This is a genomic window from Flavilitoribacter nigricans DSM 23189 = NBRC 102662 (assembly GCF_002646595.1).
GTDB lineage: Bacteria > Bacteroidota > Bacteroidia > Chitinophagales > Saprospiraceae > Flavilitoribacter > Flavilitoribacter nigricans.
This window is the reverse complement of sequence record NZ_PDUD01000019.1, coordinates 1-57,671: the sequence shown is the minus strand read 5'-3', so window position 1 is coordinate 57,671 and position 57,671 is coordinate 1. Positions and strand designations below refer to the sequence as shown.

The following is a 57,671-nucleotide window of genomic DNA, read 5'->3' as shown; positions in this document are numbered from 1 at the left end:
ACCGCTTGATCCGGCTGTACGTTCCGGCCGCTAAACAGATAGAAACAATTCTGCACGCCGTTGCTTTGGCCGGCACCCACGGCAAAAGCACGGGCTGGGCCGGGCCAGCTTTCCAATTCTTCCCATTCGGCTTTGGCCGGATCGGGACCGCCGAGATGGATCCGCCAGAACGTTTTGGTGGCCGGACCACCGGGCATTTCGACCCCACCGGCCAGGTACAGATCATCATTTACTTTAGCGAAAGCGAAGTTGGTGAGGGGACGTGGCAGGTCCGGTCCGGGCGTTATTTCCACCCGGTCCTCATCAGCCCGGTACTGAATGAACCAGGTCTTTTGCAGCACGCGATCGGCGGTATTTCCCCCGAAACAGAAAAGTCCCGCGGATGTGGCAACCGCTCCGCCGTAACCCGCTTTTTCCGGCAGGCGCTCAGCCATCAGTTGCCAGGCTGATTCCCCGGCGGCATTTTGCGTCAGCACAAAAATCTCATCGTAATAGACTTTTTGGCCGCCTTCCCAGGGCAGGGCATCGGGAAAGTTGGCGCCTCCGGCCAGGATCAATGCATCCTGATCGATACCGGTGTAGGGGCCGGCCAGTCCGGCTTGTACAAAATAATCCGAATTAGCCGGTAGCTCGGGCAGCAGGTCATAACGGAAATACTCCTGGGCCAGTGCAAAGCCACCGCATAGAAAAGAGAACAGGAACAAAAAGAGGTATCTCATGGAGATGGATTATGGGTTGAGCAACAAGCTGTGCAAGATAAGGGCCGCGATCGACCGATCGACCGGGCTTCCTGATGAAAAGTCTTACTGCTGATCAGTTTGCACAGGGTGTTGAAGGCAATCAGCCGGCCCCGGTTAGCGCCGGATCGAAATAGGGCCTTCGGTGGGATACTTTCCCACCTCGGGCCATATTTCATTATCCGGACGAAGCACGGCGAGATCGCCCCTGATCCGCTTCGGATCAATATCCGGGAGTTTGGTCGATCAAGGGGTTAATGTCGATGATGGTCTGGTTGACGGGAAAGTACAGCGGATATCCGTCTTTTCCCTCCAGATTGGGAATTTCATCGTAGATGTTGATCGTACCGCCCTCGTGAAAGCGGATGAGATCCCACCAGCGTTTCAACTCGCCGTTGAGTTCACGCCAGCGTTCCCGGAGGATCTCCTGCTCCACACTTGCCTGATCCCGGGGACCTTCGTAATCGCCAATTCCCGCGCGGTTTCTCGTTTTGTTAAGTTCGGTAATGGCGGCGTCGATCTCGCCTTTGGCGGCCAGCGCTTCGGCTTTGAGCAGGATGATATCCCCCAGGCGGTAAAGGATCAGGTCATCATCGTAGTAGCGGTCATCGTTATCCTCCCACCAGGTGCCCCGGAATTTATTGAAAACGGTGATGAGGGTATCCTTCGTTCCGGTATCCGGATTGGTATAAACGGCGTGAATGATGGAAGCATCCTCGCGCACATCGCCGGGATTTTCCTTGAACAGGGACATCAGCTTCACGCTGGGCTGGTAGACCGCCCGCGCCCGGTTGGCCTTGGACATATTGAAATCCCAGAAGTTGTCGGCTTGGGTGATGTTGTCCCCACGGGTAGCCAGCCTCAGACCGTAATGACCGTCCTGTTCGTCGCGGTTGAAATAGAGCGAGAAGATGACCTCATCATTCTTTTTGTTGTCCGAGCTGAAGATGGAGCTGAACTCCGGCAGGAGGGTTACACCCGAAGCCTCTACCTGACTGATGGCGGTCAGCGCCTGGTCAAGATCCGCAGTGCCGCCCTTGAGTACTTTGGCAGTCCACAGTTTTACGTCGGCCTGCAGGGCGTAAACCGCAGGTTTGGAAAGCCGGTTCTTATCCTCGAAGCCCGCCTCGGGAAATGCGGCCAGGGAGGCGTCGATATCACTGTTGATCTGTTGGAAGACCTGGTCAACGGATGAGCGGCCCACCAGATCGACGTCCACACTTTCGATTGGGTTGAGCACGATGGGTACCCCGCCGTACACCCGAGCCAGTCGGAAATACTGCAGCGCCCGGATGCCGTGGGCTTCGGCCAGGATCTGATCTTTCCGGTCCTGGTCGTTAAAATTTAATCGCTCTAGTTCCAGCAGGAGTCGGTTCAGGTGGTAGATCAGATTGTAGTCGCCGGACCAGCTGGGGGCATTATTGGCCAAAAGGTTCTGGGCCCAGGCCTCAGAGGTAGGGCCAATATAACCGGGATCAAAAGTATCCGCGCGATCTTCTCCGTAAACGGTATTGTTGGTGATGTCGCGCAGCCGGTCGTAAATGCCGACCAGGTAGGCTTCCGCGTCCCCGGCTTCGTTCCAGAAAGAAGCGGAGGTAATGTCGGAATTAGGTTTAACATCCAGATAATCGGTGCAGGCCGTGACGGCTACGGATACGATCAGCAGGCCCGCTATTTTAAGATGGAATTTCATGTTGTTAATTTTTAGGTTCATACGATCGATCAGATGATCAATAAGTTGCCTTTACTCCGAAAATGAGCTGGGTCGGACGGTAATATTCACCGGATTCTCCGCCGTTGTAGTGCTCCGGAGAGATGCCGTCGTAAGCCGTCAGGTAGCCGAGATTATTGCCGGTAACCGTGAAGTCGATATTTTCCAGGCGCAGTTTCGAAGCGACGGATGCCGGCAGGCGATACGCCAGAGAGAGTTGGCGAAAGGCCAGAAAATCTCCTTTGGAGAAATAGGCGGAATGGCCGTACGAATACGTATGTTGCGGCCCCACCAGCGGATAACTGGTATTGCGTACATGGTTGCGCTTGCCGTTGTCGAAGTCGGAAGCGGCGCTGTAACGTGGGTATTTGGCGTCGTCGCCTTCCTGCCACCAGACGTTGCCGTTGACGGCATCCTCGACAGTCATGACCCGGTTCCGGGCGTTGCCGTTGGCGCGGGCCCTCCATCCGTTGGAGATCACGTGGCCGAGCGCGTAGTCCATTACGAAACGCATGGTAAATCCTTTCCAGGTGAAGGTATTGACGATACCGCCCACTTTGTCGGGTGCCGCATAGCCGATGAAGATCTGATCGCGGTCGTCGATGATCCCGTTACCGTCCACATCTTCCCAGTTGGCGTCACCGGCTACCTTCTGATTTTCCGGATCGACGGACAGCCAGTAGCCGGATACTTTGGTGTCCCAGGGAGCGCCGGCCGCTTCGGCATCACTGCCGTAGACGCCGAGCATATTGAAGGCCCAGATGCCGCCGATGCGCTCTCCTTCGGCGTAACCGCCCACTTTAATGTACTGGCCAGTGGCTTGGTCGTAGATCTCACCGCCGTAGATGCGATTGCCGAATTCACCGTTGTCCGGCAATTCGACCACCGTGAGGCGATTGAAGCTGAAATTGAAATCCAGGTTCCAGCGGAAGCCGTTGCTGTTAATCGGCGTGGAGCGCAATTCGACCTCCAGCCCGCGGTTGCGGATCTTTCCGTAATTGGCGAGAATGGAGGTAAATCCGGTCTGATAGGCCAGCGGGATGCTGGTCAGTTTGTCGGTTGTAAGTTTATTATAGTAGCCCAGGTTGACGCTAAACCGGTTTTCGAGAAAACCCATTTCGGCTCCGATATCAAAAGACTGCGTCGTTTCCCAAACCAGGGAACTGTTCGCCAGGCGGGTATTGAGGATACCGGCGTTCCAGGTATAATTGTAACCCGATCCATACTGGCCCTGGGTATCCAGGATGTTGAGGACGTTGTTACCGGCTTTACCCCAGGAAGATCTCAGCTTGAGTCTGGACATCCAGGGGACATTCCAGAAATCTTCATAATGCACGTTCCAACCCGCAGACACGGCCGGGAAAAAGGCGAACTGGTTCTCATCGGTGAAACGGGAAGATCCGTCGTAGCGGGCGCTTACACTGAACAGGTATTTCTGACTCAGGTCATAGTTGATCCGACCGAAGTAGGACAGGAAGCGATCCGTACCGATAAAGGAAGTGGCGCGTTCGTCCTCCGTCAGACTGGCGTTGAGCGTAGAGATATAATCCGTCGGTGCGTTCCGGCCGTCGCCGCGCAGGTCGTAATCAAAATTGTCGGTCAGGTTCATCCCCGCCATGACGTTCAGATTGTGATTGCCGAAGGATTTGTAGTAATTGAAGATCCCGTCGAACATGAAATCGCGGTCGAGTAAGTGGTCCGAGGACATACTGCGGGTCCGGTCGAAGTCGTGGTAACGCTCAAAGTAGTTGGAGAAAAATTCGTTATTCGTCAGAGAGGCCGCCGGCTGAAAATGCAGTCCGTCCAGGATCTCCCAGTCCAGACCGAGGCGAACCGTGGTCCGGTGCCGCTCGTTGTTGTAATCCTCGTAATAGAGCTCATGCAACAGGTTCCGGGGAGAACCGGCACCTTCGCCGATGGCCGGTGTGCCGTCATCGTAGTACAGACGAGTGCTGTGTGGCAATCCGCGGGAACGCCGCAGGGTACCCTGCTCGCTCAGTACCCCTTTGTAATCGGCCAACTGGTAGTTGACACCGGCACTAACCATGATCCGCTCGCTGGCCTTATAGTTGGCATTCAGCAGAAAACTGGCGCGCCGGTAAAACGTACCGTTGAAAGCCCCCTGCTGGTCGGCGTAGCCGAAACTGGAATACACATTGAGGTTTTCCCCGCCTCCGGAAAATCCGAGATCGTAGTTATTGCTGACCCCGGTCTGCCGCATGACATCCTCGTAATTGTTGTCCAGAAAGATCATCTCCCGACCGGTAATGGGATCGGTCATGATCTGGTAGCCCTCGTTATTGAGTTTATTGTTGACGTAATCCTGTCCCATGGCGTTGACCAGATCATCCAGGAATTCCAGCGTATGCCGGGAGTTACCGTAGCCCCCGCCGTGATCCAGGTTGTTGATATTCCCGGTAGAGTAGGGGTAGGAGCCGCCCGTGAGCCGGGATGCGGAATTGGGGTGATCGAGATTCAGGGCCGCCGCTCTCCGGCTAACGGAAATATACTCTTCCGCGGTGGTGTAGGGGAAGAACCGAATCTGCTTGTCGTACTGGTTATTGTAACTGAAGGTGATCCGGCCGTTGCCGTTACCTGCACCGCCCGATTTGGTGGTGATCAGCACGATACCGTTCGCACCCCGGGCGCCGTAAATGGCGGTAGAGGCGGCATCTTTCAGGATCTGGATCGACTCGATATCGTTCGGGTTCAGGTCGCTCATGGACCGGATGACCCCGTCTACGATCACCAGGGGCCCATCGGATGACGGATTGAGGGACGTACCGCCCCGGATGATGAAATCCGCTCCGGCGCCGGGCATACCCGAATTGATCCGGATATCGACACCGGCGACTTTACCCTGCAGGGCCTGCACCGGGTTGATGGCGGTGGTGTTTTCCATCTCGGCGGTATTCACCGTAGAAATGGCACTGGTAACGGTGGCCTTGGATTGGGTACCGTAGCCGATAACCACCACTTCGTCCAGCATTTCCGAACTTGCCGCCAGACTCAGGTCAATCCGGGTACGGTTGTTTACCGCCACAGTTTGCGGCTCGTAACCGGTATAACTGATCTGCAGGCTGGCATTATTGCCGGTAAGCTGCAGGGAATAGTTACCGTCGAAATCGGTAACGGTTCCGTTCCCGGTGCCCAGTTCCAGAACGGTGGCACCGATAAGAGGCTCCCCTTCCCCGGAGGTCACCTGGCCGCTAACCGTAGCGGCCTGGGACCAGCCGAATCCGGCAAATCCGAAACTCAACAGAACCACCAAGAAAATTTGTTTGAACTTGTTACAGTTGGAGGATCGTTTCATAACATGATGAGTTTTGATTGTACAAATGATTTAAAATCATCGCTTTTGTGAAGGAATAAGCCATACTGCCCGGCACCCTTTTTACCGGGGCACCGGGACAGATATAGCTGGTATAGAAATCGCAAATCACTCAGGCTCAATTCGCCTGAGTCGGGCTGTTGACTATGGTCTGCCCGGTTAATTCGAAAAAATTCATTGTTTGCAGGTCCCGGTTTAGTCGTTCCATTTCTTCGGTATCCAGACTTCTGATGGGTAAGCGGCAGGGTCCGCAGGGGATACCGACGAGGTTCATGATGGCCTTTCCGCAGGCAATCCCTCCCCGGTATTTCAGGAGTACGCCAACCAGACGGACGGATTCCTGCTGCATCCGGCGCGCCGTCTCCAGGTCTCCGGCATCGAAAGCTTCCCGCAGTTTCAGATAAACCGGTAAAAAATAGTTGTAGGTGCTGCCTACGGCCGCCTGCACGCCGAGTGACAGACCACAGATCAGGATCTCGTCGTAGCCGTGCAGCAGATCGTAGCGACCACCGGCGGTCATCGTACACTGGTTGAATTCCATCAGGTCGTGGTGGGTAAACTTGATGCCGGCCAGGTTGGGGATCCGGCCGGAGGCTTTTTGCAGGAATTCCGGCATCGATAAATAGACGCCGGACATGGAAGGGATGTGGTAGTAATAAAAGGGTAGGTCCGGACAGGCGGCGGCGACGTCTGATGCGTAAGCGACCAGGTCATCGACCGTTGCCGGTTTGAAGAAATTCGGGGCAATACAGCCCACGGCGTAAGCGCCGATCTCCTGTGCATGTGCGGCCAGTTCCCGGCTGTCGTGCAGTCCGGAACTGCCGGCGTGCACAATGATCTTAAAATCGGGATCGGCACTTTTCATCCATTCTTCCGCTACCTTTTTGCGTTCGGCGGTAGTGACGGACATGCCTTCTCCCGTAGTTCCCAGAATAAAAGCTCCGCTGGCTCCATTCTGCTTCAAATAATCTGCATAGGCATGGATAGGGTTTAGATTAAGGGTTCCATCCTCGTGGAAACAGGTAAAAGGCGCGGCAATGAAGCCTTTTAATTTTTCATACCTCATGTCGGTGGTTTTGTTTGCTATTGTCAAAATCAGTCATTTTATAATTTAATTCTGATTTGTCAGACAAATAAGTTTATTAAAACTAATGTAGATTCTTTTTCCGAAATGTCCAAGGATCAGGTCGGAAATCTACCGGTATACAGGATCCGTTAAGTGCTTAGTTTATGAATTAGAGGTGATCGGTAGGGAAGAACCAACCAACTACGGTGGCATCTTTTTGGTTGTTTAGGGATCAATTTTCTACCGTTTAAATTGCTTCAAGCGGGGCCTAAAGAGGTCCCGAATAACCTACAATCGAATGATCTGACTCACCTGGTGGCCAGTTGCATCAGCCTTCGAAATCAAGCCCAGGGTCGAGGAATTCGGCATACGGGACGGTTTTCCGCGGTCGGTCGATACCGGTTTCCCGGATCAGATCAAAAAGACGTCTGGCTTTGTCGGGATCGATCAGCGGGTCCCGGGTCCGTTGCTGCCAGTTCCTCAGTTCGGTCCGCAAGCGCTCCAGTATTTCGGCCCGGTCCGGATCCTCCGACAGATCATTGATCTCGAAGGGGTCGGCCTGCAGATCGTACAGTTCAAATTCCGGAGGAGATTTTATGCGCAGGTAGGCTTCGCGTACCTGCGGACTAGCGGCCTCCAGAATTTCCTCCTCGGGGATCTTCACGGTATTGGCCAGTGTGAAAGCGTAACCCGGGTTGGTGGTTCCGGCCAGCGGGTTCCAGATCAACTTGTAGCGATCGTCGCGGACCGTGCGCTGGGGATAGGGATTGTGATTAGAATGTACGTGAAACTCGGTGAACAGATATCGCCTCCAAGCGACCTCTTCCCCGCGTAACAGCGGTAGGATCGAACGACCGGGAAGGTAAGCCGGTACGGGAAGTCCGGCTACTTCCAGGAAAGTCGGATAGAGGTCGATAGTACTGGTCAGTTGCTCCAGCCGGATGTTGCGGCGGGCGACTCCCGGCCAACTCACGATCAGCGGAATGCGCAGCCCACCTTCGTAGCTGGTCCGTTTACCGCGCAGCAGGTCCGCTCCGTGGTCTCCGATGTAGATGATCAGCGTATTCCGGTATTTGCCGCTCTTTTTGAGCACTTTGATCAGATCGCCGATGTAGGTATCCAGTCGCATCATACAGTTGTAATAATCAGCCGTGGAACTCCTCAGTTTGGAGTGATCCAGCGCCATATAGGGAAGCGCTGCTGCCTCGTCTCCGGTCAGTGGTTTTTTGGGGCGGTTATCCACCTGGGGAATGAAGGGCGCGTGTGCATCCGGATAATTGACCTGCAGGTAGAAGGGCTGATCACTTTCATTGATGAATTTTTCGGCATGGGCGGCGTATTGATCCATGTCCTTGCGGGCAAAATTGCTGCCCGGGATGGCGGTAAAATCGAACGGGAAAGCCGATTCTGGGTTGACGTGCAGTTTGCCGATAATGCCCGTTCGGTACCCGGCCGTCTGCAGGCTTCGGGGAATATTCGGCGTAGCTTCCCGGTACATGTGGTATTTCCAGGTGGCCAGTCCGATCTGACCGTTCTGATGGGGGTAAAGTCCGGACAGAATGGCCGCCCGCGATTGGGAACAGCCGGCCTGGGGAACAAATGCCCGGTTAAACAGTACGCCCCTTTTCGCCAGCCGATCCAGATGAGGTGTTTTGACGGGCGCTCCGTAACTGCCCAGTTCCGGACCGTTATCTTCGGAAATGATAAACAGGATATTTGGCCTTTCCCGACCGATCACCAGCAGCGGCAGCAGCAACCCGGCGAGCAGGAGCAATCTTTTCATGACCTCTGATTTTTGTTGAAGGTAAAAGGACTTATTGACGGTCTGTAATCAGATCACTCAGGTCGACATCGGAAAAAAGCAGTTTCGGCGGAAAAGAGATAAAAAGCATTTGATCGTAAGCTCCCTTGTCCCCGTTTTCAAAGAACAGACCGACGCGGCCGTTAGCGAGCCGGGTCAGACTGGAATAGGCCGCGGGACCGGGAAAGATCAGTTTCGCACTGGTCCAGGTCTGGGCGTCGTCCAGGCTGCTTTTTACCGTCATGTGGGTCCGGCCGACTGGTACAGCCGGATTGGAAAATAGGATCAGTTCTTTGCCTTTATACTTTCCGAAATTCAGGATCCCGGCCTGGCATTTGGATTCCACCAGTTGCAGTTCGTGTTTAATTTCCGACCAGCTTTCCCCGCCGTCCGTACTGATCGCCGAAGCCCGGGCGTACTTATCGTTGTAGGAGCGCATATTCATCATCAGGGTACCGTCGGACAGTTCCACTACCTGACTTTCGTTGCAACCGGGCCGAATGGAGGCGCTTTTTCGCCAGCTCCGGCCGTGATCATCGCTGAGTAGCACATGAGCGCCGTAACCGTAGGGACCGCCGCGGATCTTTCCGTTGGGATCGTCGTAGCTGTGGTTGGCCGGTATGACCAGCCGTCCCCGGTGGGGGCCGTTCTTGATCTGAATACCGACACCGGGGCCCGTGGCGTACCAGCCCCAGGCGGGATCTTTACAACTTTCTGACAGGTCGACCGGGCTGGACCAGGTCAGGCCGTCATCGTCCGAATAGCAGACATAGGGATGGCGGGTGTCTTCACTTTTCTTCAGGATGATATCCGATTCGTGATCGCTGCCCAGGTTCCAGGTCATAAACAGATAGATGCGGCCAGTGGTCTCGTCAATTACCGGGCAGGGGTTGCCGCAGGTATTGTTGCCGTCATCCCAGATGATCCGTTCGTCACTCCAGGTCTTGCCGTGATCGGTGGAGCGCTTCAGGAGCAAATTGATGTCTCCGGTATCTCCGGCTTCCCGGCCTTCACAAAAAGCGAGAACGCTTCCCCTGGTAGTGACAATGAGCGCGGGAATGCGGTAGTTGTTGTAATCTCCCGTTCCTTTGGTCCATAAGGTGGCAGCGTTCATTTTCTGAGCGGAAACGGGGAGCGCAGACGCTAAAAAAATAAGGCAGTAGACAATGGCGGGCATGGCAAATCGCAAATTGATCTTGTTCATATTAGTTGGTATCGCTTGCTTCCTGTATCATAAAGTCTATTAATACAGATTTGTCAGACAAATAAATTTATAAAAACGAATCTAGTGATTTTTTCTGTTTATTTTCAAAAAACGGACCGGAATTATTTAACCGTCCCCTTTCTGATACTCCTTGTGTAGCAGATGAAAATACAGTTCCAGGTGTTTACGCATGGCCTTTTGGAACTGATCGGCGGTGCCGTCTTTCAGGATATTAACCAGGTCCTTGTGGGAAGGCCTTTGCTGATCCGGTGTGGTTTTGGTGTAGTCATCCAGGATCTTGGAAAAGTGATCCTTGATGTAACCGAAAACGGGCGCGAAGATCTGATTCAACTGGATAATGGTGTCGTTGCCCGTCATTTCGTAGAGTTTGAAATGAAATTTGGACTCTTCTTCAACGCTCAGCTGGTTGTCCCGCAGTACGCGTTCGCGGTCTACGATCTGTTCCAGTTCCTCGATGTCTTTTTCGGTCTTATTCATAAAGACGAAAGGGCTCATTCCGATCTCGATGATCACCCGCAGGTTCAGGATGTCCAGCAGGTGGTTTTTGCTCATGATCCGCGGGTCCATTACCCGCTTCATGCCCCCGAGGATATCAGGTTCGGCGAGGGTCATGCCCACTTTGGTCCTGGATTTGACCAGTCCCATCATTTTCAGCCGGCTCAGGGCCTCCCGCAGTACCGTTCGGGCTACCCCCAGGGCTTTGGCCAGTTCAACTTCATTGGGCAAAGAGTCCCCCGGCATCAGTTTATTTTCGCGAAAATAGTCCAGTAGTTTCTCCTCAACTCTATCGACCAGGGTTGTTGATTCATCCGTTATTCTCAGATCCTTAGATGTCATGAATTTGGAATTGTTTTTTGATGGGGGATGGGTGTTCGGACTATTTGTCCTACAAAACAGACTTGTAAGGTATAAAAAATATTGGATATCCGGTGGAGGGGCCAGTGGGCTGCCGGAGCTACGAAAGACAAATACCGTCTCGGAAGGAGCGGTAATTAGCAACGAAAAATAGCGGTTTTTGGGGGAGTTCTACCATCCGCCGGCGCATTTTATCGCCAAACAGCGTGAATTTCTACTGCCGAAAAATAAAGGATTACCGCTGATTTATTTTTTATCTTGGAATGATAATGTCGATCCGACCGGCCCGGGAAAGCTGCTAATTTCACATCCAAATAGAACCTAACTGGTAAGGCAGGATTGATCAGGCAGGATAAACCGGCGGATTGGCGTATACTGACGTAAAATCGGCCGGAAGGAAGCCGTTGGGATCCCATCATTTTTGTGCGGGCAGTTTTGATACCTCCATTCACTAGCTACAAACCAAAACAATGAATAAAGTAATTCGGATCGGATATCTTTTCCTGTTTTTGACCAGTTTACTCTTCTCACCGATAGCCCGGGCCGGCGGTTTTCTGATGCAACAACCACTTAAAAAGCAAAGCACCTCCGCCGATCCCGGCCGTCAGCTCCGATGGTGGCAGGATGAGATCAGTAAAAAGCCCTATTCCTGGTACCGCTCCGAGGAAGGCCTCCAAATGGCCGAAAACATCCTATCCTGGCAGGATGAAGGAACCGGCTGGCCCCTGATGAGTACCGTACGGGAACCCTTTACCGGAGACCTCAGCCGGGTGGGACCCTGGGGCAAACGGGCCGCTCTGGTAAAAGCTACCGTCAACGAGCTTCGGTTCCTGGCCCGGGCTTACGCCGCAGTGGAGGACGAACGTTACCGAACGGCCTTACTGGGGGGACTGGACTTTATCCTGAACGCCCAGCAGGAAACGGGCGGCTGGCCCAAATCCGTTTCGCAAAAAACCGGCTATTACCGCTACGCGACTTATAATGACGACGTGATCCCCGATCTTATGACCTTCCTGGGCGAAGTACTGACGGCCGCTGATTTCAGAACGATCGGGGAGGAAAAGATGCAGGCAGTGAAAACGGCCTACGCCAGTGGACTTGAATTTATCCTCAACAGTCAGATCCGGGTGGAAGGCAAACGCACCGCCTGGGCCCAGCAGTACGATCCGGTCAGCCTGGAGCCCCGCCCCGCCCGGGCTTTTGAGCCGGTCGCCATTTCCGGCGGGGAAAGCGCCGCCGTACTGCATTTTTTGATGAGTATCCGCAAACCCGCACCGGAAGTGGAGGCCGCTATCGAGGCCGGGGTAGCCTGGTACCGGCAGGTACAGATCGATGGACTGGAGGTGATTCGCACCGAGGATGATCTGCGAGTGAAAGCCAATTCTGCCGCCGGGCCTCACTGGGCCCGCTTTTACGAGATCGGTACCAATAAGCCCATTTTTGCCGGTCGGGACGGCGTCATCCGCTACCAGGTCGGCGAGATCGAAGCGGAACGCCGCCGGGGATACGCCTGGTACAATACGAGCGGTACCAAGGTGCTGGAACGCTACGGCGAGTGGCGGCACGAAAGACAATGGGACGATTTCCCTCCCACCAATACGGATGAATCCCGGGTCCGGGAGTACACCCTGCCCGATCCGCTTCGAATGGAGGACGGACGGCCTGTACAAGATCGTACGGATTGGGAACAATCCCGCCGACCGGAATTGCTTGCCCTGTTCGAAACCCACCAGCACGGAAAAACGCCGGACACTCCCGTCCGGGTCGTTCCGGAGGTGATCGAAAAGGACGTTCCGGGCATGGGCGGGCTTTCCCGCCGCACGCAGGTACGTATCGGTTTTCCCGACCACCCGGAAGTTTCCCCGATCCGCCTGCTCATAAATGTACCCGCCGAAGCCAAGGGGCCGGTACCGATCCTGCTGCACATCAGTTTTACCCCAAATGTCCTGCTGTTTGACGAGCCCGGCATCGACGAAGGCATGGCCTGGAGCGGTCGGATGCAGATGCGCATTCCGGATCGGGACGCGCTTCTGTTGAAGGATATCCACCCGGAACTATTCCTCAAAAAAGGCTATGGCCTAGCTACCGTTTACTACGGAGATATTGAACCGGACTTCGATCACGGCGGCCAATACGGCATTCGCGCCCTCTTCCCCTCGGATGGAAAACGGAAGCCGGACGAATGGGGCAGTATCGGCGCGTGGTCCTGGGGATTGAGTCGGATCATGGATTACCTGGAAACGGATCCGGCGATGGACAGCCGGAAGGTAGCGCTCTCCGGCGTTTCCCGTCTGGGCAAAACCGTGATCTGGGCCGCCGCTGCGGATGAACGTTTTGCTATGGCGATCCCGATGCTTTCGGGAGAAGGTGGTGCCGCCATCAGCCGGCGTAATTACGGTGAAACCATCGCTGATCTGACCAATCCGTTGCGCTACCATTATTGGTTCGCTCCCCGCTACGAGCAGTATGCCGGAGCAGCGGGTGAACTCCCGGTAGACGGTCACCTGCTGTTATCGCTCATCGCTCCGCGCCCGGTCCTGCAGATCGTCGGATCTACGGATACCTGGTCCGATCCGATGGGAGAGTGGGTAGCGGCCCGGGCCGCTGCGCCCGTCTACGCCCTCTATGACCGGGAAGGGATCACCGGCGGCCCGGAACCGGAATTAGAAAAACCGCTGCTGCTGGATATGGGCTTCTACATGCATGAGGGCGGCCATCGCGTCCTACCGGGTGATTTTGCGGCGATGCTGGACTTTATGGATCGGCATTTTCGGTGATTAGGGTGGAAAAGTCAGGGTGATCTTTTAAGCAACTGATTCTTCTGTTGCCGAACAAAAACCGAAAGATCTCCCCTCTGTGATCCAGGTTACTGACAATTTTGGGTAGAAGACGGAAATTACCAGTCTTATCAAACCCAAAATATAGAACCATGAGAAGGATGAAAAATTTCTGGTTGCTGGCGATTTTAAGTCTGGCAACCGTTGCTCTGTTCACGCAATGTGAAAAGGATGAAGTGGTACCGCAGGCCATTTTTGTGGTCAACCAAAACGGTTATTCCCAATTTAACCACAATGCGCTGCGCACGCAGATCAACGCCCTACCCAAAGAAGATCTCAGTGTAGACGAAGAAGCCGGACTCCTGTTCATGCGCGAAGAAGAGAAACTGGCGCACGATCTGTACACTGCAATGTACCAAAGCTGGAACAACCAGGTTTTTGATAACATCGCCGCCAGCGAGCAGACCCACACCGAAGCCGTATTACTGCTGCTGGAAAAATACGATCTCACCGACCCCGTCGGGGATAATGCCGTCGGCGTATTTGTCAATACGGATCTGCAGGCTATCTACGATGACCTGTTGGCTCAGGGCAATCTGAGCGAGATCGAAGCACTCAAAGTGGGCGCTGTTGTAGAAGAGATCGATATTCTGGATCTTGCGGATCAACTTTCCAATACGGTGGATAATCAGGATATCGAACTGGTGTACACCAACCTGCAGACCGGTTCCCGGAACCACCTGCGCGCTTTCGTGCGCAACCTGGCCGCCCGGGGTATCACCTACGAACCCGCTTACCTCAGCCAGGAAGATTACGATGACATTATACTGAGTGATATGGAAAACGGCCGGAATTAGTAGTTCCTGCCGGTGAATTGGTCATTGATTTGAAGATGGATCTTCAAATCCTAAAACAAAATCAAATGAAAAAGATATGGATATTGATCCTGGTAGTAGCCGGAATGGCTCTACCGCCGGCGATCGGACAGCGTCCGGCGGCTGCGGCGGATCAGCAGCTCCTTGATCTCCTGGAAGAAGAAAAACTCGCCGGAGAGATCTATGTGGCCCTGTTCGATAAATGGGGACACCACAGTTTTCAGAACATCAGTAATGCCGAACAGCGACACCTGGAAATGATGCGACAACTGGCGGTAGAACGTGGCTTGAAGCTGCCTACCGGCATTGTCAATGCCCAAACGGGCAAATTCCAGAATCAGGATCTGCAGCAACTGTATGACCGCCTATTGCAGGAAGGCCGTCAGTCACTGACCGCAGCGCTGCAAGTTGGCGCGCTGATCGAAGAAACGGATATCCGGGATCTCCAGCGGGCTATTGCCGCTACGGATGACGCGCGGGCGATCCAGGTGTACACGGCTTTGCTGAACGGTTCGGAGAACCACTTGCGCGCCTTTACCCGCAATCTTGACCGGCAGGGGATCACCTACCGTCCGGAAGTGCTGAGCGCTGCGGACTACGATACGATTCTGGCCGGAAAATCCACCTGCTCGGGCAATTGTGGTCAGAACCGCAGCGGCGTAAAGAACCAGGCCTGTAAACCCGGCAAGGGGAAGGGAAAGAAGAGTGGAGCCTGCTGCGGATCCTAATCCCCTTCGTAGGGAGCGACCCCAATTGCGGGATCATGCTTTTTTTCTTTGCCTAAGTGATATGGATCACTGACAAAGGGCCCCGTTAGCCCGTACATTTGTAACTGTAATGATCAACAAGGATAATACAATAAAGCAGATAAATATGGTCACGGAAAATCAAACGGTTGGCAATATGCCCCGGATCGGTGAAAAAGCTCCGGATTTTACGGCGATTACGACAACCGGCCCATTGAAATTGTCGGAATACAACAAAGGGAGTTGGGTGTTGATGTTCTCCCACCCGGCGGATTTTACGCCGGTTTGTACCACGGAAATGTCCGCTTTTGCCGAGCAGAAAGATTGGTTCGCCGAACGCAGTACCAAGCTGATCGGCCTGAGTATTGACAGCATCCATTCCCATCTGGCCTGGGTCAACAACGTACGGGAAAAAACCGACGTGTTTATGGATTTTCCCATCATTGCCGACCTGGATATGAAAGTTGCGCAGTTGTACGGTATGCTGCATCCGGGAGAAAGTACCACCGCCGCCGTGCGGGCCGTGTTCTTTATCGATCCGAAAGGAACGATCCGTCTGATCATGTACTATCCGCTCAATGTCGGACGGAACATGGATGAGATCAAAAGAGCGCTGGTTGCCCTGCAGACTGCCGACGATTGCAAGTGCGCCCTGCCGATTGACTGGCGCCCGGGGGATCAGGCCATCGTCCCGCCGCCCAAAACACTGGTGGAAATGGACGAGCGGATCGCCAGCACCGAATACGAAAAAGTCGATTTCTATCTGGCGAAGCGCAATCTCAACTAAAGAAATTTTGAATTATCAGTCAGGTGATTTTGTTAAGTATACAGCACGTTTTGATTTGGTCAGGGCGTGCTGTTTTTTTTAAATGCAGAGCAATACCGTTTTTACGGTAAGCTCCAGGATCAATCAACTCGACCTTAAAAATAAAGACATCATGAAACCTGTATCAATTTTAGTCCTGCTTGCGGGCTTTACCCTCGGACTAACTGCCTGTGGCCCTTCAACGGAGTCCGAAGTGGTGACGGAAATAAGTGAAGCGGAACGCACCGCTTACCTGGATCAAGGCAAAAGCATTGCCGGGGCGACCTTCGCCGTACTTTCCTCCCGCTTACAGAAGGCGATGGGGGAGGGAGGCGTACCCGAAGCGATCAATTATTGCCAGTTGAACGCCTACCGGCTGGTGGATAGTTTGTCAAAAGTGCACAAGGCCACGATCCGGCGCACCAGCCTGCTGGCCCGCAATCCGGCCGACCGGCCCTCGGAACTCGAACGGGAAATACTGGAAACTTACGCCGGAGAGGATGCCGCCGGACAGGAACTGAAACCGATGGTCAGGGCCCTGGAAAACCAGGAGGTGGTCTTTTTTGCTCCGATCCGGACCAATGCCTTCTGCCTGAACTGCCACGGTACACCGGGGGAGACCCTCAAAGAGGAAGACTACGCCCTGATCCGTCGGCACTATCCCGAGGATAATGCCATCGGTTATCAGGATGGGGATCTGCGCGGAATGTGGAGCATCCGGTTCCGGCGGCAGGAATAGCCCCGAAGGTAAGGAAGGGTTGTTCAGTTCGGATACGATTTTGTGAATCGCAATGGCAACTACAATGCAAATAAGCGGCGACGGTTCGGTACATCATTGACCTTTCCGCCGGAATTTGAGTGATTGAAATTGCTATTGCAATCGGATTTGCCATTTCTCTATCCGATGATTTAACCACTGAACGAATCTGCCTGAAAGGGGAGAGGCAACAAAAGTGTTCCTGAAAATGTTTCCCTTTTATAAAAATTGAAGATATTTATAACTCCCTGGGAGTTACTATACCGACGCCCGATCTGATCATCCCCGATATACCAATATTTTCGCACCTGTTTTTCGCTTTTCCCGCGCCTGTAATCCCGAGCATTTTCTCTTTTTCCAGCACATTATCCAGACCAAATTGAAGATAAATTCCCCTGTGTGACCTAAATCACTGATGGGAATGACGAAAGTCATCATCTTTGTACTGTAATTGATCTGAAAGCCAGATCTGATCAAATTTCAACCAAATTATTTCAAGCAATTGTAACATGAAAGTAGAACAGATATATACCGGATGTTTGGCAGAGGCCGCTTACTACATTGAAAGCGAAGGAGAAGCTGTGATCATTGATCCATTGCGGGAAACCCAGCCATATCTGGATAAACTGGAGGAAGAAGGAGCTAAACTGAAATATATTTTTGAAACCCACTTTCACGCAGATTTCGTTTCCGGCCACCTCGACCTGGCTAAGAAAACCGGAGCTACTATCGTGTACGGACCCATGGCGAAAACGGAATACGATATCCATTCGGCCAAAGACGGTGAGATCCTGAAAGTCGGTAAGCTCAGCTTTGAAGTACTGCACACCCCGGGCCATACCCTGGAAAGTAGCACCTATCTTTTGCGGGATGAGGAAGGGAAGGATTACGCTCTTTTCACCGGAGATACGCTTTTCCTGGGGGATGTCGGCCGACCGGACCTGGCCATCAAGCAGGGAAGCCTGACCAAAGAGGATCTGGCGGGATTGCTCTACAACAGCCTGCGCCAGAAGATCATGCCGCTGGCGGACGATATCATCGTATACCCGGCCCACGGAGCCGGATCGGCCTGTGGTAAGAACCTCAGCAAAGATACCTGGGGATACCTGGGTGACCAGAAAAAAACGAATTACGCCCTGCGGGCCGATATGACCAAGCAGGAGTTTGTAGAGGAGGTAACGGCCGGTCTGACCCCTCCGCCACAGTACTTTGCCAAGAATGCCATGATGAATAAGGCGGGTTACGAGAGTTTCGACGAAGTACTGGAAAAGGGCGCAGTGGCGCTCACGCCCGATCGATTTGAACAGCTGGTAGAGCAGGAGGAAGCCCTGATGCTGGACGTCAGAACGCCGCAGGAATTTGCGGCCGGGCACGTACCGGGCTCTATCTTTATCGGTCTGAAGGGACAGTTCGCTCCCTGGGTGGGTGCCCTGATCACCGATATCAACCAGCCGATCGTGCTGATCACGCCGGAAGGTAGTGAAGAAGAAGCCGTGACGCGCCTGGCGCGGGTTGGTTACGACAATACCCTCGGTTATCTGGATGGCGGTGTCGCCGGCTGGGCCGAAGCGGGAAAAGAGGTGGCCACGATCAAATCGGTAACTGCCCCCCAACTGGCGGAAAAACTGGCGGCCGGTCGGGTAGAAACGATCCTCGACGTGCGCAAGCCCAGTGAGTACCTGGCCCAGCACCTGGAAGCGGCTACCAACTTTCCACTGGATTACATCAACCGCAATATGCAAAAACTCAATCGCTACGATACCTACCATCTGCACTGTGCGGGTGGATACCGCTCGATGATCGCTGCTTCTATTTTGAAAGCCCGTGGTTTTGACAATCTGGTCGATGTGACCGGAGGCTGGGGAGACATCGAAAAGACGGATATGCCGAAGACGGATTATGTATGTCCGACAACGCTATCCCAGGATCTGATCGATGAAGCGGTATCGAGTGTATTGTAAGCTGAATGAAACGGGGTCACCGCGGTGACCCGATTTTCCAAATTTTTATAACTGAACTAACTCCCAGGATCAAATTATCCATAGGGAACTATTTGCCTGCTCCCAAGCTGTGGCAGCCCGGGCAGGCAGTCAATTTTCATAACCTGAACTTAGAGATGCTCAACCAGCTTCTCTCAACACAAAAGTGAATTCATGAGTCCTATCGTAGATTTTATTAGTCAACCCTGGCACTGGGCAGTTTCCGGGGCTATGATCAGCCTGGTCATGGTACTCCTGCTCTGGTTCGGAGGAGAATTCGGAGTATCTTCCAATCTGCGTACCATGTGTGCGATCGGAGGAGCCGGGAATAAGTATGACTTCTTTAAAATAAACTGGAAAAATCAGATCTGGAACCTGGTCTTCATCGGCGGCGCGGTGATCGGCGGATTTATCGCCACGCAGTTTTTCGCCAGTCCGGAGCCGGTGCAGATCTCGGAAAGTACTTCAGCGTACCTGGAGACTATCGGGATCAATACGCCGCAGACCATGGCGGAAGGTACGGGATATGTACCCGAGGAGATCTTCGGGCTCGACCGGATGTTCTCCATCTCCAACCTCTTGTTCCTGATCGTCGGCGGTTTCCTGATCGGTTTCGGTACCCGCTGGGCCGGAGGGTGTACTTCGGGTCACGCCATCAGCGGCCTATCCAACCTGCAACTGCCGTCCCTGATCGCAGTGATCGGTTTTTTCATCGGAGGCTTGATCATGACCTGGTTGATCCTTCCCCAATTGTTAAGCAGCATTAATCCAATACCATGAAATTTATAAAATTCTTACTGACCGGTATCTTATTCGGCATTGTCATGACAAAATCCGAAGCCGTAAGTTGGTTCCGGATCCAGGAGATGTTTCGATTCGAGAGTTTTCATATGTACGGTATCATCGGTACCGCCGTTATACTGGGCGCTATTTTTGTCGCCCTGATCAAAAGAGCAAAAGGCAAAACCATTACGGGAGAGCCGATCAAGTTCAATCCCAAGAATATGTCTATTCCGCGTTATCTCATCGGAGGTAGCATCTTCGGTTTGGGATGGGCCATGACGGGCGCTTGTCCGGGGCCGATGTTTACCCTGCTGGGGCACGGCGTCTGGGCGATCCTGCTCGTGATCCTCAGTTCCGTACTGGGTACTTACTTCTACGGAGCCGTGCGGAGCAAATTACCGCATTAGAGCAGCACCGTAAAATTTTTGGGGCAGGCAGAGCGAAAATGCCCGGCCTGCCCCAATTCCTGAAAAAAGTTCCTCCTTATCGGGGATGAACAAAGGTCGGGATAAAGAGCCCCAATTTCTTTTATCCCAAGGTCCGGCTTCAATTCGTTTCTGCCGGACAAGTTGAAGCGCCCACCAGGGCATAGATAGCACACCAGTTCACCAGAGCGGTGAATACGAAAATAACCGCGATCACGGCCAGAATGGTACCTATGGTGGTGGCCAGGGCGATCACACCCGTAGCCAGTAATATGGCGATAATGGCGGCTACCGTCAGCCGGATCATTTTGTCGGTTTTACCTACATTCTTTTTCATCTTTCGTGTATTTAATTTTGGAAATAGGAGATCGCCCAGCCCAGCAGGGCGAAGATGCTCAGGCATAGCAAACAGGCGATCAGAACTCTCTGCCAATTTGGTAATCCTTTCATATTCTAAAGGTAGGGGAGTACGCGCTGAGAAGCCGTGACGCAGGTCACGATTGGAGGAATTATTGGTATCGACAGGTAATTACGCAGGCCGGGGGCAGCTATCGGTCCGTGCAGTACTTCACTCCAGTAATTCGACCGCACTACCATCAATCCGCACCAGTTTTTTCTTTTCCATCTGTTTCAACAGACGGGAGATCACTTCGCGGGAGCTGTTCAGGTCTTTGGCGATCTGGGTGCGGGAGACGGTCAGCACGCGGGATTGGAGGAGGTGACTGCGGTCGATGAGGTATTTCAGCAGACGCACATCCATGCTGTGGAAAGCGACGTGGTCGATCACTTCCATCATTTCTTCAAACCGGCGGGCGTAGGTTTCGGTCATAAAATCATTCCAGTTGGGAAAGCGGTGGGCGAGGTCATAAACTACATCCGCGGGTAGGGCCAGCAGATCGGTAGGGCTTTCCACAATGGCTTTGACGGAACTGGGATCGCGGCGCAGACAGGCAGTGAGGGTCATCGCACAACTCTCTCCCGATTTGATGTAATACAGAAAGATCTCATTGCCTTCGTCGTCTTCCCGGATCACCTTGATGGTACCGTCGAGCACCAGCGGTACCACGTTGATCCGGTTGCCGACCCCAATGATCTGCTCGCCCGCGGGAATTTCCATGCGCTGACTTTTAGCGACGATCTCCGTCAGCAGCTCGTACTGTTGAAATACGGGAAACAGGCGTTTCAGCTGTCCGGTTAAATTTTTCTTTTCCATAGTAAGGCGTTACCGCTAAGGTAGTACACAAATGGGTATAAAAAGCAGAATCCAAGGTACAATTCAATATATTTATATAACTATTTATGAACATTTTTTCATATTTTTGTTTCAGCAACAACTTCTCGAGCAAAATTTTCTTTTTTCAACCGAGCTAAAAATCAAACATTATGGAAATGAGTGGCAACGGTACTTCGGTCTCGTGGCTGGAGTCAGAAGCCGGTAAACAGGTACAGGCGAGACTCTCCGAGCCGCGTACCCTGGAAGCCATCGATCATCTCCTCGAACGCATTGATACCCTCGAAACCGCTGTGGACAAACTCAGCGATGCCCTGCGACAGGGGCCGGGTATGGTTGCGATGGTCGGGGATATGGTGGACGAAGGTTACCGGCAGGCCGACGCACAGGGTGTTAGTATTGATGAGCGCCTGAAAAGCGCGTTGAAAATTGCCGAGAAGCTGACTGCACCCGAAATGGTAGCAAAAATTGACGGTCTGATCAGCATGACGGATCAGCTGCCCGGTATGATGGCGATGGTCGGCGATATGGCCGATGAGACTTACCGTCAGGCGGATGCACGGGGCGTAAGCATTGACCAGCGATTAGGGGTTGCCCTCCGGATGGCCGAGCAACTGACCGCTCCGGAAATGGCCGCCCAACTGGAAAATGCCCTGCAACTCTCACAGCAGATGCCGGGCATGGTCGCAATGATGGTCGACATGGTCGACGAAGGCATGAAACGGGCGGTCGAGAGCGGATTTGATCCCCAAACCCTGACCAGGGTAGCCGGCGCTGCAAACTCGGCTCTGACCGAGGCCTACGCAGAACCACCCGCCCGGGTCGGCGGCATCTTCAGTATGCTGCGTGCACTGAAGGACCCCGATCGCCAGAAAGGCATGGGATTCCTCCTCAATTTTCTAAAACATTTCGGACAAAAAATTTAAAACATTAGCATAATGGCTCATCACGAAGTATTGATCATAGGTGGCGGTTCGGCCGGTATTACGGTTGGCGCCATGTTGAGAAATAAACCCAATCCTCCCGCAGTAACCATCGTTGACCCCAGCGATAAGCACTATTACCAACCGATCTGGACCCTGGTCGGAGCGGGCGTATTCCCGAAAGAAGTTTCCGAGCGCAGCGAAGCGGATTATATCCCGCCCGGTGCCGACTGGATCAAAGCGGCGGTATCGACCTTCGATCCCGATAACAACAGCGTGCAGCTTTCCGACGGATCCACCCATACGTATGATGTACTGGTAGTGGCCGCCGGTATTCAGATCGATTGGGATGCCACTCCGGGTCTGAAGGACAGCGTTGGCAAACCCGGCACCGGAGTGTGCAGTAATTATGCCTTCGAAACGGTAGACAGCACCTTTGAAAATATCAAGAACCTGAAAAAGGGAACGGCCATTTTTACTCATCCGTCAACGCCGATCAAATGCGGCGGAGCGCCGCTGAAGATCACCTATCTGGCTTCGGATCACTGGCGTCGCAACGGAGTGGCCAATAATATTACCAAAAAGTTCATCAAGGGAGGACCGGGCATTTTTGCGGTGCCCAAGTACGCTCAGTCCCTGACCAAGGTGGCCGATCGCTACGGGATTGATCGCGTCTGGAATAAAGACCTCATCGAGATCCGAGCGGATAAAAAAGAAGCGGTCTTTAAGGATCTGAAAACGGGTGAAGAAAGTGTGGAAGCATACGACATGATCCACGTGACGCCCCGGATGAGCGCCCCGGATTTCATCAAGAACAGTCCGCTGGCCGCCGATTCCGGCTGGGTCTCCGTCGATAAAGAGACCACCCAGCATACGAAATATCCGAACGTATTTTCCCTCGGGGACTGCAGTAATCTGCCAACTTCCAAAACGGGGGCCGCTATCCGCAAACAGGCGCCGACGACCACGGAGAACATTATGGCTTTCCTCGCCGGACAGGCCCTGCCGAAGCACTACGACGGCTATACATCCTGTCCGCTCGTTACCGGCTACGGCAGTCTGATCCTGGCGGAGTTCGATTACGACAAACAACCGGCGGAAAGTTTCCCGTTCAACCAGGCGGAAGAACGCTACAGCATGTACGCGCTGAAAGCTTACGGCTTACCCAAAATGTACTGGCACGGGATGTTGAAAGGGAGAGAATTCTAGAAAGACTTACGGTGGTTTGACCCACATCAGCCACGAAAAGTATTAAGAATAGTTTATTTGTGAAACAGGTTTGGCCCGGATCTTTCGCTGGAAGATTCGGGTTTTTTTTGTCTCAGCCGGATCGGAAAGACCGGTAGGGGATAAGTCCTTGACGCTACCGGGCCTTCCGCATTCCTCAACTATATCGATTCTTTGGACAGTTTCGGATAGATATCCGCGAGCTTCATCAGGGCCGCCGAGCCGTACCAGGGATGCAGTTCCATAACCAGACTACCGGCCTGGATGGCGGGGTCCGTTTCCGTAAGCGCCTGGGCCTCTTCGATGGTTTCCACGTCGAAGATGTAAATACCGCGGATATCGCCGTCGTCCATAAACGGACCGGCCAAAATAAGTTGCCCGGCTTCCGCCATGCGACCGATGTTATCCATATGTGCTTTTTGCAGGGCCTGGGCCTCTTCCGGACTACGGTCGCGATTGGGACCCCGTTTGAGAAAAGCCATGACGTATTTTTTCATACCGTATTCATCGGCACCGAGTTCTTTGGCCAGTTCGGGATCGTATGCACTGTCGGTCGCGGGATCGTCATTAGCCGCCACTGCGGTGACTTCGGTCTCCGTTTCCGATGTATCGGTGGTTGGAGAGCAGGCCGTGAACAGGCCAATAAAGCTCAGGAAGAGGAAAGTTCGGGTGATCTGTAGCATGTTTAACCGAATTTAAACCCGGTCGGAACCTCATTTACCGTTCGGTTCCGGGCACCGGAAAGTGAAATGGAGTTTTTGATGCTACGAAAATACGAATTGAATCGGTGTGGCGGGTGGAAAACCGTCCGGCGATGCCGCTTTGGCCTTTGCCGGTGAAGAGAAGAAGATAGACAGTAGGTAGAAAGCCTCGTTGAAAGTTCGGAAAGATGCGCCCCGGATCAGGGCCGGAAGAAGAAAAAAATAGCAAGCAGCTACCCGTTTTTACCTTTGTTGTAAAGTCGTGGTTTTTCGTTATGGGCTAACTGCTTGCTGAAAAAATCATTGACAAAACTAGAAATCTAGATAGTATGGAACATAAAATAATTAGCTGTTTGACCCCAGGTGTTTACATAAAATTGGCGGAGGATAATTGCCAATCCTATAACTGTTGCGTTAGTTAATGGGGGCCAGGTAGTTTAAGTGTATAAATGGGTTGAGTGAGTACTTGTCGTTGTTGTTGTAATTGATGAAATAGTTGTTAATAGTGATGGAGCCTGGCGGTTAACCATCCAGGCTCCCTTGTTTTCGTTTAAAACTGACCGTCGCCGCCGTCAAAGTCCTGTCCGTCACGGCCGCCTTCCCGGTCACCGCGCTTGCGCTGGCTTTGGTTGAGGCGGTAGCTGAAGTTAAGACTTACCGAGCGGGGGCGTCTCTGGTGGATCCCTTCGGAGAAGAAATTTTCACCGTAGTTGGAATACCGGTATTTCTGGGAGTTGAACGCATCGTTAAGGCTCAGCGTCAGGGTTCCTTTGCCGCGCAGTACTTCCCGGCTCAGGGCCAGGTCTACGTAAGACATGGATTTGCGATCACCCTGTGCGGTTTGTTGCGGAGCCCGGTAGTTGAGGCGCAACTGCACATCCAGCTTTTTCCAGATTGTCATCCGGGAATTGATCCGTCCGAACCAGCTGAAAGCATCCCGTACATAGCTTTGGTTCAGGTTACTTCCGTCTACACTGGAATGGAAGGCGTTCACACTGGCATCCATGCGCAGCCATTTCGCCGGATCGGCGGAAAAGATGAATTCCAGGCCTATTGCGTCTTCGGTGGCCAGGTTTTCCGGCTGGCGTACGGTGATCAGATCCCCGTTCTCCTCCTGTTGCAGGGTTTGGATCCGTTGGATCAGACCATTCGTATGCCGGTAATAAATATTGGAGCTCAGACTGGCGTTGTTAAAATATTTGATGTGGCCGATCTCGTATACATCCGTAAACTCCGGATTCAGATTGGGGTTACCCCGGAAAATGTTCCGGGCGTCGGAGAAGGTGAAAAAGGGATTCAGATCCCAGAAACGTGGTCTTCTCAGGCGACGGGAGTAACTGATCTGCACATTGTTTCCTTCGGATAATTCGTAGGTAAAGTGCGCACTCGGGAAAAAGTTGGTATAGGTGCGGTCGTTGCGCTCTCCGGTCTGTAACAGTTCCGTGAGTACATCCGATACCTCCATCCGCAGACCGAACTGGTAAGAGAAACGGCCCGGTTTGTTACCGAGGATCGCGTAAATAGCGTGGATGTTCTCGTCGTAATTGAAATCATTACTCAGATTGGGCAGGGTTCCCCATACGTCATCGGCAAATTCTTCCACCAGATAGTCGTTGTCGATCTGGCGGAAAGAACCGCGGTAACCGAATTCGAGTTTACCTTCTCTTCCGATCGGCTGGATGTAATCCGTTTGCAGCAGCAAGCTTTTTTCGCCCTCTTCGTTGTAGGAACGCTGCAGCAGATCGGGAGTGGTGAGCGGAGAGAAATCCGACTCGAAGAAGGTCTCCCGGTAATCGGCATCTTCCGATTCGGTGCTTTGCCGGTACTGTACACTGGCCAGCAGTTCCTGACCATCTTTTTTGAAAGTCCGCTTGTAGTTCAGGGCGTATTCGAGATTGGGCTCTTTTTCCAGTTCATCCTGAGTACGGACGGTAATGCCCGTCAGGTTATCCGGGTAGGAGTTCAGGTAATCATAGTATTCGATCCGGGATTCGTTGTTGTCCCGGCCGTTCCGGTAATTGAACGATGCCGTCAGGGTATTGCGGTCGTTCAGGAAGTAATCCGCTCCCATCCGGACACTGTTGGAATACCCACCGCGATTGCGATCTCCGAGTACTTCCACGATATTGGTCTGGCCATCCTGCACGAACTCCTGGTACTGGTTACTGATACCCGGGCCGCGACGATAGCGAAAACCGTAATTGGTAAAGAAGTTGATCTTTTTCTTGCGGTAATTCAGGTTAATACCGGCTCCGTAGTTGGCTGGAGCGCCGGCACGCAGATCAAAGGATCCGTTCAGGCCTTCTTTGCGTTCCTTTTTCAGGATGATATTGATGATACCGGTCATACCTTCCGCCTCGTAGCGGGCGGAGGGGTTGGTGATGACCTCTACTTTTTCGATCATATCGGCACCCAGAGACTGGAGGCCGTTGGCTCCACGTACACCCACCAGGCCGGAAGGCTTTCCGTCTACCAGAATGCGCACACCTTCACTGCCGCGCAGGCTCACATTACCTTCTACATCCACGGTAACGGATGGGATGTTATCTAAAACTTCGGAGGCACTACCGCTGGTACTGGCCAAATCTTTACCTACGTTGAATACCTTTTTGTCCATGGCCATTTGCAGCGTACTCTTCTCGGCCCGGACTTCAATTTCCTGTAATACGGTAGCGTCCGTGCTCAGCGTGACCATGCCCATGTCAACGGTGCTGTTGGCTGCTGAAACTTCAAAACCATCACTCCAGATGGAACGATAGGAAATGAAATCAACCTTGATCATGTATTTTCCGAAAGATACCGGGATCTCAAAATTTCCGTCGAGGTCGGTGGTACCTCCGGTGATCATCGCGGTATCGGACTGGGAATAGATGGAAACGGCGGCGAACTGGAGTGGAGTAGTTTCATCCGTATCAAAAACACTTCCGATCACTTTTCCCTGTGCGGAAGCAAACTGGATGCCAATGAGTAAAAATAAAAAGGCTATTATAAGCCGTAGTACAGAATCCTTCATGGAATGGGTTCGTTGTTGAGTGATTTAAACTTGGTGTTACTAATGCAGTGATTTCTTGATGCAAAATTAAGTAGTAAACCTATGGGGACTTTGAGGGAATTTTGAAGGAATTCTGATTTTTGGATAAATTCTAAAGTAATTGCGAGGACTGATCCAGGATGCAGTCCTCATTTTCAGCAGATTATCGATTTTGCTGAATTTTGTAGTGAAATAAGATTTCCCGGTTCCGGGATCATTTTTACCCGCCTGTGGCCGGCACTAATTGAAGGTCACCTGTAAATGGTGGGTTTCGTTTTCGTAATCGTAGGTCACGGACCAGTCGCTGGCCTCGGTGATCTTCTTTACGATGGATAACCCCAGCCCCAGGGATCCGCCACTCTGATTGCCTTTCCGGAAGCGTTCGAATAATTTGCCGGGGTCGATGCTGGGCGGTGCACCGGAATTTTTGACCGACAAATGATCGGCACTCAGCTCCAGGCTGATCCAGCCGCCGGGCGTATTGTGTTGAATGGCATTTTTGATCAGGTTGGAAACGAGGATTTCGGCCAGCGAGCTTTCAATGGGGAGCTGTACGCCGGGCGTAACCTTCGATTCGAGTTGGATCTCTTTGAGTTCGGCCAGCTCCCGGTAGTATTCAATGGAATTTTCCACCAGTTTGGAGAAATCGATATTCTGGGACACCGAAAACTCCTGGTTCTCGATCTTGCTCAGCAGCGTCAGGCTGTGGCCAATACTGGAGAGCCGGGAGATCGCCTGGTAGGCGCCCTGGATCAGACCGGCCTGTTCCTCGTCCAGTTCCGGTGCTTCCAGCATCAATTCCAGCTTGCCCTTGGCTACGGCGATCGGCGTCTGCATCTCGTGGGAAGCATTCTCGGTGAACTCCTTCAGCGAGCGGTAATCCCGCTGGGCCTTATCCGTCATGCTCCGTAGGAAACTGTTCAGTTGGTTAAACTCCCGGGTGCTGGTTTCCGGTACCTCTAATCCGCTGGTGTTTTTCAGGTTGAAACTCGAAAGCCGGTCCAGCAATTTGGTGAACGGTTTGAAGAGCCAGCGGGAGATCAGAATACTGCCCAGGATCACGGAGGCGGTGAGAAACAGGAACAGGCGGGAAAGCACCCCTACCACCCCCTCGTACATGTCGTCCACCTCGATCAGGACGTCCGTAATGCTGATGCGGTAGTACGTATCGTCGATCTTTTTGATCTTGGTCAGATTGCGGTGCGGTTCCAGCCGCCGCAGATTAAAATGTTCGGCAATGGTATCTTTATAGTGGGCCATGGTATCCGGCCAGTTGGCGCCCAAAAGCGGGGTGATGATCACTTTTTCGTTATCCAGCGCTTCGATGGATTTTCCGGCCCGGATCCCCTTTACGGTTGCTTTAAAGGTTTCGTCCAGATACCAGTCGGTTTCCAGCTGGACCTCCTCCACCACCATCTGGTAAGTGATGATCCCGCCGACCCCAAAAACCAGCAGCGCAACAACCAGGAAAAGTAAAGTAGCCTTAGTCAGTAATCTCATTCGTTTAGGAGTGAAGACCGGCGAAAAAATAAGATTGGAGCGGGGGGAAAGGGCGGCCAAAAGCGCGATCCATCCCTGAGTGCTCCCTCTTTTTCGTCAATCCGTAAATTTATAACCCATGCCGTAAATGGTTTTAATGTAATCATTACCCTGGGCGGAGGTCATCTTTTTTCGCAAATTCTTGATGTGTTGGTAGACGAAGTCAAAAGAATCCAGAAAATCCACATTATCTCCCCAAAGGTGTTCGGCGATACTCTGCTTGGTGAGCACCCGCTTCTTATTGGTAATAAAGAAGAGGAGCAACTCAAACTCCTTTACCGTCAGCGGCAGTTGTTCATCACCCACCCAGGCTTCCATGGTATCGGGATCGAGACGCACCTCATTAAAAACGACGTCGTTCCGTCCGTCCATCATCCGGCGACGGAAGATGGCTTTTAGTCTGGCCTGCAATTCCGGTAAATGAAAGGGCTTGGTGAGATAGTCATCCGCTCCGAGTTCGAGGCCGGTTACCCGGTCGTCCAGAGCATTTTTCGCGGACAGGATCAATACGCCGGTATTGGAATTTTCCTGTTTCAGGATCCGGAGCAGGTTAAGCCCGTCACCATCCGGCAGCATGATGTCCAGTAATACCACATCGTAGGAAAAGCTGCTGATCTTATCGCTGGCTTCCCAGAATGTGGAGGCTACTTCACAAATGAAGCCGCCGTTCGTCAAATACGCATTGACGTTTTCCGATAGTTCCTTTTCGTCTTCTACGATTAATACCTTCATTCCTGGCAAATGTATGGCATAATTCTGAACGAAATTTGAAGAGAAGTGGTAGGAATTTGGAAGATTGCAAGTTGAGTAATAGGGAATTCGAAAAATAGGGGCCTGGAAAAAAGAGTATACCAGGGATGGTAGCGCCGGGCCGGAGTGAGACTTTACCGCATTCCCGGGCCTATGCAAAATGGAAGGAGGTTGGGGCGTACTCAATGACGCCCCAACCTCCTAAAATCGTTCGGAATTCCGTAATTCAGGATCCTTCAATCTCTAAACTTACTAAGGCCCGATCATCAGGTCGGATCACCCAGCGAAACGAGGAAGGCCACCAGATCCCGCAGTTCTTCGCGTTCCATGATGGCACCCATAGCCGGCATACTGGAGGCGGCATCGATCCGCTCGGTTACCTTCGATTTATCGATCCTTTGCGGACTTTCATCGCCCACCTGAATGACGAGCTGCTGGTCGTTCTCTTCTTTGAGAATACCGCTCACCGTTTTGCCGTCGGACAGTGTGAGTACCACTACACCGTAGCCCGGCGCGATACGGGCGCTGGGCGCCACCAGGGAGCGGAGCAGTTCCTCCCGGTCGTATTTGGCGCCGATACCGGCCAGCAACGGTCCTACGTCGCTACCTTCTCCCGGCTCCAGCGAGTGACAGCGCACACACTGGGAAGTTTCATGACTGAGGAAGATATTGCGTCCCCGCCAGGGATTACCGCCTTCCAGGGCATCGCGGTACTGGGCAACCACATCTTCCGGATCGAGGCTTTTGCGGTAGGTTTCCATTTTTTCGAGTAGTTCCGGCAGCTCACTTTCTTCAATAGCTTCCGTCAGTTCCAGTTGGATGCCCGGAGGCAGATCACCCGCCGTGAGTTTATCCAGCAAACTGTTGAGGAGCGGTTTGGTCTTTTCGATGGGCAGTTCCGACAAGCCGCGCAGGGCCTGTTGCTGCTCCCGGATCGTTGCTTTTTCCAGAACGATACTGAAAAGGTCGATGAGCTCATCCGCCGGAATATCCTGCTCGGAAACCAGGCGCAGGGCGTTTACCCGCACATCTCTTTCCTGATCATCCAGTGCGAAACGGATAGCCGAAATGGATTGGTCCGCTTCCAGGTCCGCAAGGGCCTGCAGGGCCGCGATCCGTACATCTTTATCCTTGTGGTTCTGGACCATGTCGAACAGTTGGGGCGCAAACTCTCCGAGTTTCGCTTTACCGGCCGCTTCGGCGCCGGCAGCCTGCAGGGCAACGTTCTTATCCGCAAAAAGCGTGGGAATGATCGGCTTCAGGGCTGCCTGTACGGGCGCCAGGTCCCGTTCTACGGGTCCCCGCAAACGACCGTCCACGCGGTCCAGTACCGACGGTTTGGCCCAAACACCCAGCGTGGCGATCGCTTCGGCCCGCATGGTCTCCGGTACGCCCTGCTTGGTGGCGTAGGTGGAGAGGGTCTTCAGATTCTCTTCTTTACCTACCCGCAGGTTGGCGTTGATCGCCCGGCGGATCAGCGCCTCGTTGGTAAAGCTGGTGGTACCGAGCAGGCGGGCCAGATCGGGCAGCGCCTCCGGAATGGAGAAATCATCGTTGATGGCGCGGGCCGCTTCGGTTACGATATATTCATCCTGATCCTTGAGGAATTCGCGGATACCGGGTTCTTTCATCCGGCGCAGGGCCACTACCGCCGCGATCCGCAGCGCGCGACTGTTATTATTGGAAAGGGCCAGTACCGGGGCGGCATCACCGATGCGGGCCAGGGCCAGCGCTCCGGCGTGGCGCAGGTAAGCGTCCTCGTCGTTATTGTTGCCCAGCATTTCAATGATGCTCGGGATAGCCGGTTTGTGGGCGATCCGGCCCAGCGCTTCGGTAGCGTAGAACCGTACCCGGGGCGCTTCGTTGTTCACAAGTGGAATGAGCGATTCGGCAGCAGGAGCATAACGTACATCACCGATGATCTTCGCGGCCTGGGCCCGGATCTCCGGATCGGCATCCTGCAGGAGTCCCTGCAGCGGTTCGGCGTAATCGGCGTTTTTGGCCGCCAGTTGACCGATACCCCAGATCCCGTGGATGCGGGCCAGTTGCTCATCGCTGTTCTGGGACGCCTTAACGAATACGGTATTGCCGTCATCACCGCGTTTGGCCAGCTCGAACTGGGCCTTCAGGCGGATCCGGCGATCTACGTGCGCCAGCAATTCACCGAGCTCCGCCGGAGTACGCCCGGAAAAGTCCGCTTCGATCAACTGCTGTACTTCCTTACGAATGGGCGAATCCACCTGGGTAGGATCATCCAGTTTCCAGACCCGGCCGATGCCTTTGGTGCCCCAGCCTTCCATCCAGTCGGAAAAATACAGGGCGCCGTCCGGGCCCATATCCATACCGGTAGCCAGTACGCCGTTGATCACGGTGCGCTCGTCCTTGAAATCGAAAGTAGCACCTTTGGGGTCGAGACGGAAACCGTAGATATTAGCCCGCGCCGGAGAACCCGGGAATTCTACGACCAGGAAGTTCTTCTTAAAGCTGTCGTTCAGACCAGTACCTGGGTAGTAGACCATACCAGTCGGCCCGTTGTGGTAGTTGCGGATACAGGGCGTGATGTAAGCTGCCTGTCCTTCAAAACGGGGCTTATACAGGCCTTCGTCCATCCACACCTTATAACTGTTGTTGTCCGGATCGGTGTATTTGCCGAACTGCCAGTTGATCCGCCAGCCGGTGTCCGAACCGTTTACGATGTGTACCAGTCGCTCGCTTTCTCCGGGGTGGTCCCCGTCGTTGTCTACACTGATGAGGTTGCCGTAGTCGTCGAATACGAACTCGTGGGTATTCCGCAGACCGGCCGCAAAAACCTCAAAATCGCTGCCGTCCGGATTGGCGCGGCAGATAACCCCCTGGTTGGGGTACATCCAGTGTTTACCGGACCGGTCGGTTACATTCATACCGATATCGCCGATGCCCCAGTAGATCTTGCCGTCGGGACCGTAGGTGACGCCGGACATCCCGTGGGCGCCAAAGCCGATGTGCATCTGATAGCCATGGGCCAGGGAGAATTTGGTGTCCGCCATGCCGTCACCGTCCGTATCGGTATACCGCCACAGATCCGGAGCCTGGGCCATGTAGACATCTCCACCGAATGGCAGCACACCGCCGGCAACGTCGGTCACCTCCGTGTGCGGACTCTCTACAAATACCCGGGACAGGTCGGCTACGCCGTCACCGTCGCGGTCTTCCAGACGCAGGATCTGGTCCCGCTCCACGGTGAGGTCTTTCCAGTCGTGACTGCCGTCACCGTTGAGGTCTTCGAGCCATTCGTTCTCTTCACTCTTTTCGGGAGCGAAGGTTGTTCTCAGGAATTCGCGGCGATCTTCCACACTCTGGAGGGAGATGGAAGCCGTCATCCAGTCGCGATGGCCGCGGATATCAAATTCGGAATTTTTTTGCCGTACGGCGCGGGTGACGTAGGCCCGTCCCTGCTCGTCCATCTTGAGGGCAATGGGGTCCGGTGAGAGCGAATCGGAAGCCCAGAGGCTCAGTTCCAATCCGTCGAGGATCTTAACGGCGGGATAGTTTTCCCGGATCTCGCGGGCCTGGGCTGCGGCAGCAGCCGGATCCAGTTCCACCACGTGCGGCGTGAATTCGATATCGTCCCCATCCTCTTCTACGCTGGGTGTTTCCGTGTTCTGGCAGCCGGTATAGGCCAGTGCCGCGAGGCCCAGCAGGCACCAGAGCATGGTATTTTTTAATGAAAATGCTGTGTTGCGTTGCACAATAGATAATTTAAAGTTGGTGTAAAAAAATCGTCCATCGTCTATCCTCCGGTCGCAGTTCCCTAAGGTGCCGGTTTGCGGTTGCAAAAAATGGAATACATTACTCGAAAGATTGCAGGGATTCAGTGATCGTCCGGAATTTTAGATCGCAAACGAATAACCGGCCGGTTCGATCCGGAAGACTTACGATTTCAAGTGGTAAATTTACAGGAAAAAATGAAAGTCGCAGTAGTGCAGGCTGCCGGGATATTATTTGATCTGACGTCCGGCCTGCAGAAAATGGAAAAACTGGTGGCGGAGGCAGCCAATGCCGGGGCCCGCCTGATCCTCTTTCCCGAAGCATTTCTGGGCGGGTATCCGCGGGGACTGAGTTTCGGGACGGTAGTTGGAAGTCGCTCGCCCGGTGGTCGGGATCAGTGGTACGATTACTGGCAGCACAGTCTGGAAATTCCGGGTCCGGAGATCGATCAGATCGGTACCTGGGCGGCCCGGCATCAGGTTTATCTGGTGGCCGGCATTATCGAGCGGGACCGCAGCGGCAGTACCCTGTACTGTAGCGTAGCCTACTGGGGTCCGGACGGAGGGTTGCTCCATCGGCACCGAAAGCTGAAACCTACGGCTGCCGAACGGCTGATCTGGGGCGAAGGCGACGGAACCGACCTGCAGGTACTGGAAACGCCGCTTGGCCGGATGGGGGGACTGATCTGTTGGGAGAACTACATGCCGATGGCCCGAATGGCGCTCTACGAACAGGGCGTGCAACTCTATCTGGCCCCAACGGCGGATGCACGGGAAACCTGGCAGGCCAGCATGCGCCACATTGCCTGCGAGGGGCGTTGCTACGTGCTGGCCTGCAACCAGTACGTGGAGCGCTCGGATTATCCGGAACCTTACCGGGCGGAAATTGCCGATCTGCCGGAAGTGCTGTGCCGGGGCGGCAGTGTGATCGTCGATCCGCTGGGGCAGGTCGTTGCCGGTCCGCTCTGGGACGAGGAAGGGATCCTGTACGCCGATCTCGATCTGCGGGAAGTGGCCAAAGGCAAGCTGGATTTCGATGTAGTGGGGCATTACGCCCGTCGGGATGTGTTTGGGAGATGAAGTTTCCCTGTTTAATTCCCTGGTAGTAAACGGACGCCTTTGGAACTGACCGAAGCGCTTGAACCCGAAGCGAGACCGGCATAGCGTATCAGGATCAATTATCGATCCACCGGGGCTTTCCATCTATAAGTTTTGTCGGTTCCAATTACCGGAAGCATTATGTGGATCCATAAAAGATCAGGATCAAGGTATGAACATCACCCAAAAGGAGGAAAAATTCTGGGATCGCCTGGCGGGCAGGTTTGACCGCAACCCGGAAAGTATAAATAGCGCCGCGGCCGACAAGGCCAAACCGTGGCTTCGCCCCGGAGATCAGGTGCTCGATTTCGGATGTGCCACCGGTACGGTAAGTTGCGCTGTCGCTCCGTCGGTCGGTAAAGTGCTGGGCATTGATATCTCATCCAAAATGATCGAGTTCGCCCGGGAAAAAGCGGAGCGGTTTCAAATCGAAAATGTAGATTTCCAAAAATCCAGTTTATTCGACCAGCGGCTGGAGCACGGCACTTTCGACCTGGTCCTGGCGTTCAATGTGCTTCACCTGATCCCGGATACCCGGGCTATCCTGCGGAGAACGCATGCTCTGCTCAAACCGGGCGGTTTATTCATTTCTCTAACGACCTGCATGGGAAACCGGACCCTGACCAATACCCTGCTGTATCTGGCTTTTCAACCGTTGATCAAATTCGGTGCTATGCCGTTTCTCCACTTCTTTAAGCGGGAAGCCTTGGAAGAAGCCGTTATTAAGGAGGGATTTCAAATGGTGGAACAGGAAGCCTGGCCGGGGAAGGCGAGTTGTTTTTTAGTGTCGCGTAAGCTGGGGAGTTAGCAGAGAGGATCGGAGTAACGAATAATGATGCAAGATCTAACTTCGACTTCAGCATTCTCAAGGATAGGATTCAGTGCCTTCGCAAAGCTGTAATCTACTTTTGAAACGTACTATCGTAAAACGGATGTCCTAAATTCGCTCTTTGCATTCGCCGTCTCACTTGCTGGAGGAATCCCCTTTTATCATCGGGGCGATGCCCTTATCCGGATCAGCGGCCTAGCTGCAAAAAAAATTGGTAGATCAGCAAGGGTTTTACCGCGAAGGGCGTAGCCCTGGCTATGGATTGATCTGGAATGTCCGTTTTCCTATTCTATTTACCGGACCCAACATAAAATGCTAAAGCCAACCACTATTTACGAATAAACGGATTATTTCCATTCTCTGGTAGTTCTTTCCAACTGACATCTCAATTCCACTATATATTCTGTTTCCCGCTGCTCAATCTGCAATTGGTGGTCATCCGGATAGATCAGTTCCAGTCGCTTTTTGACGTTCTCGATGCCGATACCGTGGGAAACGCGGTCCTGATTGGACTGCGGCAGGTAGGAATTTTTACACACAAAAGTCAACTCTCCGCCATCGGATAATTGTATATGGATATCGATCTCGATGTTACTGGCCTGACTGGCGGTACTGTGCTTGAAGGCATTCTCCACAAAAACGATGAGAATCAGGGGCGCGATGCGGTAGCTGCCGGAGTACGGCTCGGCGTGAAAACGCACCGTGCCGCGCTCCTCGATCTGTAATTCGCTGAGCTTGACAAAATTATGGAGTTGTTCGATCTCTTTGGACAGCATTACGTAGGCTTCCCGGCATTCATAAAGCATGTACCGCAGAACGGACGACAGTTCGAGGATGATCTCCGGGGTCTTCGGGGAGTTCTCGATGGCGTAGGAATAGAGGTTATTGAGATTATTGAAGAGAAAATGGGGATTGATCTGCGATTTGAGGAACTGCAGTTCACTTTCTTTAACCGCTGCTTTGAGCTCGTCTACTTCCCGTTGTTTGCCGATGGCGTCCCAGGCGAATTTGAAACCGGACAGGATCGTGATCACCGGGAGGGTTTCCAGCAGGCTATAAAATACACCGGGAAAACTTCTTCCCCGGGTATCGGGAAAATAGATCTTCTCCAGCACCAGTTCCTCCATGATAATGACCCCGGCCATAATAAGGGCCACGAAAAGGAAAAAAGCAAAATACTGCTTCCGGTAAAAAAAGCGGGGGAGCAGTACGTAGTTGATAATAAAGGCCGCTACGGCGTAATTCAGGAAAAAAATGATCTGTTGGGGAGTGATCTGCGGATTGTCTTTGTCGAATGAGTAGAAGCTAAACACCAGTAAGTGCAATCCGATCTGGAAAAGGATCTCACTGTAAGTTATGTTGGTTCCCCTGATTGATCTAGCCATCTGCCAAAGATACGTGATCGTGCTAAAACCCAAAATCCAATTTTCCCAGCGGCCGGGTTTTAGCTTTCAACAACACTTTGACGCTTGCGGGGATAAAGTATGCCGGTCACCGGTTTAATCCTGTCGTTGGGAGAAATCATTGATATTTTTCGGGCGGAGACCGTTAAATTGTAGCGCAATAAACAGGACCCCGGTCCGGGCGGAACGCGGCAACTCCTTTTCGGTTTCGCTGCGGCCCGTTGTCGCTGGATCGCATCCGGAAGGATGAATTTTTCTTCGCCGGGATGGAGTATTGCTCCAGGGTAAATAATTCCCTGTGAGGATCTGATTAGTAAAAAAGTCTGCGGTACTTCGGTGCCGTTCCGATAAAGAATTTTGTTTCATATACTACTTGCTTGGGCTCACTTCGGCAGAACGGAGTGGGCACTTTTTTGTCCAAAAGAAGCGCGCAGGACAAAAAAAAGGCAGTGTCCAATAAATTGGATCACCGCCAAAAGAGCCCCAATATAATTCTTATTTATATTCATTTTTTGAACTCGGTAAATCAGTGTGAAGTTCGCCGAATAGTATTTTTTTTAATATTTTTATTTCCATAGCCTGGCCAAATAGATACCAAATTATGGAAATCAAACACTTCTTTGAAGCTTCTATTGAAGCTATCCGCAGGAAGGAATTTAGTGCATTAGATCAGCTCCAACTCGACAAACCTGCCGCCTTCAATTGGGTGGAAGATATCTTCTATCCCCTCAATGTCCGCGAGAACGGTGATGGGCAGGCCCTGATCTGGACGTACCAGGATCGGGAACGCATCTTCAGTTTTCGCGACATGTACGTTTTGTCCAATCAACTCATCAATTTTCTACGGAAACACGGCTGCGACCGGGGAGATCGCATCTACACCGTACTGCCCCTCATTCCCGAGAACTGGATCAGCTTTCTGGCAACTATCAAGGGCGGTTACATCATCATGCCGACGGCGGTCAATCTGACTAGGGACGATATGGTATACCGCTTTCGCTCCCTGTTGCCGGAGGTGATGATCGCCCAATCGGCCAATGCGGAACTGATCGATGCGGCGGAGCGGGAGTTCGGCAGCGGGATCAAACTCAAGATCCTGACCGAAGGCTCGCGCGAAGGTTGGCATAGCTTTGAGGATATCCTGTCCGAAGCCGAAACCGCCGACCCGGCACCCACCCGGGCGGATGATCCCTTTTTGTACTTTTTCACTTCCGGCACTACCGGACTGCCGAAGATCGTGGTGCATACGCATTTCACCTATCCCTTCGGCCACCTGACCACCTCTTCCTGGCTGGGCTGTAGCCGCGGCGATATCCATTACAATATTTCTTCTCCCGGCTGGGCAAAATTTGCCTGGAGTAGTTTCTTCGCCCCCTGGAATACGGGCGCCACCATCTTTGCGAATCAGGTAGACAGTTTTGTCGCCGGTGAGCAACTGGCCGCCATGGAAAAATACGGGGTTACTACTTTTTGCGGTTCGCCGACGGTGATCCGCATGCTGATCCAGGAGGATCTCACCGCTTACCGGCTGAAACTCCGCTCTAGTTGCGCGGCCGGTGAGCCGCTGAATCCGGAAGTGATCACCAAATGGCAGCAGGGGACCGGGGTAAGCATCCGGGATGGTTACGGCCAGACGGAAACCACCGCTCTCGTCTGCAATCTGGAGGGTGAGCCCATCCGGCCGGGGTCTATGGGCAAACCTACTTTCCTGTACGATATCGGGATCTACGACGATTCGGGTCAGGAATTACCGCCTTTGGAAGAAGGCGTGATCTGCGTTAAACTGGACGAAAAGCGCCATAACGGCGTATTCATCGAATACCTCGAAGACCCGGAGCGCACCGCCAAGGTCTTCCGGGGGGATCTGTATTACACCGGCGATAAAGCCTACCGGGACGAAGACGGTTATTTCTGGTTTGTCGGTCGCAATGACGATGTGATCAAGGCCTCGGCCTACCGGATCGGTCCTTTTGAGGTCGAAAGCGTACTGATCGAGCACGAAGCTGTGGTGGAAGCAGCCGTGGTGGCCAGTCCGCACGAACTGCGTGGCTATGCCGTCAAGGCCTTCATCATGTTGCGGGCGGGGGTGAGCCCCAGCCGGGAGCTGGCCGACGATATTTTCGCCTTTACCGAGCAGAAACTCGCAAAATACAAGGTCCCACGGATCATTGAGTTTCCGGATGCCTTACCCAAGACCATCAGCGGCAAGATCCGGCGGGTAGAACTGCGGGCTAACGAAGCTACGGACCGCCTCAATAAAGTGCAAAAAGCCCAGGAGTACTTCCACGCTAAATACTAGAAGCCATCTCAGAAATGTTTTTGATGGTGAAAAAGAGGGATTTTGGAGCCAGATGAGGCGAAAAAACGGAGCATCCGTATGGACGTGACGTTTTTTGCAACGAAATATGGCTCCAAAACCCCCTTTTGTAGGCCAAAGGATATTTTGAGATGGCTTCTATCATCGACAGGTAGAAGGATACGGAGACCAACCGGCGCTTACTGACCATCCTGATCAAGCGGGCGGTAACTCATACCCGCCACGCCCTTATTCAGGCGGGCTTTTATGCGGATCTCTTCCGAATGGGAATTTTTGAGTACTACCTTTTCTTTCCGACCGATGAATACCCGGGCACTGCCCTGCGCCTCCAGCCTGAAACCCTGGGTTTGGGTTTCGGTATTTTTATCCACCGCACTTACCGCCACCGGAAGGCCGCTGGTATTTTTAAGATCCACGCGGAAATTTTGGTTCTCATCGGCACCCAGCACGAATTCCTGTTCTGCCGGAATGTAGATAGTGGCCCGGTTGCTGCTGCAACTTCCGAAAAATAATAGAGCAGTTACCAGGAGGAATACCTGAAGTAAATTGCCGGGGTTCTCCCGACCCAATTTTATAGTAGCGGAAAGATTCCGGTCGCGCTTATCCAATAAATTCATATTTGCGATTTGAAGATGAAACAATACCGCAAATAAAGCGGCCCAGAGCGGTCGCGTCGACTCAAATGGTATATTGAGACTGCTAAAATTTCCAATTTCGGATTGGGTATACCATTAAGGCAGCCTTGTGTCCCCAGGCCGCTCAAGAATTTCATTTACTTCAATGACGCGGAAGGACCATCCGGTACGGTCACATTTTTCCAACTGCAGACACATCAGGGCAGATTTGAATATTAAACCCTAAAACCCCGAACTGGAATGGAAACCTTCGCCTCCCTGAAACCGACCACCACTTCTAATGCTATTTCGACCAGCCTTACGGCCGGAGCGGTATCCGACCAGGCCCATGCCATGGATAAAACTGCCGACCGGCCGGAAATCCCGCAACGCCCGACACCCGCCTGGATGATCAAACGGTCCCTGCCAATGCGCAGCCGGGAAGACATGCGTCTGCTGGCTACCGGCCATTTGCCGCTGGGCATTTTACCGGACGGATTGCTGCTGCCATCTTTTCGCTACCGTCGCCGGGTAGTGGACAGCCTGCGCGACATGCAGGCGGCCAGATACGATAATACCGATGCCGGCCAGCGGGTAGAAAGCTGGGGCAAACCGCTGGTAGATGCCCCTTCCCTGGACGCCCATCTGCGGCTGTCCGTAGACGAAAGGATACAGGCTATTTCCGATCCATTCGTGGACCGCATCCGGGAATGGCTCACCGGGCTGGGCTATCGGGTGGAGGATCTCATCGATCCGCTGACCGGAATGAAGTACCATGCGGGCATATTGCGGCAGATCAGCGTCAGTAAGTCGAACTCTGTGCTGCACGTGGATGATTTTGTCCGCGACGGTCGGATGAAACCGGATTTTCGCCTGCCGGAGGTGCTCCGCGGGCAACACTATTACCAGATCTCTTTCAATTTATTGCTGGAAGACGGAGGGCACCAGGCGGACCCGCTTTACTGTTACAATCGTTTTTACCGCGATGAAGATGAGTCGTACTGCCTGGCCAATGGCTGGCAGTTTCCGGCCGAACTGATGGAGGACGCCAAATACTATCGCTACCAGCCGAAAGTAGGGGAGGCCTACGTTTTTTCCACTACGGCCTACCACGATATCTTCGGCGGGTCTCCGCTGTCCAACCGGATCACCTGGAGTGTTTTCGGTATCTATGTACCGTCGAAAAATCTGATGTTGCTGTATAATTAAACTAAGTTGCGATGCAAGTTAGGTAGGGGGTATAAAGTAGCGGGTAGAGGGATTACCTATCGTTAAAATGTAACGGTTGCAGTCTCTATACGCTCTTCAACTTGAATTAAGGAAAATGCGGTATCGCTGCCCGGCCTATTTCTGATAGTTCAGCCGTTGGAGCAGTTCTTCGCGGTGGGTATCGCTGAAAGGGATCTCGTGTTCTCCGATCTGGATCTGCTGATTGCGGATAGATTCGATCTTTTCGAGATTGACGATAAAGGATTTGTGTACCCGCATGAAACCGTCCGACGGTAGTTTTTCCTCGATCGCTTTGAGGGTAGATTTGGTGATGACGGGTTTCTTGGCCGTTTCCAGATAGATCTTGACGTAGTCTTTCATGCTTTCCACGTGGCAGACATCCGGGATGTTGATCTTGACCAGCGCGTATTCGACGTGCACGAAAAAGGAAGTCGGAGCTGGTTCTTTCGGGGCCGGCGCGGTAGCAACGGCCGGCTGCAGCGGGATTTTGGACAGGATCTGTTTTTGCTTGTAGATCTCATACGCCCGGTAAGCCGCCTTGGTAAAACGCTCGAGGCTGACCGGCTTCATCAAATAATCGACTACTTCCAGATCGTAGCTTTCCACGGCGTAGTGGTCGTAGGCGGTGACAAAAATGACCAGTGGTTTTTCCGGCAGGCTGCGGAGTAGTTTGGTACCCGTCATCCCCGGCATCTGAATGTCGAGAAAGACGAGATCAACACCTCCGGCGGCGAGGGCATCCATGGCCTCAAAAGCATTTTTGCAACTGCCGGCCAGTTCCAGGAACGGTAACTGCCGGATGTTTTCTTCCAGCAGGTTACGCGCCAGGCGTTCATCATCCACGACCAGGCACCGTAGCTTCATAAACAGGTTGTTTTTGCATTACAGGCAGTTCGGAATGAGCGGTCGACAGTTGCAAATGTAGGTTAATGGAGTACCATTCTTCGTTTTGTTGAATATCTAGTTGATGCGTCTGTGGGTAAAGCAGCTCCAAACGCCGTGAGACGTTGCGCAGCCCGATACCCGAACTGGGATCTTTATCTTCCTGGGATTCAGGGCCCATCCGGTTTTTGACGGAAAAGTAGAGATCATTGCCCTTCACTTTCAGGCGGATATTGATCTCGGGGTCCCGTACGAGACCGACTCCGTGTTTAAAAGCATTCTCCACGAATGGGATCAAAAGCATGGGATCGATAAGCTGATTTCCTGCCTGTCCTTCAATGGACAGTTTAATATCTACATCTTCTTCAAAGCGAATGCGCTGAAGGTCAATGTAATTACGCAGGTAATTTAACTCTTTTTCAAGACTTACCGCCTCCTCACTGGAGGTATAAAGCATGTACCGCATGAGTTCGGACAGCTGGATCGTGACCGGTTCGGCCAGGTCCGACTTGGAACGGATGAGGTATACGATACTATTCAGGATGTTGAACATAAAATGCGGACTGATCTGAGACCGCAGAAAGGACAGTTCCGAACGCAGTCTTTCCTGTTGTTCTTCCTGTTTGTCCATTTCCTGTTTGTTGACGTAGGTAATGAAACCGTAGCCGGTACTGATCGCGGTGGCGAATAAAACCGGTACGATAGACCAGAATATCACATTGCGCGAGAGGCGCAGTTCTTCCGGCATCCACCAGGTGCGAAATCCGTATTGTACAAAAGAGAAACCGAGGATCAGTATCACGAGGGATAGGAGATAGGTCGGTACGCCTTTATTACGGAGTATCTTCGGGATCAGCAATTCCGTGTTGATCAAAAACAACGGAATGTGCGCCAGCCCACCCGGGATCAGATAGATCGCGTAGTTTCTCCAGCGTTCGTTTTCGCCGGCATTGATGATTGGCAGACCGATCCACACCGTCCAGAGAACAATATGAAAAATGATGGGAAGCCAATTACCAGAACTCAGTTTGGCACTGATGCGATTCATACCTTTCGGCTTTTGAACGTGTGATAAAAACTCGCCGGTACGGCAGTAATGAAAACTGCTACCCGGTTCGGAAATGATCACCCGCTCGATTGTTTTAGGAATTCTATATAAAAGTAAGTGGAAACAATTACTCACCGAAACCAGCGGCGATGAAAAGGGGGAATTGTGGCGACGAAAAGTGGAAATGTGTCTATCAGACCGCCAAAAACGCCAAATCTCCGGCATTTCGCCTTTGATCTGCTCATTCTCCGTAAGCATCGACTTTCCCCACATGGCGTGTTATTTTCGCCCATCTTTGCGTCGAAATACCTGTTCTGTAATTAAGGAAATAAAAATAAAACACATTTATGCAATCGTTTGAAAGATCATTTATTGGTCGATTGGTATTGGTGCTAATTCTGGTATTTGGAGTAATCACACTGGATTTTGCCCAGAGACCTACAGGAGCCGGCGGATGGAACCGGGGAGCTGCTGCTAATGGCCGTTTCTACGGTAAAGTAGTAGACGAAGATGGAAAAGGAGTAGGATACGCCGCTGTACAGTTGTATGAAAAGACGATGGCCCCCGAAACCGACCAGGCAACGGAGACCCTGGTATCCGGTCAGATCACAGCCGATAATGGTGATTTCAGTCTGGAAAATGTTCCGGCTGGTAAAAAATATGTCCTGAAGATCTCCTTCCTTGGATTGGGAGATGTTGAACAGGAAGTCGCTTTCGAGAAAGGTAACATGGATATGGACCTCGGGAACATCACCCTGAGCGCCGACGCGGAGAACCTGGAAGAGGTAGTTGTTACCGGACAGGCTTCCACCGTAACCCTGGCCCTGGACAGAAAGGTATTCAAAGTAGAAAAAAATGCGATGGCCGCCGGCGGTACGGCGGAAGATGCCCTTAAGAACGTGCCTTCACTTTCTGTGGATATTGACGGTAATGTCACTCTGAGAAACTCGGCTCCGCAGATCTTTGTGGATGGTCGCCCAACAACCCTGAGCCTGGATCAGATCCCGGCCGATGCGATTGAATCGGTAGAAGTGGTCACCAACCCTTCTGCCAAATACGATGCTTCCGGTGGACAAGCCGGTATTGTAAACATCGTAATGAAAAAGAACCGTAGCCTCGGCTACAACGGTAACATCCGCCTGGGAGGCGATACCCAGGGTGGTTACAACGTCGGTGGTAACCTGAACGCCCGCGAAGGCAAGATCAACGCTTTCCTGAGCTTCAACCTCAACAGCCGCCGCAGTCAGAGTGAGCAGGAGACTTACCGCCAGAACCTGGTGGGCAGTCCGCTTACCGATGTTACCCAGACCGGTAGCAGCGATTTCATCGGGCAGTTCATGAACGCCCGGGCCGGTTTCGACTGGTTTGTGGATAACCGCAACACCTTTACCATTACCGGTTCGGCTACCCGCGGTAAGTTCACCCCGGAAAACGTGATCAACATCCGCACGGATTCACTGTTCCCCGGCCGTACGGCTTTCAGTGAAGCTGTCCGGATCTCCGATTCCGAGCGTGAGTTCCGTAACATGGGCGCTTCCGTACTCTACAAACACCTCTTCCCGAAAAAAGGAAAAGAACTGACGGCTGATTTCAATATCAACCGCATCAGCATCGAAGGAATGGGTAACTTCCGTACGGACTACACCACCAGTAACGTGATCAGCCGCGAACGCCAGGAAAACGGCGGCGGTACCAACTTCATTACCGCGCAGGCGGACTACGTGGAAGAGCTGAACCCACAGATGAAACTGGAAGCTGGTGTCCGCGCTGCGGTTCGCAGCTTTGACAACAGCAACGCCAACTTCGTGCTCAACCAAAATACGAACGAATGGGTGAGACGCTCCAACTTTGCCGATCTGTACGAATTTGAAGATAATGTCTATGCCGCTTATACCGCATTCTCCCACGACCTGGGTAAATGGGGCTATCAGATCGGTTTGAGAGCCGAGAGCAGCACCTACGTAGGTACGCTGCCCGAATCGGATGTCACTTTCGAGAACAACTTCCCGCTGAGCCTGTTCCCGAGTGCCTTCCTGACCCGCAAGCTGAACGAAAAAGATGTGCTGCAGTTCTCCTACAGCCGCCGGATCAACCGTCCGAACTTTTTCCAACTGCTGCCGTTCACGGATTTCTCCGACTCGCTGAACCTGCGTAGAGGTAATGCCAACCTGGTACCGGAATTCACCAACTCCCTGGAAGGTACTTACCAAAACTTCTTCGAGAATGGCAACAACCTGCTGATCTCCGTATACTATAAGCAGGCTTCGGACCTGATCACTTCCTATCAGTTCCAGGAATTCGACCCGAACCTGAACCGCGATGTAGTGATCACCAGCTACGCTAACTCCAGCAACAGTGAAGCTTACGGGGTAGAAGTTACCTTCCGCAACGCCGTCACGAAAGCTATAGAAATGACCACCAACGTAAACCTCTATAACTCTAAGGTGGATGCTTCCAACGTGGAAGCCGGCCTGATCAACGAGCGGTTTACCTGGTTTGCTAAAGAAAATATTGACATCCGCCTCCCGGCCGGTTTCACCATGCAACTTTCCGGTGAATACCAGGGACCGGCAGCCTTCACCCCGTCCGACGGCGGTGGTCACGGCTGGAGAGGAGTGACCAACTCCGCTCAGGGTTATACCATCGGTCGCGGTTATGTAGATGCAGCCGTTCGGAAAGACCTGTTCAACCGCAAGGCTAACCTGACCGTGAGTATCAACGATATCTTCGGTACCCGCAAGAGCGGAAGCTATTCCGAATCCGAGTTCTTCATCCAGGACAGTTGGCGCCTGCGTGCACCGCAACAGGTGAGAGTGAACTTCTCCTACCGCTTCGGTAAAGTGGATTCCTCACTGTTCAAACGGAAGAACAACCGCGTGAATAACGAGGGTATGGATATGATGCAGTAAACAGACAGTAGCCGGCTCGTAGTGAATGCGGGCCGCAGCTTACTCGAATGATCATAAAGAAAAAGGAAAGAAAAGAGGAGCAAGAAGACTCCAAGGTTTGGACAATAGTTGCCTACTCGAAGATCCAATGGCAAGCAAACGAAAACATGAGAGTTTGAGGGCAACTATTGTCCAGCCCATGCTGAAAAAAGAAAGATTAGTTCCAATACCTTTAGTTCAGTCATCCCGAGCGATCGGGATGACTTTTTTTTGTTTCTTTCTCTAGTTTTGTCAATTGGATTGCAAAATAATTAAAAAAATGAATTTTTGTTAATGGTGTCGCAAAAGACAAAAATTTCATTCCCGGAATAAGCGCAGAACTCCACCGTTTTTTTGCTGGCAGTTTGCAGATAGAGTACTACAAGGAATACCCTTCCTGCTGGTAGTCGGTCTTGCAGCGATCACTCGCATCAAGCCAAAATCATGAACGCTCGGAGGCGTTTGCAATGCCGACATAATATCATAGGCAAAGACCATTCACCAAAGTTTTAATGACCCGATCCAAAGCCAGACCAGGCTAAACTTTTTACTTCGAACTGAAAAAGGCAGCCTTGAAGTCCAACATGTACAAATTTTCCTGACCAGGATTTTGAAATTGCTATTGCCATTGAAATTGCCATTTTTCTATCAGTCCATACTTTCAGCACCGAACGCCCCTTGCTGCCGGTAGTCGGTCCTTTAGCAACCATTCGCATCAAAGCCAAAATCATGAACGCTCGGAGGCGTTTGTAACGCCGACATAATATCAATGGCAAAAACCATTCACCAAAGCATTAAAGACTACATCCAGAGCCAAACCAGGCTGAACTTTATTCTTCGAACTGAAAAAGGAAACCTTGAAGTCCAACATGTACAAATTTTCCTGACCAGGATTTTGAAATTGCTATTGCCATTGAAATTACCATTTTTCTATCAGTCCATACTTTCAGCACCGAACGATCCCTCCCGGCGAGTAGCCATTACTTTTTCATCCGCTCGGAGGCGTTTGTAACGCCGACATAATATCAATGGCAAAAACCATTCACCAAAGCATTAAGGCTACATCCAAAACCGAACCAGGCTGAACTTTTTACTTCGAACTGAAAAAGGCAGCCTTGAAGTCCAACATGTACAAATTTTCCTGACCAGGATTTTGAAATTGCTATTGCCATTGAAATTGCCATTTTTCTTCAGTCCAAACTTTCAGCACCGAACGCCCCCTCCCGGCGAATGGCCCTTATTTTTTCATTTCCAGGATCTCCCGCAGGTTGTTCAACAGGATATGATGAGCCGGTACGGCCATCGCCCCGTGACTGTAGCCGTCGAGTTCGTAGATCCGGGTAAACGGATGTTTGATCAATTGCATCATTCGCCAGAGATAGGCCACTTCTTCGTAGCGCCCGTAAATTTCCAGGTTCCGGTCACCCAGGATGAGCACCAGCGGGGGAAGGTTTTTGCGGATATGGCTGAGCGGTGCATACTCATCAACCACCACGTCTTCCCAGCCCAGGCCCCGTTCCTGGCGAATGGTAAAATGCGTGACGGCGTGGCCGCTGTAGGAAATAATGCCGGCCAGGTCGTTGGCATTCAGGTCGTGCTTTTCCAGATAAGTAGTGTCCATGGCGACCATGCTGGCCAGGTACCCGCCGGCCGAGTGCCCCGATACAAATACGGCCTCCGGGTCACCGCCGTACTCCCCGATGTGCTTCATCGTCCAGGCGATGGCCGCGGCGGCATCTTCGATATAGACGGGGGCTTTTACTTGCGGGCTCAGCCGGTAGTTGACAGCTACCACCGCAATGCCCTGTTCTTTCAGTCCTTCGGGGATAAATTTATTACCACCGGTAATCCCTCCTCCGTGGAACCAGACCACCGTGGCGAAATCCGTTTTATTTTCCGGGTAGTAAATATCCAGTCGGCAGCGTTCGCGGGCGTAATCGGTCAGTGGGGTCAGGGTGCTGTCCAGGTACAGCAGTTCCGTTTGGGTGAGATAGGTAGTGGCGCTGTTACTATTTTGGGCATTCAGACCTGCCTGAACGGTAACGAAAAAGATCAGGCCCAGCAGCAGCAATTGGAAGTGTTTGTGGATCATTATAGATTTTTTTGAAAAGGTAATCTATTTTGGCTGGTATCTTCGCAAAAGTGGAATTTTAGCCTATAAATTCAAAAACCGGACCGGGGTTAAACGCTAAAGTCGAGCTTAGCCCGGGCCCGAACGAAAATCGCCGTATGGGAAAGGTAATGGTAGTCGGCAGCAGTAATACGGATATGGTCGTGACCTCAGCCAGAATGCCGCTGGCCGGGGAAACTGTGCTGGGTAACGATTTTTCCATGATCCCCGGAGGGAAAGGGGCCAATCAGGCCGTTGCGGCTGCCCGGGCCGGCGCGGAGGTGGCCTTTATCGCCAAAACCGGCGCGGATGATTTCGGTCGAAAAGCCATCGAGGATTACCGGAAAGACGGTATTCGTACGGACCTCATACTGACCGATCCCCGGGTAGCTTCCGGGGTGGCCATGATCGTGGTGGATGCCGCCAACGGCCAGAATTCCATCGTAGTGGCCCCGGGGGCCAATAGCTATTTATCACCGCAAGATATTCAAGGCCACGCGGCGTCCATTGGCGAAGTGGAAGTACTGCTGGTGCAATTGGAGATCCCGCCGGAAAGCGTGCGGCAGGCCCTGGAAATTGCCAAAGCCGCCGGAGTACGCACCGTGCTCAATCCGGCCCCGGCCCAATCTCTGGATGATGAACTGCTGAGTCTGGTGGACATTATCACCCCAAATGAATCGGAAACCCGGATCCTGACGGGCATCGACCCGGTCGATGACGCGGCGATACGCCGGGCCGCAGGCCTGCTCTTGGAGCAGGTACAGGAGGCCGTGGTGATCACCCTGGGTGCCCGGGGCGTATTCTTTCAAGATCAGACGGCGCCCGGAACTTTCATTCCCACCCGGGAGGTCCAGGCGATCGATACTACCGCCGCCGGAGATGTCTTCAACGGCTACCTGGCCGCTTTGCTGGCCGATGGGCAGGAATTCCAAAAGGCCATCCGACTGGCGAACGAGGCGGCCGGCATTTCCGTAACGCGCAAGGGGGCTCAACCGTCGATTCCTTATTGGCGGGAGCTGGCCGGGTAGGGTAGGGCGGAAAGACAAATGGTTTGCCGAAGAGACTGTTTGAAAACCTCTCACTGGGTTACAAAACGCGGCTTTTACCGCCATTTTGCACCTATTTTTAACTCCGTAGCTGGGCTATGCAGTGAAAAATAGCTTTCAATTGACGGCAAAATCCGGGTTTTTCTCCGACAGCAGAAGTTTTCAAACAGTCTCTAAGCGATACACTTTAAGCAAACCATTTGTCCCATTTTAGCCGATTGGGAAGTGATCAATGCGTCTCTTTCTCCTCCGGGCCAACGCTGATGCTCGGCGCTTTCCATCGCACGTAACCCACCGGATTATCCTGGGCCTTTTTGACCGCCCGGCTGGTGCGCCTTTTGTCGTAGATCATGGCAAAGGTCATGATCAGACTGGTGGCAATAATGATGAACAGCAGGATACCCGCCTCGAAACCTTCCACCCGCACTTCCGTCGGAATGGCATTGAACAACAGAATGGTGATCAGGCCCCGGGGCGCAATGTAGAGTTGCGGAACGATATCCGCCCCGACAAAAATCCGTAGGATGATGAACCGGATCAGGTAAATGGACAGAATAATGAGTCCGCTGACCAGCGCGACGTTTAGGCTCGCCAGTGAAGCGAGGGAAATGGTCAGACCGAAGATCACAAAGAAGAAAGTCCGGACGACAAAGGCGGTCTCCATGGTAATGACGTGCAGCCCCTCGTAGATGCCCTTGGCCTTTTCCAGATTGAGCCATTTACTCAGCGGCCCCCGGAAGAACAACTGCATATTGGCGATCAGCAGCCCGAAGATCAGGATGATGATCAGTGAGGACAGGTGCATCTGCTTTCCTACTGAATAGAGCAGGAGCAGTACGGCGATCAGGAGAAAGAGCTTCACGTGGCTCCGGATATTCTGAAACACCAGAATGATGAGGTAACTGGCAATGAAGGAGATCACCAGGGTCAGTACCAGATTACCCGCAAAGCCGGCCAGGCCGCTGCTGTGTTCGGCGGCATCGATCTGTCCGGTCAGGAAGTAGAACAGCATGATCCCGAGAATGTCCGAAAAAGTACTTTCGTAAATATGGAATTCCTTTTTCACTTCCGTCAGTCCGCTCACACTGGGAATGATGATGGCACTGGACAGGATCGAGAGTGGCGTGGCGTACAACCAGGCCGTTTTGGTATCCATGCCGGGAATGAACTCCTGCAGAATGAGCGCCGCGATCCAGGTGGACCCAATGAGCCCGATCAGCGCGATACCGAGGGCCTTGGCAATGGGCAGGTATTTATCCTTGCGCAGTTTCAGTTCCAGTGCGGCTTCCAGTACGATCATGATCAGCCCGATGATCCCCAGTACCTCCAGGATGGGATCGAAGTTCAGATCGCCGCCGCCAACGGCATCCAGCACGAATTTTAGTCCGATCCCCAGTAAGATCAGCATGAGTACCGAGGGAATGTTGGTCTTCCTTGATACCTCCCCGAAGAAGAAGGAAAGGATGATGATGACCGAAGCCTCGATAATTAGATTGTAAGAAGTTAAAAAATCCATTTGAGTGTGTTTTATGGCGCGGGATCCGTTGCCGAGTAGGGTATGCCTACGCTTTCGGCCGGTTCCCGGTGGCTATGCTTCGTTTAAATGACATTCGTAGCCCCATTCCCGGATGAGGGCCATGAGATCGTGCAGATGGTTTTCTTCCCGCACCAGCACCCGGGCTTCCAGTTGCTGATCCCGCTCGTCGTGAGCGGTGATCTCCGGCTTGTGGCTCCAGTCCAGATAGGGCGTGGTCACAAAGAGGTGTTGCAGGTGTTGCAGATGGCGGACTTTACTATCCTTATCCTTCGGGCGGATCTGCAGGTGGTAAAATCCTCCGATCTCATCGCCGGCGATCACGGTATAACCGCTATCCAGCAGCTTACCGTAGGACAATTTATACAAGCCTTCCTTGGTCTGTAACTCTACGCCCAGTCGGCTGATCTCCAGAACGACGCCTTCCACCTGGCCGGCGCGCAGCCGCGCACCCCGCTCGATGTGATGATCCATCTGAATGACCCGGCCGGCAATGTAGTTGCGTAAGTGGGTGAAGCCACTCAGAAAGAGCAGGGCCAGCAATAAGCCGTGAAATACCGGATTGATCAGCACAAAAATGCCGCCCACCCAGATCACCGCCAGGGGTTCGAAAACCAGAATGAGGAACCGGATCACCCGGTGGACCGGTTGCATCCAACTCCCCATCACCACGACGCGGGTCAGCAACCGATCGATAAACTGCAGGGCAAAGAACAGGCCGAGCAACAGTACGATGCTGCTCAACAAGTAGCCCCAGCTAAATTGAACGGATAAGATATCTTCCATAATCTACCGGTGGAATTTCAGATAATTTTTCTTTTCGAGAATACGACCCAGGTCATTGGCCGCGGATTCAGTGATCTCCAGCCAGCCGTCGGCAGCACGACGCAGCAGACCAATACTGATCAGTCGCTGCAATACGCCCCGGTATTTATCGGAGAAGGCCGGACCGAAGAGTTTGCGCAGGCGGTACTCGTTGGTCTTTTTGGCCAGCACCACACTCGATAGCAGGAGTGCACTTTCCTGACTGATCACATCGGGCAGCTCGTAGAGGTTCTTCAGGTGATGCATCACCCGGTCTTCGTCGATGGCGTGGGTGGAAAAGGCCCAGATGTTCAGCGCTTCGCCGATATTGCCGTTGGCCGCCTTGTGTACCTTGGCCGTCATTTGCTGGAATTGCTGCGGGTGCACTTCACGTTCCTTGCTATCGAGCAACTCCTTGTGCGTAGCGCCGTGGCGGATCATGATCGCGTCCCGCACATCCTGCAGGGGCATCCGGTCCAGGTTGATCTCCGCCTGGAAGACCTTCATGATGTCGAAAAAGCGTTCCAGTTGGTGACGCAGACTGTTGCCCATAGCCACCAGAAAGAACAGGTGGTTTCCGTAATCGTCGATATACCGCCGGAGGGCGCTGACGTTTTTGCCGAGGGAGATATTGTGGTCCCGCCACAGTTCCAGATCATCGATCCAGATGAGGTAAGGCGTATTCAGGGTGTGTTTCCGGATAAAGCTCAGGGCTTCTTCCAGATCGTAGGTGGTACTCATGCGTCGTCCCTGCACCGTAATGCTCGACTGCGGAGCCAACCGGATCGTCCGTTGCGGAAAATACCGGTTGCTGACCAGTTCGCCCATCAGCGACTTGCCGGACAAACGCTGACCGGTAAGGGCTACCGCGCCCCGGTAACCGTTGCGCCAGTCCTGAATGAGCCGCTCCAGATGATTGAGTTCATCCTGTCGGCCGACCCAGAAAGATTCGCCGATGTATCCCTTGGTCAGGAATAGGCTGTTGTAGTGGGTATTGGTGGTTTCCCAGTTCCTGCTTTGCAGATAACGCACTACCTTTTCGGATACGGAGAGGGATTCTTCGATCTCCACCGTTTTCCGGAAGCGGCTAAAGGCCTTACTCTGGTTGACGGTCCATTCCTGCAGGCGGCTGACCAGCGCGTTCTGGTTCACGCGCAGTTTATTGATGGTCGACTGCAGCGGTACCGGCAGAAAACTATCGCTATGGTGGTAAATGCGGCTCAGGCTGAAGCTGTCCTTCATCCGGGCCTGCACCATTTCCTTCAGGCGCAGCATATCCTGCTCGGTGGCGTCGGATTTGCGGATAAACGACTGCATCGGATAGACGAGGTCTTTCCGGTCGAATTCAATATTTTTGCTTTCCGCACCGTCGGAAGCCAGTAGCAGCGCCCGGTTGCGGATATTGAGCAGGGACATTTTCAGCCCGTTGGTATTCAGTTCGGTGATCTCCCAGATCTCGTAGAGCAGAGGCAGGACTTCCGAATCCATCCATTGCCGCGTACTGCGCTGGAAATTGATCTCCTTGTACAGGATCAGTCCGCCTTCCGTATCTACGGGCACCTGGATCTTTTCCTGGAGAGAGGCCAGCTTTTTTTCTGCGATGGCCGAAAATTCGGAAAGGTGATTGGCCAGTTGAATGTCGGCCTCTTTTTCTTCGAGCTGGTTGGCGATCTTTCCCGGTTTCACCTCGCCGTTGTGCAGGATGGAATCGATGGCCTGCTGGGCGATCTTGCGGTGCTGGACCAGTTCTTCCTGGCAGGCCGCTACCGTTTCAAAAAGCGCTTCCCGGATCACCTGAAAGGCCTCGGCGGTTTCGCTGAGTTCCCGGAAGGAATCCACCAGCTGGTCCAGTTGGCTGAGTATTTCCTGCAACTGATCCCGGTAGACCGGCCAGGGATTTTGCTGTAATTTCAATTCCCGGAGGATCTTTTCTACGCCGCCTTTCTGTTTGCGGGCGTCCTGCAGGCGTTTGTCCAGCAAACCCGATAACTCGGATGCGGCCTGCCGGACCGTATCCTGCGAGGCCTCGTACAATTCGATCACTTCTTCTTTGGGAATGGCCCTGACCTGATGGAGAATAAAGGCCTTTTGTAATTCAAACAACACATCCCGCCAGAGGATCAAAAATCCCTTGGCGCCTTCCGGCCAGAAATAGGTGGCGAAAAAGGCCTGCTGACGGGCGGTGATGGACGGCGCTTTTTTTTGTTCCCACAATTCGTAATAGTGATTCCCGAAGCGAACAAAGGCTTCGACTATCTGGTGCCCCTGCCGGGCCATTTGTTCCAGAAATGCGGCATCCGCTGCGTCGATCTGCCATTCGGGAATACCGTTTTGCAGCACCTCATCGAGCTGGGGGGCAATGTCTTTGCGGTTTTCTTGAGAGATTTCGGTCATTTATCGGATGTCTTAAAGTATACGCTAAGAGACTGCATTAGCACCTGAACTACCGGGAAAACGAAGGCTGCCACCGGTTGAGCGGTTTTAAAACAGTCCTGTACATGGACTGGCGTAAGATAGCTGGTCACAATAGTGTTGGCTGTATTGGCTAAGATAATATTTTATTGCGGTTTCGGGCACCCAGGCCGGGTACTCGGTCGACGACGGGCGATCCGGCGTTGACCATCGGATCATTTTGGCCGGTCCGCAAGCGGGGTTTAGCGGAAATCTTACCTATAAATCCAGTTTCACCCCAACGGGTTCAATAAAACTTTCGGTCTTTTCCGTTAGTATTTATAAAGTCAGGCCGTGCGGTCTTCGCCTGTCGATAGCCAGTAGGTTTAGATCAAGATTTGTCGGGTAATTAAGAAAATAATAGATTTGCTGGTTTGGAGTCCGATAGTTTAAAAGTTAACTTGCGGCATCTTTGTACAAAAAAAATTATCTTTCGCCCTAAAGAAAGGACCAGTCTATGAAAATACCAAAACCTTTACGCATTATTCTCGGCGCGCTTTTACTCAGTGGCAGCCTGGCTGCTCAGGATATTCACAACTCTCTTTTTAATATGTCTCCCTTATCGCTCAACCCGGCGCTGACCGGTGCGTTTGAGGGCACGGCCCGGATCGGCGGTATCTACCGGGCACAGGATTTTGGTATTACGGATGTCAGAGGATATTACTCACCGAGTTTTTACGTCGACGCGCCGGTGATCCAGGGATTCCGTAAACAGGACTGGATCGGCGCCGGATTCATGGTCTACAGCGATAATGCCGGTACCACCCGGCTGCGCACCAATATATCCGGCCTTTCGGGAAGTTACCACTTTGCCGTGGATAAGAACCGCAATACGGTACTGACCCTGGGCGTACAGTGGGGGAGCGTCTCCCGCCGGTTTGACGCCAGCCAGGCGATCCTGTCCGATACCTTCGACGAAGCTTTCGGCGGCCTGGGCAACCCCAGCACTACCGACCCGCTGGCTTCTCCCAACGGTAATAACAACAACAATCCGGACGATGTAGAGACCTCTTTCAGCGATATCAACGCGGGTTTGATGCTGCGTTCCACCATCAACGACCAGACCCGTCTGGAGCTGGGGCTTTCCATGGGGCACATCACTGCTCCCAACTATTCCTTCAGAGGGGGCGGAGGCAATACCGGGGGCGGACCCACCGATCCGGTTACCCGCAGCGATCGTCCGCGCAAGATCGTGGCGCACGGACGCCTGCTGACCCAGCTGACGGAAGTATTCAGCTTTGAACCGACCTTCCTTTTCCAGACCACTGCCGGGCAGTCCGAGATCGGGATCCAGGCCTGGGGCGGTTACCGGATCAATCCGGACGCCAAGGCCAACTTCGGTCTGGGTTACCGTGTAGGCGATGCCGGCAAGATCCTGTTAGGGCTGGATTATAAAGATCTGCGGGCGGCTTTGAGTTACGATATCACCCTTTCGGATCGCCACCGGATCAACGACTATAACGGAGCCTTTGAGATCGCGGCTTACTACATCATCAAGGTTTACAAAAAACCGAACGTGAAGCCGGCCATCTTCTGCCCGCAGTTTTAACGGTTTTTTAAGCATTATAACTGCCTAAATTTCGTTATACTTGATAGCTCCATATCCTTTATTGAATGAATAATCCCGGTAAATTCCGGAAAACCGGAACCCTGAACCGGGAACCGATTAAAACACATATTATGAAAAGGCTGTTACCGCTTTTCATCCTAACCATCGGAACGCTGCTGCAGGTGGACGCACAACCCCTGAACAAAGCTTCCTACGAAACCATGATCGAAACGGCAGAAGAGCTGGTCGATCTGAAAGATTATTACAACGCTCTGGACTGGTACGAAAAAGCCTTCGAAGAGCGCGAAGATAAAGCCCTGATCCCCATCATTGCCAAAATGAACTACGAACTGCGGGATTACGGACGCGCCGAGCGCTGGTATACCCGGCTGCTGCGTCGTGCGGAGGATACGGAATATCCCGAGGAGCGCTATTACCTCGCCCGCTCCCTCAAAATGCAGGGCAAATACGACGAGGCCATCCTCGCTTTCCAGGAGTATCTGCTGCTGACGGATGACCCGGATATGAAAAAAATGGTTGAGAATGAGCTGACCGGTTGTGAAATGGCGCAGGTGCTGCCCGAAAACCCACAGGGCGTGACCATCGAGAGTGCCGGCCGGGATGTCAACTCCCCGACTTCCGAATATTCTCCGACCATGTCACCGGACGGAAATACCCTTTACTTCGCCGCTTTGGAGGAAAGACGCGAAGTAACGATCATCAAGGATGCGGGTGATGATTTCTACGCCAAGATCTACCAGTCGGCTAAAGATGATGACGAATGGGACAAACCCGATGCACTGGACGAAAAGATCAACCGCCCGGGATTCCACTCCGTCAACCCGAGCCTTTCTCCAGACGGTCGCCGGATGTATTTCAACCGCGTACAACTGCAGGGTAACAAACCCGGAGAGACCAAGATCTACTGGAGTGAATACGGTGACGGCGGCTGGCTGAGCGCCAACGAAGTGGAAGGGGTAAACGGCGATTATCTGGCGTTGCATCCCACCGTCGGTGAACTGTTCGGTAAAGAAGTGCTGTTCTTTGTATCCAATATGGAAGGCGGACACGGCAACTACGATATCTACTACGCGACCTACGAAGGTGCCGGCAAATATTCCGATCCGGTCAACCTGGGCGAGACGATCAACAGCATCGGCAACGAATACTCCCCCCACTACCACGACGGTACGCTGTACTTTAGTTCGGACGGGCACCCGGGGCTTGGAGGTTACGATATTTTCTATTCCGTCTGGGATGGTTCTTCCTGGAGCCAGCCCAAGAATATGGGCAAAAGTTTCAACTCCAGTGTGGACGATATGTACTTCCGTCTGGACGAAAGCGGCTACAACGGCTACTTCACGTCCAACCGGCCGGAAGGACGCTCTCTGAAAAGCAAGACCTGCTGTGACGATATTTACAGCTTCAACATCGCTCAACTGTACGCAGACCTGGTCGTCGGTGTTTTCAGCGAGGAAAAGAAACCGATCCTGGGCGCTACCGTAAAGCTGGTGAAAATGGTTAACGACACACCGGGCGAAACGGATGCCAAAACCCAGGAGAAGGGGAACCGCTTTGACTACGGTCTGGAGCTGGAAGCTCCCTACAAAGTGGTGGCTACCGCCGAAGGATACTATCCCGATTCGGTAGGGCTGAACACCGTCGGGCTGAAAGAATCCAAAACCTTTGAGCACCGTTTCTTCCTAAAGGCGAAACCGGTACCGCCGGCCGAACCGGAATTCGACACCATCACCATCGAAGAAGCGATCGTACTGGAAAATATTCTCTATGAATTCGACAGTGATCGCATTCTGCCGGAAGCGGAAAGTGACCTCGAAGTAGTGAAGGGTTTGATGGAACAGTATCCGGATATGCGCATCGAACTGAGTGCCCATACGGATTACCGGGGTGATGATGATTACAACCAGCGCCTCTCTCAATCCCGGGCCGAATCCGCCCGTCGTTGGTTGATCCGCAACGGGATCTCCCGCAGCCGGATCGAAGCCGTGGGTTACGGAGAGACCAAATGGCAAACCGTAAGTGCCCGGGCGGCGACGATGAATCCCTTCCTCACCGAAGGAGAAGTGCTGACCCCCGAATACATCGATGCCCTGCCGACCAAAGAAGAGCAGGAAGTCGCTCACCTGCTCAATCGCCGGACGGAATTCAAGATCATTGAAGGCCCGACCAGCATTACCATCAAGCGGACCGAACTGCGCAAGAAACCGACAACCAAGTCGTCGAACGATCGCCGGTCACTGCCGGTCATGCCCCAACAGGATACCATTAAAGTGAGCGAAATGTCTTCGCTCTACGGCAAATCACTCAAGCAGGTACCTATCATGGATTTTGCGGAGCGAAAAGTGGCGCTGGGTAAAGTGAAAAAAGGCGAAACCCGCGAATTCGATTACACCTTCACCAATCGCGGAACGGTACCTCTGCAGATCTCGATCATTACGGCCTGCGAATGTACCACTACCGATTATTCTACCGAACCGGTAGCTCCCGGAGAAACCGGTAAAATCCACATCCTCTTCGACAGTTCCGAAAAGGATTACGAGGAGATCATCGATGTGACGGTGATGCTGGAAAACGTAGATGCGGAGGGCATTCCGATCATTGAGAATCTGGAATATAGTTTCGACATTGAAAAGTAGGAGTAGGGGAGAGACTTTCCAGGTTTCCAAAAACTTACGGTATGCACACATTTTGTGTAAGTTCTTTGACAAGATTGCTACCTGAATAAATAATATCCTTCGAGGATGTTATAGAAGCGGTTTAAGCCTCTAATAAAAGTAATGGGCCCTG

At 52.8% G+C, this 57,671-nt stretch carries 41 protein-coding genes (1 of these 41 running past the window's edge); 18 read left to right on the top strand and 23 right to left on the bottom strand.

Translation table 11 applies throughout. The features are described from left to right. The 7 genes from CRP01_RS13150 to CRP01_RS13120 all read right to left on the bottom strand — a co-directional run. Window positions 1-719: the 5' end (the start) of a sodium:solute symporter family transporter gene (locus CRP01_RS13150; RefSeq protein ID WP_099150518.1), read on the bottom strand. 1,969 nt of this gene lie to the left of the window's left edge; the window shows 719 of its 2,688 coding nt (coding positions 1-719); its start codon is at window positions 717-719; its stop codon lies off the left edge, out of view. 241 nt (window positions 720-960) lie between these two features. Then, window positions 961-2,430, bottom strand: coding sequence for a RagB/SusD family nutrient uptake outer membrane protein (locus tag CRP01_RS13145; protein WP_099150517.1), 1,470 nt, complete (start codon window positions 2,428-2,430; stop codon window positions 961-963). A gap of 37 nt (window positions 2,431-2,467) precedes the next feature. After that, window positions 2,468-5,761, bottom strand: a complete 3,294-nt coding sequence (locus CRP01_RS13140) for a SusC/RagA family TonB-linked outer membrane protein (protein ID WP_099150516.1) — start codon at window positions 5,759-5,761, stop codon at window positions 2,468-2,470. A gap of 136 nt (window positions 5,762-5,897) precedes the next feature. After that, window positions 5,898-6,845 carry a dihydrodipicolinate synthase family protein gene (locus tag CRP01_RS13135; protein ID WP_099150515.1) on the bottom strand — a complete coding sequence of 316 codons (948 nt, stop codon included), beginning with the start codon at window positions 6,843-6,845 and terminating at the stop codon, window positions 5,898-5,900. A gap of 328 nt (window positions 6,846-7,173) precedes the next feature. Then, complete coding sequence (locus CRP01_RS13130; protein WP_099150514.1) at window positions 7,174-8,628, bottom strand: sulfatase family protein; 1,455 nt, start codon at window positions 8,626-8,628, stop codon at window positions 7,174-7,176. A 31-nt stretch (window positions 8,629-8,659) separates the two neighbouring features. Continuing rightward, window positions 8,660-9,850 (bottom strand): sialidase family protein, encoded by a 1,191-nt coding sequence (locus CRP01_RS13125; protein ID WP_099150513.1) that lies wholly within the window; start codon window positions 9,848-9,850, stop codon window positions 8,660-8,662. A 126-nt stretch (window positions 9,851-9,976) separates the two neighbouring features. Continuing rightward, window positions 9,977-10,708 carry a FadR/GntR family transcriptional regulator gene (locus CRP01_RS13120; RefSeq protein ID WP_099150512.1) on the bottom strand — a complete coding sequence of 244 codons (732 nt, stop codon included), beginning with the start codon at window positions 10,706-10,708 and terminating at the stop codon, window positions 9,977-9,979. A gap of 488 nt (window positions 10,709-11,196) precedes the next feature. Here CRP01_RS13120 and pelA point away from each other — a divergent pair, with 488 nt between their 5' ends. The 8 genes from pelA to CRP01_RS13080 all read left to right on the top strand — a co-directional run bounded on the left by pelA (window position 11,197) and on the right by CRP01_RS13080 (window position 19,855). After that, window positions 11,197-13,503 (top strand): pectate lyase, encoded by a 2,307-nt coding sequence (pelA, locus tag CRP01_RS13115; protein WP_099150511.1) that lies wholly within the window; start codon window positions 11,197-11,199, stop codon window positions 13,501-13,503. Between the two features lie 152 nt (window positions 13,504-13,655). Beyond that, window positions 13,656-14,360: a DUF2202 domain-containing protein gene (locus CRP01_RS13110; RefSeq protein ID WP_222845729.1), complete on the top strand. Its 705-nt coding sequence runs from the start codon at window positions 13,656-13,658 to the stop codon at window positions 14,358-14,360. A gap of 65 nt (window positions 14,361-14,425) precedes the next feature. After that, on the top strand, window positions 14,426-15,106 hold the full coding sequence (locus CRP01_RS13105; RefSeq protein ID WP_170110352.1) for a DUF2202 domain-containing protein: 681 nt from the start codon (window positions 14,426-14,428) through the stop codon (window positions 15,104-15,106). Between the two features lie 145 nt (window positions 15,107-15,251). Next, entirely contained in the window at window positions 15,252-15,911 is a 660-nt protein-coding gene (locus CRP01_RS13100; RefSeq protein WP_222845728.1) for a peroxiredoxin, read from the top strand. 151 nt (window positions 15,912-16,062) lie between these two features. Further along, a complete protein-coding gene (locus tag CRP01_RS13095) occupies window positions 16,063-16,668 on the top strand; it encodes a Tll0287-like domain-containing protein (RefSeq protein WP_170110351.1) in 606 nt (201 codons plus the stop codon). Window positions 16,669-17,195: 527 nt separating this feature from the next. Next, on the top strand, window positions 17,196-18,647 hold the full coding sequence (locus CRP01_RS13090; protein WP_099150508.1) for an MBL fold metallo-hydrolase: 1,452 nt from the start codon (window positions 17,196-17,198) through the stop codon (window positions 18,645-18,647). A 192-nt stretch (window positions 18,648-18,839) separates the two neighbouring features. Beyond that, window positions 18,840-19,445, top strand: coding sequence for a YeeE/YedE family protein (locus tag CRP01_RS13085; protein WP_170110350.1), 606 nt, complete (start codon window positions 18,840-18,842; stop codon window positions 19,443-19,445). Next, on the top strand, window positions 19,442-19,855 hold the full coding sequence (locus tag CRP01_RS13080) for a DUF6691 family protein (RefSeq protein WP_099150507.1): 414 nt from the start codon (window positions 19,442-19,444) through the stop codon (window positions 19,853-19,855). The genes CRP01_RS13085 and CRP01_RS13080 overlap by 4 nt, the downstream gene beginning before the upstream one ends. Window positions 19,856-19,994: 139 nt before the next feature. Here the strand turns inward: CRP01_RS13080 and CRP01_RS13075 are convergent, their stop codons facing one another. Together CRP01_RS13075 and CRP01_RS13070 are read right to left on the bottom strand one after the other, a co-directional pair. Beyond that, window positions 19,995-20,210: a YgaP family membrane protein gene (locus tag CRP01_RS13075; protein WP_099150506.1), complete on the bottom strand. Its 216-nt coding sequence runs from the start codon at window positions 20,208-20,210 to the stop codon at window positions 19,995-19,997. A 231-nt stretch (window positions 20,211-20,441) separates the two neighbouring features. Continuing rightward, window positions 20,442-21,086 carry a Crp/Fnr family transcriptional regulator gene (locus CRP01_RS13070; protein ID WP_099150505.1) on the bottom strand — a complete coding sequence of 215 codons (645 nt, stop codon included), beginning with the start codon at window positions 21,084-21,086 and terminating at the stop codon, window positions 20,442-20,444. A 170-nt stretch (window positions 21,087-21,256) separates the two neighbouring features. Between CRP01_RS13070 and CRP01_RS13065 the strand changes: the two genes are divergently transcribed. Both CRP01_RS13065 and CRP01_RS13060 read left to right on the top strand, forming a co-directional pair. Next, window positions 21,257-22,030: a DUF1641 domain-containing protein gene (locus tag CRP01_RS13065; RefSeq protein WP_099150504.1), complete on the top strand. Its 774-nt coding sequence runs from the start codon at window positions 21,257-21,259 to the stop codon at window positions 22,028-22,030. A 12-nt stretch (window positions 22,031-22,042) separates the two neighbouring features. Continuing rightward, entirely contained in the window at window positions 22,043-23,236 is a 1,194-nt protein-coding gene (locus tag CRP01_RS13060) for an NAD(P)/FAD-dependent oxidoreductase (protein ID WP_099150503.1), read from the top strand. A 179-nt stretch (window positions 23,237-23,415) separates the two neighbouring features. Here the strand turns inward: CRP01_RS13060 and CRP01_RS13055 are convergent, their stop codons facing one another. The 5 genes from CRP01_RS13055 to CRP01_RS13035 all read right to left on the bottom strand — a co-directional run bounded on the left by CRP01_RS13055 (window position 23,416) and on the right by CRP01_RS13035 (window position 33,003). Then, window positions 23,416-23,937, bottom strand: coding sequence for a YciI family protein (locus CRP01_RS13055; protein ID WP_099150502.1), 522 nt, complete (start codon window positions 23,935-23,937; stop codon window positions 23,416-23,418). Between the two features lie 568 nt (window positions 23,938-24,505). Beyond that, window positions 24,506-26,968 carry an outer membrane beta-barrel family protein gene (locus CRP01_RS13050; protein ID WP_099150501.1) on the bottom strand — a complete coding sequence of 821 codons (2,463 nt, stop codon included), beginning with the start codon at window positions 26,966-26,968 and terminating at the stop codon, window positions 24,506-24,508. A gap of 258 nt (window positions 26,969-27,226) precedes the next feature. Then, window positions 27,227-28,486, bottom strand: coding sequence for a sensor histidine kinase (gene porY, locus CRP01_RS13045; protein WP_099150500.1), 1,260 nt, complete (start codon window positions 28,484-28,486; stop codon window positions 27,227-27,229). A gap of 96 nt (window positions 28,487-28,582) precedes the next feature. Then, window positions 28,583-29,257, bottom strand: coding sequence for a response regulator transcription factor (locus tag CRP01_RS13040; protein ID WP_099150499.1), 675 nt, complete (start codon window positions 29,255-29,257; stop codon window positions 28,583-28,585). A gap of 284 nt (window positions 29,258-29,541) precedes the next feature. Next, window positions 29,542-33,003 (bottom strand): PVC-type heme-binding CxxCH protein, encoded by a 3,462-nt coding sequence (locus CRP01_RS13035; RefSeq protein ID WP_143473375.1) that lies wholly within the window; start codon window positions 33,001-33,003, stop codon window positions 29,542-29,544. Window positions 33,004-33,219: 216 nt separating this feature from the next. Between CRP01_RS13035 and CRP01_RS13030 the strand changes: the two genes are divergently transcribed. Together CRP01_RS13030 and CRP01_RS13025 are read left to right on the top strand one after the other, a co-directional pair. Then, the gene (locus CRP01_RS13030; RefSeq protein ID WP_099150497.1) at window positions 33,220-34,101 is read left to right on the top strand and encodes a carbon-nitrogen hydrolase family protein; all 882 of its coding nucleotides are present in this window, start codon (window positions 33,220-33,222) and stop codon (window positions 34,099-34,101) included. Window positions 34,102-34,291: 190 nt separating this feature from the next. After that, entirely contained in the window at window positions 34,292-34,927 is a 636-nt protein-coding gene (locus CRP01_RS13025) for a class I SAM-dependent methyltransferase (protein ID WP_099150496.1), read from the top strand. 368 nt (window positions 34,928-35,295) lie between these two features. Here the strand turns inward: CRP01_RS13025 and CRP01_RS13020 are convergent, their stop codons facing one another. Then, complete coding sequence (locus CRP01_RS13020; protein WP_099150720.1) at window positions 35,296-36,333, bottom strand: sensor histidine kinase; 1,038 nt, start codon at window positions 36,331-36,333, stop codon at window positions 35,296-35,298. Between the two features lie 619 nt (window positions 36,334-36,952). Between CRP01_RS13020 and CRP01_RS13010 the strand changes: the two genes are divergently transcribed. Further along, on the top strand, window positions 36,953-38,650 hold the full coding sequence (locus tag CRP01_RS13010; RefSeq protein ID WP_099150494.1) for an AMP-binding protein: 1,698 nt from the start codon (window positions 36,953-36,955) through the stop codon (window positions 38,648-38,650). A 197-nt stretch (window positions 38,651-38,847) separates the two neighbouring features. Here CRP01_RS13010 and CRP01_RS13005 read toward each other — a convergent pair whose 3' ends face one another. Next, on the bottom strand, window positions 38,848-39,285 hold the full coding sequence (locus CRP01_RS13005; protein ID WP_099150493.1) for a hypothetical protein: 438 nt from the start codon (window positions 39,283-39,285) through the stop codon (window positions 38,848-38,850). 258 nt (window positions 39,286-39,543) lie between these two features. Between CRP01_RS13005 and CRP01_RS13000 the strand changes: the two genes are divergently transcribed. Further along, window positions 39,544-40,491 carry a hypothetical protein gene (locus CRP01_RS13000; RefSeq protein WP_099150492.1) on the top strand — a complete coding sequence of 316 codons (948 nt, stop codon included), beginning with the start codon at window positions 39,544-39,546 and terminating at the stop codon, window positions 40,489-40,491. A 135-nt stretch (window positions 40,492-40,626) separates the two neighbouring features. Here the strand turns inward: CRP01_RS13000 and CRP01_RS12995 are convergent, their stop codons facing one another. Then, window positions 40,627-41,376 carry a LytR/AlgR family response regulator transcription factor gene (locus CRP01_RS12995; protein WP_099150491.1) on the bottom strand — a complete coding sequence of 250 codons (750 nt, stop codon included), beginning with the start codon at window positions 41,374-41,376 and terminating at the stop codon, window positions 40,627-40,629. Next, window positions 41,348-42,442 (bottom strand): sensor histidine kinase, encoded by a 1,095-nt coding sequence (locus CRP01_RS12990; protein ID WP_170110349.1) that lies wholly within the window; start codon window positions 42,440-42,442, stop codon window positions 41,348-41,350. The genes CRP01_RS12995 and CRP01_RS12990 overlap by 29 nt, the downstream gene beginning before the upstream one ends. A gap of 347 nt (window positions 42,443-42,789) precedes the next feature. Here CRP01_RS12990 and CRP01_RS12985 point away from each other — a divergent pair, with 347 nt between their 5' ends. Continuing rightward, entirely contained in the window at window positions 42,790-45,351 is a 2,562-nt protein-coding gene (locus CRP01_RS12985) for an outer membrane beta-barrel protein (protein WP_099150489.1), read from the top strand. A gap of 527 nt (window positions 45,352-45,878) precedes the next feature. On the opposite strand, the gene CRP01_RS41880 is transcribed toward CRP01_RS12985, so the two are convergent. Together CRP01_RS41880 and CRP01_RS12975 are read right to left on the bottom strand one after the other, a co-directional pair. Continuing rightward, on the bottom strand, window positions 45,879-46,100 hold the full coding sequence (locus CRP01_RS41880; RefSeq protein WP_143473374.1) for a hypothetical protein: 222 nt from the start codon (window positions 46,098-46,100) through the stop codon (window positions 45,879-45,881). A 506-nt stretch (window positions 46,101-46,606) separates the two neighbouring features. Further along, window positions 46,607-47,461, bottom strand: a complete 855-nt coding sequence (locus CRP01_RS12975; protein WP_099150487.1) for an alpha/beta hydrolase — start codon at window positions 47,459-47,461, stop codon at window positions 46,607-46,609. A 137-nt stretch (window positions 47,462-47,598) separates the two neighbouring features. Between CRP01_RS12975 and rbsK the strand changes: the two genes are divergently transcribed. Continuing rightward, complete coding sequence (gene rbsK / locus CRP01_RS12970; RefSeq protein WP_099150486.1) at window positions 47,599-48,507, top strand: ribokinase; 909 nt, start codon at window positions 47,599-47,601, stop codon at window positions 48,505-48,507. Between the two features lie 247 nt (window positions 48,508-48,754). On the opposite strand, the gene CRP01_RS12965 is transcribed toward rbsK, so the two are convergent. The 3 genes from CRP01_RS12965 to CRP01_RS12955 all read right to left on the bottom strand — a co-directional run bounded on the left by CRP01_RS12965 (window position 48,755) and on the right by CRP01_RS12955 (window position 53,257). Continuing rightward, window positions 48,755-50,041, bottom strand: a complete 1,287-nt coding sequence (locus CRP01_RS12965; protein ID WP_099150485.1) for a cation:proton antiporter domain-containing protein — start codon at window positions 50,039-50,041, stop codon at window positions 48,755-48,757. A 72-nt stretch (window positions 50,042-50,113) separates the two neighbouring features. Beyond that, entirely contained in the window at window positions 50,114-50,845 is a 732-nt protein-coding gene (locus tag CRP01_RS12960; protein WP_099150484.1) for a hypothetical protein, read from the bottom strand. 3 nt (window positions 50,846-50,848) lie between these two features. Next, window positions 50,849-53,257, bottom strand: a complete 2,409-nt coding sequence (locus CRP01_RS12955) for an ATP-binding protein (protein WP_099150483.1) — start codon at window positions 53,255-53,257, stop codon at window positions 50,849-50,851. Between the two features lie 514 nt (window positions 53,258-53,771). Here CRP01_RS12955 and CRP01_RS12950 point away from each other — a divergent pair. After that, window positions 53,772-54,863: a PorP/SprF family type IX secretion system membrane protein gene (locus CRP01_RS12950; protein ID WP_099150482.1), complete on the top strand. Its 1,092-nt coding sequence runs from the start codon at window positions 53,772-53,774 to the stop codon at window positions 54,861-54,863. Window positions 54,864-54,994: 131 nt separating this feature from the next. Further along, window positions 54,995-57,520, top strand: coding sequence for a DUF1573 domain-containing protein (locus CRP01_RS12945; protein WP_170110348.1), 2,526 nt, complete (start codon window positions 54,995-54,997; stop codon window positions 57,518-57,520). Window positions 57,521-57,671 lie beyond the last annotated feature (151 nt).

Excerpts from the sequence above, each read along its gene's own strand:
- CRP01_RS13145 (WP_099150517.1), bottom strand. The coding sequence starts at position 2,430 with ATGAAATTCCATCTTAAAATAGCGGGCCTGCTGATCGTATCCGTAGCC.
- CRP01_RS13140 (WP_099150516.1), bottom strand. The coding sequence starts at position 5,761 with ATGAAACGATCCTCCAACTGTAACAAGTTCAAACAAATTTTCTTGGTG.
- CRP01_RS13135 (WP_099150515.1), bottom strand. The coding sequence starts at position 6,845 with ATGAGGTATGAAAAATTAAAAGGCTTCATTGCCGCGCCTTTTACCTGT.
- CRP01_RS13130 (WP_099150514.1), bottom strand. The coding sequence starts at position 8,628 with ATGAAAAGATTGCTCCTGCTCGCCGGGTTGCTGCTGCCGCTGCTGGTG.
- CRP01_RS13125 (WP_099150513.1), bottom strand. The coding sequence starts at position 9,850 with ATGAACAAGATCAATTTGCGATTTGCCATGCCCGCCATTGTCTACTGC.
- CRP01_RS13120 (WP_099150512.1), bottom strand. The coding sequence starts at position 10,708 with ATGACATCTAAGGATCTGAGAATAACGGATGAATCAACAACCCTGGTC.
- pelA (WP_099150511.1), top strand. The coding sequence starts at position 11,197 with ATGAATAAAGTAATTCGGATCGGATATCTTTTCCTGTTTTTGACCAGT.
- CRP01_RS13110 (WP_222845729.1), top strand. The coding sequence starts at position 13,656 with ATGAGAAGGATGAAAAATTTCTGGTTGCTGGCGATTTTAAGTCTGGCA.
- CRP01_RS13105 (WP_170110352.1), top strand. The coding sequence starts at position 14,426 with ATGAAAAAGATATGGATATTGATCCTGGTAGTAGCCGGAATGGCTCTA.
- CRP01_RS13100 (WP_222845728.1), top strand. The coding sequence starts at position 15,252 with ATGGTCACGGAAAATCAAACGGTTGGCAATATGCCCCGGATCGGTGAA.
- CRP01_RS13095 (WP_170110351.1), top strand. The coding sequence starts at position 16,063 with ATGAAACCTGTATCAATTTTAGTCCTGCTTGCGGGCTTTACCCTCGGA.
- CRP01_RS13090 (WP_099150508.1), top strand. The coding sequence starts at position 17,196 with ATGAAAGTAGAACAGATATATACCGGATGTTTGGCAGAGGCCGCTTAC.
- CRP01_RS13085 (WP_170110350.1), top strand. The coding sequence starts at position 18,840 with ATGAGTCCTATCGTAGATTTTATTAGTCAACCCTGGCACTGGGCAGTT.
- CRP01_RS13080 (WP_099150507.1), top strand. The coding sequence starts at position 19,442 with ATGAAATTTATAAAATTCTTACTGACCGGTATCTTATTCGGCATTGTC.
- CRP01_RS13075 (WP_099150506.1), bottom strand. The coding sequence starts at position 20,210 with ATGAAAAAGAATGTAGGTAAAACCGACAAAATGATCCGGCTGACGGTA.
- CRP01_RS13070 (WP_099150505.1), bottom strand. The coding sequence starts at position 21,086 with ATGGAAAAGAAAAATTTAACCGGACAGCTGAAACGCCTGTTTCCCGTA.
- CRP01_RS13065 (WP_099150504.1), top strand. The coding sequence starts at position 21,257 with ATGGAAATGAGTGGCAACGGTACTTCGGTCTCGTGGCTGGAGTCAGAA.
- CRP01_RS13060 (WP_099150503.1), top strand. The coding sequence starts at position 22,043 with ATGGCTCATCACGAAGTATTGATCATAGGTGGCGGTTCGGCCGGTATT.
- CRP01_RS13055 (WP_099150502.1), bottom strand. The coding sequence starts at position 23,937 with ATGCTACAGATCACCCGAACTTTCCTCTTCCTGAGCTTTATTGGCCTG.
- CRP01_RS13050 (WP_099150501.1), bottom strand. The coding sequence starts at position 26,968 with ATGAAGGATTCTGTACTACGGCTTATAATAGCCTTTTTATTTTTACTC.
- porY (WP_099150500.1), bottom strand. The coding sequence starts at position 28,486 with ATGAGATTACTGACTAAGGCTACTTTACTTTTCCTGGTTGTTGCGCTG.
- CRP01_RS13040 (WP_099150499.1), bottom strand. The coding sequence starts at position 29,257 with ATGAAGGTATTAATCGTAGAAGACGAAAAGGAACTATCGGAAAACGTC.
- CRP01_RS13030 (WP_099150497.1), top strand. The coding sequence starts at position 33,220 with ATGAAAGTCGCAGTAGTGCAGGCTGCCGGGATATTATTTGATCTGACG.
- CRP01_RS13025 (WP_099150496.1), top strand. The coding sequence starts at position 34,292 with ATGAACATCACCCAAAAGGAGGAAAAATTCTGGGATCGCCTGGCGGGC.
- CRP01_RS13020 (WP_099150720.1), bottom strand. The coding sequence starts at position 36,333 with ATGGCTAGATCAATCAGGGGAACCAACATAACTTACAGTGAGATCCTT.
- CRP01_RS13010 (WP_099150494.1), top strand. The coding sequence starts at position 36,953 with ATGGAAATCAAACACTTCTTTGAAGCTTCTATTGAAGCTATCCGCAGG.
- CRP01_RS13005 (WP_099150493.1), bottom strand. The coding sequence starts at position 39,285 with ATGAATTTATTGGATAAGCGCGACCGGAATCTTTCCGCTACTATAAAA.
- CRP01_RS13000 (WP_099150492.1), top strand. The coding sequence starts at position 39,544 with ATGGAAACCTTCGCCTCCCTGAAACCGACCACCACTTCTAATGCTATT.
- CRP01_RS12995 (WP_099150491.1), bottom strand. The coding sequence starts at position 41,376 with ATGAAGCTACGGTGCCTGGTCGTGGATGATGAACGCCTGGCGCGTAAC.
- CRP01_RS12990 (WP_170110349.1), bottom strand. The coding sequence starts at position 42,442 with ATGAATCGCATCAGTGCCAAACTGAGTTCTGGTAATTGGCTTCCCATC.
- CRP01_RS12985 (WP_099150489.1), top strand. The coding sequence starts at position 42,790 with ATGCAATCGTTTGAAAGATCATTTATTGGTCGATTGGTATTGGTGCTA.
- CRP01_RS41880 (WP_143473374.1), bottom strand. The coding sequence starts at position 46,100 with ATGATTTTGGCTTTGATGCGAATGGTTGCTAAAGGACCGACTACCGGC.
- CRP01_RS12975 (WP_099150487.1), bottom strand. The coding sequence starts at position 47,461 with ATGATCCACAAACACTTCCAATTGCTGCTGCTGGGCCTGATCTTTTTC.
- rbsK (WP_099150486.1), top strand. The coding sequence starts at position 47,599 with ATGGGAAAGGTAATGGTAGTCGGCAGCAGTAATACGGATATGGTCGTG.
- CRP01_RS12965 (WP_099150485.1), bottom strand. The coding sequence starts at position 50,041 with ATGGATTTTTTAACTTCTTACAATCTAATTATCGAGGCTTCGGTCATC.
- CRP01_RS12960 (WP_099150484.1), bottom strand. The coding sequence starts at position 50,845 with ATGGAAGATATCTTATCCGTTCAATTTAGCTGGGGCTACTTGTTGAGC.
- CRP01_RS12955 (WP_099150483.1), bottom strand. The coding sequence starts at position 53,257 with ATGACCGAAATCTCTCAAGAAAACCGCAAAGACATTGCCCCCCAGCTC.
- CRP01_RS12950 (WP_099150482.1), top strand. The coding sequence starts at position 53,772 with ATGAAAATACCAAAACCTTTACGCATTATTCTCGGCGCGCTTTTACTC.
- CRP01_RS12945 (WP_170110348.1), top strand. The coding sequence starts at position 54,995 with ATGAAAAGGCTGTTACCGCTTTTCATCCTAACCATCGGAACGCTGCTG.